The sequence below is a fragment of the Streptomyces justiciae genome (assembly GCF_015163075.1).
GTDB classification, from domain to species: domain Bacteria; phylum Actinomycetota; class Actinomycetes; order Streptomycetales; family Streptomycetaceae; genus Streptomyces; species Streptomyces justiciae.
This window is the reverse complement of record NZ_JADDXU010000027.1, coordinates 1-56,125: the sequence shown is the minus strand read 5'-3', so window position 1 is coordinate 56,125 and position 56,125 is coordinate 1. Positions and strand designations below refer to the sequence as shown.

52 protein-coding genes, 1 tRNA gene and 1 riboswitch (1 of these 54 cut by a window edge) are annotated in these 56,125 nt (G+C 70.8%); of the genes, 29 read left to right on the top strand and 24 right to left on the bottom strand.

Annotated elements, in window-relative coordinates; all coding sequences use genetic code 11:
* The 5 genes from IQ210_RS43245 to fahA form a co-directional block, all read right to left on the bottom strand.
* Positions 1-887, bottom strand: the 5' portion of a protein-coding gene (locus IQ210_RS43245; protein WP_194084741.1) for an ABC transporter substrate-binding protein. Its footprint begins 457 nt before the window's first position; only the first 887 of its 1,344 coding nucleotides appear in the window; the start codon lies at positions 885-887; its stop codon lies beyond the left edge, outside the window.
* A gap of 15 nt (positions 888-902) precedes the next feature.
* Positions 903-1,130, bottom strand: a complete 228-nt coding sequence (locus tag IQ210_RS43240; RefSeq protein ID WP_010986276.1) for a 4Fe-4S dicluster domain-containing protein — start codon at positions 1,128-1,130, stop codon at positions 903-905.
* 136 nt (positions 1,131-1,266) lie between these two features.
* Positions 1,267-2,055, bottom strand: coding sequence for a GntR family transcriptional regulator (locus IQ210_RS43235; protein WP_194084740.1), 789 nt, complete (start codon positions 2,053-2,055; stop codon positions 1,267-1,269).
* A 163-nt stretch (positions 2,056-2,218) separates the two neighbouring features.
* Complete coding sequence (locus IQ210_RS43230; RefSeq protein ID WP_194084739.1) at positions 2,219-3,160, bottom strand: M56 family metallopeptidase; 942 nt, start codon at positions 3,158-3,160, stop codon at positions 2,219-2,221.
* 367 nt (positions 3,161-3,527) lie between these two features.
* Entirely contained in the window at positions 3,528-4,754 is a 1,227-nt protein-coding gene (fahA, locus tag IQ210_RS43225; RefSeq protein WP_194084738.1) for a fumarylacetoacetase, read from the bottom strand.
* Between the two features lie 242 nt (positions 4,755-4,996).
* On the opposite strand from fahA, the gene IQ210_RS43220 reads away from it, so the two are divergent.
* Together IQ210_RS43220 and IQ210_RS43215 are read left to right on the top strand one after the other, a co-directional pair.
* Complete coding sequence (locus tag IQ210_RS43220; RefSeq protein ID WP_194084784.1) at positions 4,997-6,235, top strand: carboxylate--amine ligase; 1,239 nt, start codon at positions 4,997-4,999, stop codon at positions 6,233-6,235.
* A gap of 75 nt (positions 6,236-6,310) precedes the next feature.
* Positions 6,311-7,507, top strand: coding sequence for an FAD-dependent oxidoreductase (locus IQ210_RS43215; RefSeq protein ID WP_194084737.1), 1,197 nt, complete (start codon positions 6,311-6,313; stop codon positions 7,505-7,507).
* Between the two features lie 144 nt (positions 7,508-7,651).
* On the opposite strand, the gene IQ210_RS48115 is transcribed toward IQ210_RS43215, so the two are convergent.
* The 3 genes from IQ210_RS48115 to IQ210_RS43200 all read right to left on the bottom strand — a co-directional run bounded on the left by IQ210_RS48115 (position 7,652) and on the right by IQ210_RS43200 (position 12,529).
* Positions 7,652-10,663, bottom strand: coding sequence for an NACHT domain-containing protein (locus tag IQ210_RS48115; RefSeq protein WP_194084736.1), 3,012 nt, complete (start codon positions 10,661-10,663; stop codon positions 7,652-7,654).
* Complete coding sequence (locus IQ210_RS47695) at positions 10,638-11,312, bottom strand: hypothetical protein (protein WP_256782100.1); 675 nt, start codon at positions 11,310-11,312, stop codon at positions 10,638-10,640. Before IQ210_RS47695 ends, IQ210_RS48115 begins: the two co-directional genes overlap by 26 nt.
* A 71-nt stretch (positions 11,313-11,383) precedes the next feature.
* Positions 11,384-12,529: a glycoside hydrolase family 53 protein gene (locus IQ210_RS43200; RefSeq protein ID WP_194084735.1), complete on the bottom strand. Its 1,146-nt coding sequence runs from the start codon at positions 12,527-12,529 to the stop codon at positions 11,384-11,386.
* A 234-nt stretch (positions 12,530-12,763) separates the two neighbouring features.
* Here IQ210_RS43200 and IQ210_RS43195 point away from each other — a divergent pair, with 234 nt between their 5' ends.
* The gene (locus IQ210_RS43195; RefSeq protein ID WP_194084734.1) at positions 12,764-13,570 is read left to right on the top strand and encodes an HAD family hydrolase; all 807 of its coding nucleotides are present in this window, start codon (positions 12,764-12,766) and stop codon (positions 13,568-13,570) included.
* 39 nt (positions 13,571-13,609) lie between these two features.
* On the opposite strand, the gene IQ210_RS43190 is transcribed toward IQ210_RS43195, so the two are convergent.
* From IQ210_RS43190 to IQ210_RS43180, 3 genes are all read right to left on the bottom strand, one after another.
* A complete protein-coding gene (locus IQ210_RS43190; protein ID WP_194084733.1) occupies positions 13,610-14,056 on the bottom strand; it encodes a transglycosylase SLT domain-containing protein in 447 nt (148 codons plus the stop codon).
* Between the two features lie 3 nt (positions 14,057-14,059).
* A riboswitch (cyclic di-AMP (ydaO/yuaA leader) is annotated at positions 14,060-14,234 on the bottom strand.
* A gap of 217 nt (positions 14,235-14,451) precedes the next feature.
* The gene (locus IQ210_RS43185; protein WP_194084783.1) at positions 14,452-16,446 is read right to left on the bottom strand and encodes a CocE/NonD family hydrolase; all 1,995 of its coding nucleotides are present in this window, start codon (positions 16,444-16,446) and stop codon (positions 14,452-14,454) included.
* A gap of 16 nt (positions 16,447-16,462) precedes the next feature.
* Positions 16,463-17,965, bottom strand: coding sequence for a peptide MFS transporter (locus tag IQ210_RS43180; protein ID WP_194084732.1), 1,503 nt, complete (start codon positions 17,963-17,965; stop codon positions 16,463-16,465).
* 207 nt (positions 17,966-18,172) lie between these two features.
* Here IQ210_RS43180 and IQ210_RS43175 point away from each other — a divergent pair, with 207 nt between their 5' ends.
* The 5 genes from IQ210_RS43175 to IQ210_RS43155 all read left to right on the top strand — a co-directional run bounded on the left by IQ210_RS43175 (position 18,173) and on the right by IQ210_RS43155 (position 23,662).
* Positions 18,173-19,183: a polyprenyl synthetase family protein gene (locus IQ210_RS43175; protein WP_194084731.1), complete on the top strand. Its 1,011-nt coding sequence runs from the start codon at positions 18,173-18,175 to the stop codon at positions 19,181-19,183.
* A 219-nt stretch (positions 19,184-19,402) separates the two neighbouring features.
* Positions 19,403-20,290 (top strand): CHRD domain-containing protein, encoded by an 888-nt coding sequence (locus IQ210_RS43170; RefSeq protein ID WP_194084730.1) that lies wholly within the window; start codon positions 19,403-19,405, stop codon positions 20,288-20,290.
* A 266-nt stretch (positions 20,291-20,556) separates the two neighbouring features.
* Positions 20,557-21,744: a LolA family protein gene (locus tag IQ210_RS43165; RefSeq protein ID WP_194084729.1), complete on the top strand. Its 1,188-nt coding sequence runs from the start codon at positions 20,557-20,559 to the stop codon at positions 21,742-21,744.
* Between the two features lie 39 nt (positions 21,745-21,783).
* Positions 21,784-22,752: an ABC transporter ATP-binding protein gene (locus tag IQ210_RS43160; RefSeq protein WP_194084728.1), complete on the top strand. Its 969-nt coding sequence runs from the start codon at positions 21,784-21,786 to the stop codon at positions 22,750-22,752.
* Positions 22,739-23,662 (top strand): ABC transporter permease, encoded by a 924-nt coding sequence (locus IQ210_RS43155; protein ID WP_194084727.1) that lies wholly within the window; start codon positions 22,739-22,741, stop codon positions 23,660-23,662. Before IQ210_RS43160 ends, IQ210_RS43155 begins: the two co-directional genes overlap by 14 nt.
* A gap of 1 nt (position 23,663) precedes the next feature.
* On the opposite strand, the gene IQ210_RS43150 is transcribed toward IQ210_RS43155, so the two are convergent.
* Together IQ210_RS43150 and IQ210_RS43145 are read right to left on the bottom strand one after the other, a co-directional pair.
* On the bottom strand, positions 23,664-24,248 hold the full coding sequence (locus tag IQ210_RS43150; RefSeq protein ID WP_194084726.1) for a flavodoxin family protein: 585 nt from the start codon (positions 24,246-24,248) through the stop codon (positions 23,664-23,666).
* An 82-nt stretch (positions 24,249-24,330) separates the two neighbouring features.
* Entirely contained in the window at positions 24,331-24,831 is a 501-nt protein-coding gene (locus tag IQ210_RS43145) for a DUF6668 family protein (protein ID WP_194084725.1), read from the bottom strand.
* Between the two features lie 217 nt (positions 24,832-25,048).
* On the opposite strand from IQ210_RS43145, the gene IQ210_RS43140 reads away from it, so the two are divergent.
* Entirely contained in the window at positions 25,049-26,524 is a 1,476-nt protein-coding gene (locus IQ210_RS43140) for a tetratricopeptide repeat protein (RefSeq protein WP_194084724.1), read from the top strand.
* Between the two features lie 9 nt (positions 26,525-26,533).
* Here the strand turns inward: IQ210_RS43140 and IQ210_RS43135 are convergent, their stop codons facing one another.
* The 4 genes from IQ210_RS43135 to IQ210_RS43120 all read right to left on the bottom strand — a co-directional run bounded on the left by IQ210_RS43135 (position 26,534) and on the right by IQ210_RS43120 (position 30,511).
* On the bottom strand, positions 26,534-27,484 hold the full coding sequence (locus IQ210_RS43135; RefSeq protein WP_194084723.1) for a M28 family metallopeptidase: 951 nt from the start codon (positions 27,482-27,484) through the stop codon (positions 26,534-26,536).
* A gap of 144 nt (positions 27,485-27,628) precedes the next feature.
* Complete coding sequence (locus tag IQ210_RS43130) at positions 27,629-28,102, bottom strand: VOC family protein (RefSeq protein ID WP_194084722.1); 474 nt, start codon at positions 28,100-28,102, stop codon at positions 27,629-27,631.
* 397 nt (positions 28,103-28,499) lie between these two features.
* A complete protein-coding gene (gene rarD / locus IQ210_RS43125) occupies positions 28,500-29,501 on the bottom strand; it encodes an EamA family transporter RarD (protein WP_194084721.1) in 1,002 nt (333 codons plus the stop codon).
* A gap of 155 nt (positions 29,502-29,656) precedes the next feature.
* A complete protein-coding gene (locus tag IQ210_RS43120) occupies positions 29,657-30,511 on the bottom strand; it encodes an SDR family oxidoreductase (protein ID WP_194084720.1) in 855 nt (284 codons plus the stop codon).
* 90 nt (positions 30,512-30,601) lie between these two features.
* Between IQ210_RS43120 and IQ210_RS43115 the strand changes: the two genes are divergently transcribed.
* The 3 genes from IQ210_RS43115 to IQ210_RS43105 all read left to right on the top strand — a co-directional run bounded on the left by IQ210_RS43115 (position 30,602) and on the right by IQ210_RS43105 (position 31,978).
* On the top strand, positions 30,602-30,991 hold the full coding sequence (locus IQ210_RS43115) for a winged helix-turn-helix transcriptional regulator (RefSeq protein WP_194084719.1): 390 nt from the start codon (positions 30,602-30,604) through the stop codon (positions 30,989-30,991).
* Between the two features lie 101 nt (positions 30,992-31,092).
* Positions 31,093-31,590: a DUF6082 family protein gene (locus IQ210_RS43110; RefSeq protein ID WP_194084718.1), complete on the top strand. Its 498-nt coding sequence runs from the start codon at positions 31,093-31,095 to the stop codon at positions 31,588-31,590.
* Positions 31,591-31,789: 199 nt separating this feature from the next.
* Positions 31,790-31,978 carry a hypothetical protein gene (locus tag IQ210_RS43105; RefSeq protein WP_194084717.1) on the top strand — a complete coding sequence of 63 codons (189 nt, stop codon included), beginning with the start codon at positions 31,790-31,792 and terminating at the stop codon, positions 31,976-31,978.
* Between the two features lie 51 nt (positions 31,979-32,029).
* Here the strand turns inward: IQ210_RS43105 and IQ210_RS43100 are convergent, their stop codons facing one another.
* The 3 genes from IQ210_RS43100 to IQ210_RS43090 all read right to left on the bottom strand — a co-directional run bounded on the left by IQ210_RS43100 (position 32,030) and on the right by IQ210_RS43090 (position 35,975).
* Positions 32,030-33,109 (bottom strand): 2-oxoacid:ferredoxin oxidoreductase subunit beta, encoded by a 1,080-nt coding sequence (locus IQ210_RS43100; protein ID WP_194084716.1) that lies wholly within the window; start codon positions 33,107-33,109, stop codon positions 32,030-32,032.
* Positions 33,102-35,030 carry a 2-oxoacid:acceptor oxidoreductase subunit alpha gene (locus IQ210_RS43095; protein WP_194084715.1) on the bottom strand — a complete coding sequence of 643 codons (1,929 nt, stop codon included), beginning with the start codon at positions 35,028-35,030 and terminating at the stop codon, positions 33,102-33,104. The genes IQ210_RS43100 and IQ210_RS43095 overlap by 8 nt, the downstream gene beginning before the upstream one ends.
* 285 nt (positions 35,031-35,315) lie before the next feature.
* Positions 35,316-35,975: a response regulator transcription factor gene (locus IQ210_RS43090; protein WP_322658236.1), complete on the bottom strand. Its 660-nt coding sequence runs from the start codon at positions 35,973-35,975 to the stop codon at positions 35,316-35,318.
* A gap of 259 nt (positions 35,976-36,234) precedes the next feature.
* Here IQ210_RS43090 and IQ210_RS43085 point away from each other — a divergent pair, with 259 nt between their 5' ends.
* Complete coding sequence (locus IQ210_RS43085; protein ID WP_228049503.1) at positions 36,235-37,038, top strand: alcohol dehydrogenase catalytic domain-containing protein; 804 nt, start codon at positions 36,235-36,237, stop codon at positions 37,036-37,038.
* Between the two features lie 342 nt (positions 37,039-37,380).
* On the opposite strand, the gene IQ210_RS43080 is transcribed toward IQ210_RS43085, so the two are convergent.
* Positions 37,381-38,718: a sensor histidine kinase gene (locus IQ210_RS43080; protein WP_194084713.1), complete on the bottom strand. Its 1,338-nt coding sequence runs from the start codon at positions 38,716-38,718 to the stop codon at positions 37,381-37,383.
* A 158-nt stretch (positions 38,719-38,876) separates the two neighbouring features.
* A complete protein-coding gene (locus tag IQ210_RS43075) occupies positions 38,877-40,103 on the bottom strand; it encodes a sensor histidine kinase (protein WP_194084712.1) in 1,227 nt (408 codons plus the stop codon).
* A gap of 216 nt (positions 40,104-40,319) precedes the next feature.
* Here IQ210_RS43075 and IQ210_RS43070 point away from each other — a divergent pair, with 216 nt between their 5' ends.
* The 13 genes from IQ210_RS43070 to IQ210_RS43010 all read left to right on the top strand — a co-directional run bounded on the left by IQ210_RS43070 (position 40,320) and on the right by IQ210_RS43010 (position 52,981).
* Positions 40,320-40,724: an NADH-quinone oxidoreductase subunit A gene (locus IQ210_RS43070; protein ID WP_194084711.1), complete on the top strand. Its 405-nt coding sequence runs from the start codon at positions 40,320-40,322 to the stop codon at positions 40,722-40,724.
* Positions 40,715-41,344 carry an NADH-quinone oxidoreductase subunit B gene (locus IQ210_RS43065; RefSeq protein WP_194084710.1) on the top strand — a complete coding sequence of 210 codons (630 nt, stop codon included), beginning with the start codon at positions 40,715-40,717 and terminating at the stop codon, positions 41,342-41,344. Before IQ210_RS43070 ends, IQ210_RS43065 begins: the two co-directional genes overlap by 10 nt.
* Entirely contained in the window at positions 41,341-43,398 is a 2,058-nt protein-coding gene (locus tag IQ210_RS48590) for an NADH-quinone oxidoreductase subunit C (RefSeq protein ID WP_194084709.1), read from the top strand. Before IQ210_RS43065 ends, IQ210_RS48590 begins: the two co-directional genes overlap by 4 nt.
* Complete coding sequence (locus tag IQ210_RS43055) at positions 43,395-44,363, top strand: complex I subunit 1/NuoH family protein (protein WP_194084708.1); 969 nt, start codon at positions 43,395-43,397, stop codon at positions 44,361-44,363. The genes IQ210_RS48590 and IQ210_RS43055 overlap by 4 nt, the downstream gene beginning before the upstream one ends.
* Before the next feature lie 2 nt (positions 44,364-44,365).
* On the top strand, positions 44,366-44,917 hold the full coding sequence (locus tag IQ210_RS43050; RefSeq protein WP_194084707.1) for a NuoI/complex I 23 kDa subunit family protein: 552 nt from the start codon (positions 44,366-44,368) through the stop codon (positions 44,915-44,917).
* Positions 44,914-45,774 (top strand): NADH-quinone oxidoreductase subunit J family protein, encoded by an 861-nt coding sequence (locus IQ210_RS43045; protein ID WP_407699747.1) that lies wholly within the window; start codon positions 44,914-44,916, stop codon positions 45,772-45,774. The genes IQ210_RS43050 and IQ210_RS43045 overlap by 4 nt, the downstream gene beginning before the upstream one ends.
* On the top strand, positions 45,774-46,160 hold the full coding sequence (gene nuoK / locus IQ210_RS43040; RefSeq protein ID WP_194084706.1) for an NADH-quinone oxidoreductase subunit NuoK: 387 nt from the start codon (positions 45,774-45,776) through the stop codon (positions 46,158-46,160). The genes IQ210_RS43045 and nuoK overlap by 1 nt, the downstream gene beginning before the upstream one ends.
* Entirely contained in the window at positions 46,157-48,151 is a 1,995-nt protein-coding gene (locus tag IQ210_RS43035) for an NADH-quinone oxidoreductase subunit 5 family protein (RefSeq protein WP_194084705.1), read from the top strand. The genes nuoK and IQ210_RS43035 overlap by 4 nt, the downstream gene beginning before the upstream one ends.
* A 6-nt stretch (positions 48,152-48,157) precedes the next feature.
* Positions 48,158-49,732, top strand: coding sequence for an NADH-quinone oxidoreductase subunit M (locus IQ210_RS43030; protein WP_194084704.1), 1,575 nt, complete (start codon positions 48,158-48,160; stop codon positions 49,730-49,732).
* Entirely contained in the window at positions 49,729-51,240 is a 1,512-nt protein-coding gene (locus IQ210_RS43025; protein ID WP_194084703.1) for an NADH-quinone oxidoreductase subunit N, read from the top strand. The genes IQ210_RS43030 and IQ210_RS43025 overlap by 4 nt, the downstream gene beginning before the upstream one ends.
* Positions 51,241-51,436: 196 nt before the next feature.
* Positions 51,437-52,300 (top strand): zinc metalloprotease HtpX, encoded by an 864-nt coding sequence (gene htpX / locus IQ210_RS43020; RefSeq protein ID WP_194084702.1) that lies wholly within the window; start codon positions 51,437-51,439, stop codon positions 52,298-52,300.
* The gene (locus IQ210_RS43015) at positions 52,297-52,695 is read left to right on the top strand and encodes a YccF domain-containing protein (protein WP_194084701.1); all 399 of its coding nucleotides are present in this window, start codon (positions 52,297-52,299) and stop codon (positions 52,693-52,695) included. Before htpX ends, IQ210_RS43015 begins: the two co-directional genes overlap by 4 nt.
* A gap of 88 nt (positions 52,696-52,783) precedes the next feature.
* A complete protein-coding gene (locus IQ210_RS43010; protein WP_194084700.1) occupies positions 52,784-52,981 on the top strand; it encodes a hypothetical protein in 198 nt (65 codons plus the stop codon).
* 132 nt (positions 52,982-53,113) lie between these two features.
* Here the strand turns inward: IQ210_RS43010 and IQ210_RS43005 are convergent, their stop codons facing one another.
* Positions 53,114-54,415 carry an APC family permease gene (locus IQ210_RS43005; protein ID WP_228049502.1) on the bottom strand — a complete coding sequence of 434 codons (1,302 nt, stop codon included), beginning with the start codon at positions 54,413-54,415 and terminating at the stop codon, positions 53,114-53,116.
* Between the two features lie 182 nt (positions 54,416-54,597).
* On the opposite strand from IQ210_RS43005, the gene IQ210_RS43000 reads away from it, so the two are divergent.
* A complete protein-coding gene (locus IQ210_RS43000; protein ID WP_079312078.1) occupies positions 54,598-54,864 on the top strand; it encodes a GlsB/YeaQ/YmgE family stress response membrane protein in 267 nt (88 codons plus the stop codon).
* 100 nt (positions 54,865-54,964) lie between these two features.
* Here the strand turns inward: IQ210_RS43000 and IQ210_RS42995 are convergent, their stop codons facing one another.
* Positions 54,965-55,453, bottom strand: coding sequence for a YajQ family cyclic di-GMP-binding protein (locus IQ210_RS42995; protein WP_079312080.1), 489 nt, complete (start codon positions 55,451-55,453; stop codon positions 54,965-54,967).
* A 238-nt stretch (positions 55,454-55,691) separates the two neighbouring features.
* Between IQ210_RS42995 and IQ210_RS42990 the strand changes: the two genes are divergently transcribed.
* A tRNA-Tyr gene (locus IQ210_RS42990) sits at positions 55,692-55,773 on the top strand.
* 138 nt (positions 55,774-55,911) lie between these two features.
* Positions 55,912-56,124, top strand: coding sequence for a hypothetical protein (locus IQ210_RS42985; protein ID WP_079312082.1), 213 nt, complete (start codon positions 55,912-55,914; stop codon positions 56,122-56,124).
* Position 56,125 lies beyond the last annotated feature (1 nt).

Sequence of the window (56,125 nt, the reverse complement as noted above, 5' to 3'; positions counted from 1 at the left end):
GTGGAGATGCCGTGGGCGCCGTTGTAGAGGTAGACGACCTCGGCGGGCAGGCCGGTGGCCTTCGCGACCTTCTCTGCGGCGTCGACGGGGTGGTCGTTGAGGTAGCCCGTGGCTTCGGCCTGGGCCTTGAGGAAGGCCTCCAGGACGGTGGGGTGCTGCTGCGCGAAGTCCTCGCGGGCGGTGACGCCGTGGAAGGTCGGGAGCTTCAGCTCGGCGCCGTCGTACAGGGCCTTCGCCTTGCCCTGGTAGGTGAGCAGGCCGGGCCAGGCGACGAACTGGGAGAGCGCGTCCGCGCTGCCCGCCGACAGCGCCGAAGCGCCCACCGCGGGCTGCTGGTTGAGCTTCTCGATGTCCTTGTCCGGGTCGAGGCCGGCGCGCTGGAGGGCGCGTACGAGGGTGCCGTCGGCGGCGGAGCCGACGCTGGTGGAGACCTTCTTGCCGCGCAGGTCGGTGAGCGTGGCCAGCTTCGAGTCGGGCGCGGTGACGATGGTGTTGAGGCCGCCGCGGAGGTTGTAGCCGGTGACGGACACCAGGTGGGTCGGCTTGCCGAGCTGTTTGCCGCGGGCCGCGTTGATGAGGAGCGGGAAGTCGCCCATCGAACCGATGTCGATCTTCCCGGCGGTCATCTGGGCGGTGATCGGGGCGCCGGTCGCATAGTCCTGCCAGTCGACCTTGTAGGTCCTGCCGTCGCCGAGGGCGTTCAGCTCCTTCTCGAAGTAGCCGAGCGAGCGGAGCAGGGTGCCGGCGGTGACGGTGTTGATGGTCCTGGACTGGTAGCCGACGGTCACGGTGACCGTGGAGCCGTCGCCGGCCTCGGCGCTGCCACCGCAGGCCGTCAGGGGTGCCAGCAGCAGGAGGGCGGCTGCGGCAACTGCCTTGTTCTTCATGGGAGTCGGGACCTCTCAGCGGAGCAGATAGGGCATGTTGACCGTGACGGCTCCGGTGGGACAGCGGGCCGCGCACGGGCCGCAGTACCAGCACTCGTCGACGTGCATGTAGGCCTTGCCGTTGCTCTCGTCGATGGCGAGGGAGTCCAGCGGGCACATGTCGACGCAGAGCGTGCAGCCGTCGATGCACTTCGACTCGTCGATGGTCACGGGCACGTCGGCCCGCTGGGGCGCCAAGGGCATGGCTGTCTCCAGAGATGTCCTGAGATCTGTTGGGATTCGCTGAGATTTCCTGCGCGGCAGTGAACCGCGGGGGGCCTGCCGAACGATGAAGAGGTGAGGGGGGAGGAGGCGCGGGTGGGAAGAAGGCGGGAGGTGGTCAGAGGGACCGGTGCAGCAGGCCGCTCATCGTGATGCGGTCGCCGCGGAAGCGGATGAACTCCAGGTCGACGGGGCGGCCGTCGGCGAGATGCGTGAGGCGCTCCAGCATGAGGACGGCCGCGCCGCGCGGGGCTTCGAGTACGGCGGCGGAGTGGGCGTCCGCGTTCACCGCCTCCAGAGTGATCTCGGCGTGGCCGAGTCCCTGGCCGGTGATCGACTCCAGGAGCCGGAAGACGTCGGTGTTCTCCAGGTCGGCGCCGAGCAGGGCGGTGCCGATGTCGAGCGGGATGTAGGTGAGGTCGAGGGAGAGGGGGAGGCCGTTGAGTCGGCGGAGGCGTTCGATGTAGAGGACATCGGTGCCGGGTGGGACATGGAGGCGTTCGGCGACCGGGTGCGGTGCCGGGGCCGGGCCCATCGTGCGGACCTCGTTGGTGACGGTGCCGTGTTCGCGCAGGGTTTCCGCGAGGCCCATCAGGCGGTCGAGGCCGTGGGGGTACTTCTGGGCGACGACCACGGTGCCGACGCCGGGGAGGCGTTCGACGAGGCCTTCGGCGCGGAGCAGGTCCAGGGCTTGGCGGACCGTGTTGCGGGAGGCGCGGTAGTCGGTGGCGAGGGTCGTCTCGTGCGGGAGCGTGCCGTCCTCGAAGCCGCCGGAGAGGAGCTGGTGGCGGAGGAGGTCGGCGAGCTGCCGCGCCTGGTCCGCGCGCAGCCGACGCCGCGCGCGGTGGGCGGCGACGGTGGTCGAGCCCTGGCCGGCGTGGTCGCGGATGCGGTCGGAAGGAGGCATGGCGGGAACCATACCTAGGGGGTAGGGAATGAGGTGTTGCGGGAGTGTTGCGCCACTGGACGGGCTGCCGAATCGGCCTTTGACCTGGGGATTTCGGGTGGCGGGGGAGAGATCTGCCACCGGAGGACGCAGGACGATCGTCCGTGGCGAGGCGAGGCGTGGCTCACGCCAGCGCGGTCAGTCCCGGCCCGAAAGCGATCAGCAACGGCACCAGCGGCACGAGTCCCGCCACCGTGGCCGTGACCGCCCGATGCCGGCGGCCCAGCCGGGGGCGCGGCTCCAGCAGTCGGTCCACGCGCTCGCCCAGGAGCCGGTGGCTGGAGGCGCAGGACAGCACTCCCCGGTGCTGGTTGAGCTCGATCAGGGCCAGCGCGGTCGTCAGATGACCGCAGCGGCGGGAGGCCGTGTCGTCCGCGGCGAGTTCCACCAGGCGGTGGGTCTGCTCGCAGAAGTGGGCAAAGAGCGGGACCCGGGGGAAGCCGGTCGCCAGGGCCGTCGACAGGTGCAGCAGCCAGTCGTGGTGGGCGCGGGCGTGGTCGCGCTCATGGGTGAGGACGGCGTCCAGCTGTACGTCGGTGAGGCGGTGCAGCGCCCCGGTCGTCACCACCAGCTGCGGCGGGCTGCCCGGCATCCACCAGGCGTCGGGGTACTCGTCCTCCAGCACCAGCAGGGGGCCGCGCGCGGCCTTCTCCAGGCCGCCGGGGAGTGCGGGGGCGCGCTCGCGCAGGTGCGCCCTTGTCCGGCCGCGACGCCGGCGGGCCTCGACCAGCTCGCGGGCCAGCATCGCCGTCGTCCAGGCGGCGCCGCAGGCCAGCAGCAGAGTGAGGACGGTGGCCCAGACCGGCGCTGCGGACAGGTCGTAGGCCGCGGTCACGGCCGGGGGTGCCGGGGCGAAGACATGGTCGCGGACCGTGTGGAAGACGGCGGCCGCGCCCAGGACCAGGGCGGTCAGGTTGCACATCAGCACCGTGGCGACCAGGCACTGCCACACCCACAGCGCGACCACAGGCTCCCGCTCGGGCCAGTCGGCCCGGGTCAGCGCGCGCGGCACCGGCACGGCGGCCGTCAGGGCGACGGTGCTCAGCAGGAGCAGGCAGACAGTCATGCCACGGGCTCCGGATCCTGGTCGGCGTAAGGGGCGGCGAGGGGGTGCGCGACGGGGGTGCGGGTCGCGCAGGGGCGTGCGGGGTCGTGCTGGGCCGTGCGGGGTGGTGCTGGTTCCTGCGCACACCGGGGCGTGCGGGGTGGTGCTGGTTCCTGCGCACATCGGGTCGTGCGCACACCGTCCGTCGCCGTCAGTATGACGGCGCCGGGCGGCACATGGCAGACCTCGACGGCACCCCTGCCCGTCACCTCAACTCACCCTCGACTCCCTCGGTTCCCGAGCGCACCTTCGGCAACGTCTCAGCAACCCCGCCGGCAACTCGCCGTCGGCCGTCCCCGGAAGGCTCACCGTGACGTCATGACGCCCGCTATCCCAAGGCCTGTCCCACGACCTGCCCCACCACGTCGCCCAGCCCGACCCGCACCCCGTCCGGTCCCGGGGCCCATGCGGACAGGGTCACCACGTCGCCGTCCTCCAGGAACGTCCGCTTGCCGTCGGGGAGTTCGAGGGCGTCCCGGCCGTTCCAGGTCAGCTCCAGCAGTGAGCCGCGCTCCCCTTCCGCGGGGCCGCTCACCGTGCCGGAGCCGTAGAGGTCACCGGTGCGCAGGGACGCCCCGTTGACCGTCATGTGGGCCAACTGCTGGGCGGCCGTCCAGTACATGGTGGAGAAGGGGGGTTCGGAGACGACGTGGCCGTTGACGGCGACGGAGATACGGAGGTCGTAGCCGCCGGGTTCGGCGTCGGCGCCGGTGTCGTCGAGGTACGGCAGCAGCTCGTGCGTCCGCTCGGGCGGGGCCACCCGGGCCTCCTCCAGCGCGTCGAGCGGGGTGATCCAGGCAGACACGGACGTGGCGAAGGACTTGCCGAGGAAGGGGCCGAGGGGGACGTACTCCCAGGCCTGGATGTCGCGGGCCGACCAGTCGTTGAGCAGGCAGAGGCCGAAGACGTGGTCCCGGAAGTCGGCCAGGGCCACGGGGGAGCCCATCGGGGACGGTGTTCCGACCACGAAGCCGACCTCCGCCTCGATGTCGAGGCGCACCGAGGGGCCGAAGACCGGTGCCGGGTCGGTGGGGGCCTTGCGCTGCCCGGCGGGGCGTACGACCTCGGTGCCGGAGACGACGACCGTGCCCGAGCGGCCGTGATAACCGATGGGGAGGTGCTTCCAGTTGGGGGTGAGGGAGTCCGCGGCGTCGGGGCGGAAGATCCGGCCGACGTTCCGGGCGTGGTTCTCGGAGGCGTAGAAGTCGACGTAGTCGGCGACCTCGAAGGGGAGGTGCAGGGTCACGGACGACAGGGGGTGCAGGAACTCCGCGACGGCGGACTGACGGGCCGGCACCGTCACCCAGGCCGTCAGCGCGCGCCGCACGTCCGACCAGGTGGTGCGGCCGGCCGCGAGCAGCGGGTTCAGTGAGGGCTGGGCGAGGAGGGAGGCGTAGGGCGAGCCGAGCGCCAGGGCCGCCGCGCCCGCGTCGAGGACGTGGTCGCCGAGACGGACGCCGACGGTCCGGTCGGTGGCGCCGGGCGGGCAGAAGACGCCGTAGGGGAGGTTGTGCGGGCCGAAGGGGTCGCCCTCGGGCAGGTCGAAGGGGGGCATGGGGTGCTGCCTCGCTCTCCATCGCTTCGTGGATCGGAGCACTGCGTACGCATGTGGTCGCGCCACACGTTACGGCCGAGTTGCCTGTCTCGGCAGTGCCTAAAGAGTTAGCAATGTCCTGATAAGCATCGGTCGGAGGCGGCAATTCCGGCTTAGCTTCCTTTGGGGACAACGGGCGGGGTGGGGCCGTTCCGTGGACGGGACACGTGGGGGGACCCGTGGCCAGGAGTGCAGACGTGCGTGTGCCGTTCGAGCCCGACAGAGAGGTACCGGGCTTGATCGTGAAGTTCGGCGACTATCCGCTGCACCACGGCGGGGTCGGCGCGATCCGCAGCCTGGGCCGTCTCGGCGTCCCGATGTATGCGATCACGGAGGACCGTTACACACCCGCCGCCGCTTCCCGCTACCTCGAGAAGGCCTTCGTCTGGCCCACGACGGGCACGGAGGAGCCGGGCCGGCTCGTCGAGGGACTGCTCAGGATCGGCCGCAGGATCGGACGGCCCGCCGTCCTGGTGCCCACCGACGAGGAGGCCGCGGTGCTGATCGCCGAGCACCGCGTCGAACTCGGCGCCCGCTTCCTCGTCCCGCCCGTCGAGCGCGGCCTGCCGCGCCGGCTGGCCAGCAAGCAGGGGCTGCACGAACTCTGTGTGGAACACGGCATACCCAGCCCGACGGCCGCCTTCCCGCAGTCCTACGACGACATCGTCGCGTTCGCCGACAAGGCCCGCTTCCCGGTGGTGGCCAAGAACCGGGAGGCGTTCGTGCGGCGCACCCGGCCGGCCGTGAACGGCACGACCCGGATCGGCACCCGGGAGGGGCTGCTCGCCCTCGCCCGTGACTGGGGCGAGCAGCCCGCGGTGATCCTCCAGGAGTACCTGCCGAGGGAGGAGGCCGAGGACTGGATCGTGCACGCCTACTTCGACGCGGACTCCACCCCGCTCGCGATGTTCACCGGCGTGAAGGTCCGCTCCTGGCCGCCGCACGCCGGAATGACGGCGAACGCGTACGTCGTCGACAATCCGGAACTCGCGGACCTCGCCGCGCGTTTCATCAAACAGATCGGCTTCACCGGAATCATCGACCTGGACCTGCGCTTCGACCGGCGCGACGGACTGTACAAGCTCCTCGACTTCAACCCCCGTATGGGCGCCCAGTTCCGGCTCTTCGAGAACGAGTCGGGGGTGGACGTCGTCCGCGCCATGCATCTGGACCTGACCGGCCGCTCCGTTCCGGAGGGGGAACAGCGCGCCGGGCACCGGTACATCGTGGAGAACATCGACCTGCCCGCCCTCCTCGCCTACCGCCGCAGCGGCTATACGACGCCGCACGCGCCGGGGCGGGCGAGCGGGACGGAGCTGGCCTGGTTCGCGGGGGACGACCCGCTGCCGTTCCTCACGATGCTCGCGCGCTTCGTACGACCGGGCGCGAAGCATCTCTACCAGCTGTGGCGGACCAACCACCGCGGCGCCGCCACCCATTGACCTGCCAAGCCGACGAACGACAACAGCACACGCACCACCACGAAGTGACGAAGTGATGTCCTGGGGAGGGACTTCGTGATCCGACCAGTCGCAGTCATCGGCGCCGGGCCCTTCGGGCTGTCGACCGCCGCACATCTCAGGGCCCGCGGCATCCCTGTCCGTGTCTTCGGCGAACCCATGGTGAGCTGGCGCGACCACATGCCCGCCGGCATGCTCCTCAAGTCCACCCCGGTGGCCTCCAACCTCGACGCCCCGCAGCCGGGCCACGGCCTGGTCGACTACTGCGACGCGGCGGGCATACCGCGGCTGGTGACGGACGAGGACATCATCCCCGTGGAGACGTTCATCGCCTACGGCGAGTGGTTCCAGCAGAAGCTGGTGCCCGAGCTGGAGCGGGTGCGGGTCGTGTCCGTCGACCGGGACAAGGACCACGGCTTCGAACTGAAGCTGGACTCGGGCGAGTTGTTCGCCGCGCGCGCGGTCGTCGTCGCCACCGGGCTCTCGGGCCTCGCGCATCTGCCCCCGGAGCTGACCCTGCCCGACGGCCCCACCCCGACCGGCCCCGTCTCCCACAGCTCCCAGCACCACGACCTCAGCCGCTTCTCCGGCCGCGAGCTGATCGTCGTCGGGGCCGGTCAGTCCGCGCTGGAGACGGCGGCCCTCGCGGCGGAGGCCGGCGCCCAGGTCAGGGTCGTGGCGCGCGGCCGGGGCAGCGTCGCCTTCGGGGCCCCGCCCTGGAAACAGCCCCGGCTGCGCCCGGAGTCCCCGTTCGGCCGCGCCTGGTCCCTGTGGGCGCTCAGCTACTACCCCCACCCCTACCGCCGGCTCCCGGCCCAGGCCCGCCACTACCTGGTCCGCCGCGTCCTCGGCCCGCTCGGCGCCTGGTGGCTGCGGGACCGTTTCGAGGGCAAGGTCCGGGTCAGCGAGGTCCGCCGCGTCCTCAAGGCCGACACCGCAGACGGCCACCCGTCCCTGACCGTCCTCACCCACACCGGCCGCACCGAACGCCTCGCCGCCGACCACGTCATAGCCGCGACCGGCTACCGCGTCGACCTCGCCGCGATGGACTTCCTCGGCCATGAGCTCCGCACCCGACTCGCGGTGAGCCGCGGCGCGCCCAAGCTCGGCGCCGGTTACGTCTCCTCGGTGCCGGGCCTGTACTTCACGGGCCTGCCGTCGGCGTCGTCGTACGGACCGGTGATGCGCTTCGTGTGCGGCACGGAGTTCGCCTCACAGAGGCTGGCGCGGCATCTGGTGGCGGCGCACGGCTGAGCAGCCGCGGCGCGGCGCACCTGCCCGGGCCTGCCTGCGCAAGCGCGTCTGTCCCGGCCTGCCTGCGCAAGCGCGCCTGCCCCGGCCTGCCTGCTCAGCCCTGCCTGCGCAAGCGCGCCTGTCCCGGCTCGTCGCAGGAGTGCGCTACGCCCCGCCTGCACGGCCGTGCCGGACGGACACCCACGGGGGAACGGTCGTCTCGTCCAGCCGGGTGTCGCCGCTCACCACCACCTTGACCTTCCTCGCGCCGGCGGGGCGGGCGATGCCGGAGAGGTTGAGGGGGGTGCCCTCGGGACCGGTGACGTCGCGCAGGTCCAGCAGGGCGAGCCGGGTCAGCCGGTCCAGGCCCGCCAGGTCGGGCGGCACCGTGCAGGAATGCAGTCCGAGGCTCTGCACACCCGGCGCCGCCCGGAGGACGGCCGGGAGGTGGTCCGTGAGGTCGTAGCCGCCGAGGTCGAGTTCGCGCAGGTGCGTCAGCGTGGCGAGGGCATCCGTCCAGCAGGGTCGGCCCGCGCCCGCCAGGGACAGCTCCTGAAGCCCGGAATGGCGTGGTGCCAGCCACGCGAGATCCTCGCCCTCGCGCAGCCCCATCATGCCCAGCACGAGGAGGGATTCCGGCAGGGGCACGTTCCGCAGGCTGAAGGGCAGCCAGCGCCACAGCACCAGGCGCCGAAGCTCCGTCAGTTCGCCCAGAGGTGTGAGGTCCGGGAGCTGCCCCTCGCCCTGGAGCGCCAGCTCCCGCAGGGTGCGGCAGGTGCCGAGGGGCGTCAGATCACTGTCCTCGGGCAGGGCATCGACGCGGAGCCGTCGCAGCCCCGTGAACCGGCGCAATCCGCCGAGCACCTCCGGGTCGCAGGGGACGGCGAGTGCCAGTCCTGCCACGCGGTCGGCCAGCCGTGTCGCAGCGGCCGTCCACTCACCGGGCCGGGCGATCGGCAGGTCCATGGCCCCGCGCCCGTCGGAGACGTCCAGGGGCAGCAGGGACAGGACGCGCTCGGCGTACCGGTCGGGGTCGAAGTACTGCCAGCCGCCGACGAGTTCGCGGTAGGCGGCGCGCAGCCGGTTCGCCTCGCGACCGGCCGCCTTCCCGGCCGCCTTGGTGGGATGCTCCCCGGCCGCCTTCCCGCCCGCCTTGGTGGGATGCTCCCCGGCCGCCTTCCCGCCCGCCTTGGTGGGATGCTCCCCGGCCGCCTTCCCGCCCGCCTTGGTGGGATGCTCCCCGGCGGCCGCCCGGACCGCCGAGGCGCACTGCCGTGCGTATCCGCTCAGCAGCGTCAGTGCTTGTTCGCCGCCGCCGTCGCCCGTGAGCGCCGCCGTGAGGACGGTCAGTCCGGCCGCCTCACCCGTGAGTCGGTCGAGATCGCGCGGCAGCGCGCGCAGCGTCCAGTCCGGTACGGCCGCGAGGGCACGGGACTCGGCCCGGCGCCGTGGCGGCAGTACGGAGTCCGCGGCCGGGTGGAGCAGCTCCAGCAGCTCCTTCGGCGGGGCGCGTCGCGTGTCGAGGCAGGAGATGGCCAGGCGCCACAGCAGCCGCTCGTGGTGCAGCTCGTCGCGCGCACGAGCCGCGAGCCCCTTCACCAGCGTGCCGTGCTGCGCGGGAGCGGCGAGGTAGGCGGCCATGAGGACGGTGTCGCGCCAGACGTCGAGGTGGGCCCGGTCGATGAGGAACCGCATCTCGCCGATGTTCTTCAGCGCGGCCTCGGCGGTCAGGTACTCCTGGAAGGACCGGTGCACGAACCCGACCGCGTCGCTGAGCGGCGACACCCGCAGAATCCCGGAGCGGGCGATGAGGTGGTCGACGACCTCCTCGGCCGTGACGCCGAGATCCCGCCGGTGCTCACCCAGTTCCTCTCGCACATGCCGGAGCAGCGGGGCGCGCGCCATCTCGGAGAGCCCGCTCCGGGACAGCCGCCAGGCCAGCCCGTACAGCATGCTCAGTACGTCCGTGTCCGACGCGGCGAACCACGACCGCGCCCGCGGCACCTGCTGGTCCCTGCCCCGGTCCACCATCAACCGCACCGCCTGCCGGAACGCCTCCGTGGGGTGGTCGGGAAGCCGGCGGTGCTCCTGCCACAGCGCGCAGATCAGCGAGGCGTACAAGGGGGTGCCCACGAGCTCGGCGAGCGCCGGGCGCGCCTTCAGCGCCGCGAACACCTCCTGCGCGAATCCCTCCGCCGCGTCGCCGGGCCGGGCACCCCCCGGAGCCGAGGCGGCATCGCTCGGCCCGACCGGATGCGCCCGGTACCAGTTCCCGACGAACCGGGCGAGCTCTTCGGGGTTCATCGGCTCGAGGAGGGCCTGCCGGAACCCCCGGTCGGTGAGCCGCTGGTCGACCGATGTGGTGGGGCGCGCGGTGACCACGACCCGGTTGCCGGGATACGCGGCCAAGCGGTCGAGCAGCCAGACGTGGACCCGTTCCTGAGCCTCGGGCACCAACTCGTCGAGGCCGTCGAGCAGCAGCAGAACCCGGCCCTGCGCGGCGCGCCGCTCCAGCCACCCTTCGGGAGCGTCGATGCCGGCGCCGGTGCGCGGCAGTCCGTCCCACGTCGGCAGCCGACCGTCGGCGTACTCCCGCAGTTCGACGAGTACGGGCGTCACGCCGCGCAGCGCGACGAGGTGTCCCTCGAAACGGTCCTGGGCCGCGCTGTGGGCGAGGCGTCTCAGCAAGGTGCTCTTCCCGGAGCCCGCCTCGCCCCGCACGAACAGCCGCGGCGTGTCCGCCAGCACGGCGTCGACCGGCAGCGCGACGGCACCACGGTCGCCCTCGCCCTCGCCCGTGAGGCTGACGCGAAGGTGGGTGTAGGCCATGGCGAGCCCCGCGCGTTCGACGCGGCGGCCGGTGAAGCCGTAGAGCGGGATCTCCTCCAGACTGGCGCCGAGTCGGCGGAGGTACGCCTCCTCGAAGACGCTGTCCAGTTGCGCAGGGCGCGGGACGCCCGGCGCGGGCTCCTCCTGCTCCTCGGCCTCCAGCAGTTCGGCGAGCGGGCGCAGCCGGCGGTCGCCGTCGAAATGGGTCCGGATCTCCTCGGGAGGGACGCCCTGATGCTGCGCGTTCTGGAGTGCGGCGGCAAGGGATTGCCGGAGTCTGATCTCGCCGGTTTCCTGCAACCGCCGCTGAAGCGGCGGCAGTTCACCCGGAGTGCCGGCCCCGCCCACTGCCTGCCCCCTCCGCCTCGTCCGGACCCGCCTCCTCGGACTCCCCGAACTCCCCGAACTCCCTCTGCCACGCCATGAACTCCTCGATCAGCTCAGGCGGGTTGGCGTACTCCGTCGCGTGGGCCTCCCAGCCGGGGCAGTCCATGTCGAAGACGACGACCGGGAGCGGGCGGCCGAGGGTCTTCTCGATCACCCCGTCGGCGTGGAGGTGGCGGGCGAGGTCGATGACGGCGTCGTAGAAGTGCCGGCGGAGGAGGTCGGTGCGGGCGCGGAGGTCGTCGTCGTGCAGCACCCGGTCGAGGTCGAACTCGCCCTCGTACCAGACGCCGAGCTGCCTGACCTCCTCCACGTACACCCGGCTGCCGGCCGGGTCCTCGGGGATGTTGCCGAGCATCTCGAAGCCGTCGAGGAGCCAGTAGGCGTAGTTCCAGCGGACCTCGCCCTCGTCACCCGGGTACTTCTCCCGCTCGTACTGGCTCTCGGTGTTGTAGCCGATGGCCACGTACGGGTGGCGGTCGTCGCCGTCGATGCGCCAGATACGGAAGGACAGGGCGTAGATCTCGGGCTTGAGCTGCTCGGGGAAGCGTGCGAGGACGCCGACCGCCGCGGTCCGCAGATGGTTCAGGAAGGTCTCCGGGTGATCCGTCACCCCGTGAGCATCTCACCCACACCATGAGGGGGGCGGGCCCGCGACCGCCGACGGATCACCGACGAGGAGGCTTACGACCGGTAGTGCCCCAGCGTCCGCAGTCCCGGCAACGCCCGGTCCTCGAAGTCGAACAGCGCGAGGTTCTCCCATGCGTTGCCCGACGTCGGGTCCTCGGGGTTCCAGCCGCTGCCGGCGCGGTAGGTCCAGGCGCCTTCCCAGTAGCAGTGGCCGAGGCCCTGCCCGTTCGGGACGGCGGCCATGAGGTCGGCCACCGCGCGCAGCCACGCGGCCTGGCCCTCGGGCGTGGCGGGGAAGCCGGGGGTGAGCTGCGAGGGGCTGTTGAGGATGTCGTTGACGTCGTCCTCGCTGCTCAGCGTGAACGGGTAGGCGGTCTCGGCGATCACGACCGGCTTGCCGTAACGGGCGGTGATGTCGGCGAAGTTGGCGGCGGCCGCGTCCAATCCGCCGTGCCAGAAGGGGTAGTACGACTGGGCGATGATGTCGAAGTCCAGGCCCTGGGCGACCGCGTTGTCGAACCACCAGCGGGACGTGCCGTTGTCGCCTCCGGCGGCGAGGTGCAGCATCGTGCGGATGCGGGGCTGGGTGTCCCGGGCGGCGCTCAGCCCGGCCTTCAGCAGCAGGGCGAGGTTGCCCCAACCCCCGCCGTCACTGCCCCAGTTCTTGCCCTCCGGCCACAGCAGACCGCCGTTGATCTCGTTGCCGATCTGCACGAACTCGGCCGGGGTGCCCTGGCGGCGCAGCGCGCCCAGCACGTCGGCCGTGTGGTCGTACACCGCACGGGACAGGCCCGTCACGTCCAGGTCCGCCCAGGCGGCCGGCTTGGTCTGGTGCGCCGGGTCGGCCCAGGTGTCGGAGTAGTGGAAGTCGATCCAGATGCCGATGCCGGCCTGTCTCAACCGGCGGGCGAGCGGGAGGATGCGCGCCTTGTCGTTGTAGCCGTCGACCGGGTCGACCCACACCTTCAGCCGGGCGTGGCTGATCCCCGCGCGGGCGAGCAGCCGGAGCGGGTCCACGCGGTGGCCGTCGGCGGTGCGGTACACGGCGCCGTGGTCCTCGTTCTTGGGCAGCGAGGAGATGTCCATGGCCCGGATCTCCAGGCGGCGCCCGCCCGAAGAGGCGGCGGCAGGCACCGCCCCCAGCACGGGCACGGCCAGCGCGGCGGCTCCCGCAGCGGTCAGCACACTGCGTCTACGCATGTCAGAGTCTCCTGTGATCGTTCACAGCATCAGAGCGTCGCGACTCCCGCGATCAACAAGTAGGTAACCCGACGCCCCTCCCCATGACAAGGGGTTGAATCGCTTCTCTGCTGTGCACGCTCACAGGCCATCCAGCGCTCAGTGCCCAACCGGAGCCGACGTCAACGGATGTGAAAGGTGCGGCCGTCCGGTTCGCGTCGAGTCGGCGGGGGATTCCATCCGTATTCTCTGATCATGGCCGCACCCACCGCATATTCACTCGTCGCCACTGACCTGGACGGAACCCTCCTCCGGGGCGACGACACGCTCTCCGACCGGTCGCTCGCCGCACTCGCGCGGGTGGCGTCGGCCGGGGCCCGGCATCTGGTGGTGACCGGCCGACCGGCCCCGAGAGTGCGGCCGCTCCTCGACGACCTCGGCAGCACCGGACTCGCGGTGTGCGGGCAGGGCGCGCAGGTCTACGACGCCGGCGCGGACCGTCTGCTGTGGTCGGTCACCCTGGACCGGGAGTTGGCCGAGACCGCGCTCGGCAAGATCGAGGCCGAGGTGGGGCAGGTGTACGCGGCCGTGGACCAGGACGGCGTCGACGGGCTCACGCTCATCGAGCCCGGGTATCTGATGCCGCACCCGACCCTGCCCGCCGTGCGGGTGGGCCGCCGCGACGACCTGTGGTGCGAGCCGATCAGCAAGGTGCTGCTGCGCCACCCGGCCCTGTCCGACGACGAGTTGGCGGCGACCGCGCGCGGAGTCGTCGGTTCCCTCGCGACGGTGACGATGTCGGGCCCCGGCACCGTCGAACTCCAGCCATGCGGCATCACCAAGGCGACCGGCCTCGCGCTCGCCGCCGACTTCCTCGGCCTGGGCCCGCGGGACACCCTCGCCTTCGGCGACATGCCCAACGACATCCCCATGTTCGACTGGGCGGCCCACGGCGTCGCGATGGCCAACGCCCACCCCGAACTCAAGGCCGTGGCCGACGAGGTGACCCTGTCGAACGAGGACGACGGCATCGCCGTCGTCCTCGAAAGACTCTTCAACTAGCCCTGGGCGGAAGGCTGTTCAACCAGCCCTCGGCAGGCCTCAGTAGGCGCCCCACACGTTGTCGATCGACCCGTACCGCTGCGCCGCGTAGTTGCAGGCCGCGGTGATGTTCGCGACCGGGTCGTAGGAGTCCCACGAGGTGCCGGCCACGTGGTACGCGTTGAACGTCGGGTCGATCACCTGGAGCAGGCCCTTGGAGGGCGTGCCCGCGGCGGCGTTGGAGTCCCAGTTGTTGATGGCGTACGGGTTGCCCGAGGACTCGCGGATGACGTTGCGGTAGATGCCGTCGTACGAGCCGGGAATGCCGTTCTGCGCCATGACCTGGAGCGAGGCGCGGATCCAGCCGTCGAGGGTGTTGGAGTAGCCGAGCGAGGTGGCGGTGACCGTGGTCGCGGTGGCCGCGGACGCGGTGGTCGCGCCGACGACGGGGAGGGCGAGTGCGGCGACGGCGGCACCGGTGACGGCGAGCTTGCGGGACAGACGCATGACGAAGTTCCTCTCCGGCGCCTGCGAGGTGAGCTGTCGGGTTCGGGCGGGAGCTGCCCGGCCATGCCGAGAAGGCATGACTTAACCCCGAGCCGTACCGGTGCGTCCGAGGACGTCCGGCCCGGCGACTTACCTGGGTCCCCCGCTCCTGCCGTGAAGTTCTCTGCGTGAGGTGAGCGGTCTACGGGTGGCGGCAGGATTCGGCGTCCACCCGGGCCCGGAACGTATGCGACTGCACATGTCCGAAACAAGTACCGGATTCACAGATCGCACCTGTTGACCTTGGTGTCCGGCTTGCGCGCCGCGGAATTCCGGGGTTTTCGGACAGGGCGAAGTGAGCCAACTCACCGTGGAGAACGAGAACGGCAAATCGGGCAATAATCCCCAACTGGCAGTTAACCGGCGGTCCGTGGAATCCGCTTCTCCCAGGTCCGGTGGAACACCACCTCGCCGCCCTCCGTGCAGATCACCTCGTTGGACGTCAGAAACACAGCCGCTTCACAGGTGATCTCCGAACGGGTGCGGACGGTGGTGTCCCAGCCCAGCTCCGGCCGGTGCAGCCGGATCGACCAGTTCGAGCGGGCGCGCGCCGACAGCGGGTCCGCCTCCTGGATCGTGTACGTCTCCAGCGCGTCCTCGGTGAACTCCAGGCCGTCGGGATAGAAGCGGGTGCCGCCGTAGCGCGGGTCGACCTCGAGCCGCCACTCGCCCTTGGCGACGTCCCGCACGACCAGCCGCTCGGGACGGGGCTCGTCGAGGGTGGCAGGGAAGTTGACGCCGAGCGGCTCGGACTGCTCGGGCTCCCCGAAGGTGATCTCACCGGCCGACTCCCGCACACGCACCGGCAGTTCGAGGAAGCTGCCCGCCGGGTCCAGCGTGAACCCGGCCTCGGACTCGGGCTGCGGCCAGATCCACGGCCAGTACGCGGAGGAGACCGCGAGTCGGATGCGGTGCCCGGGCGGGAAGACATGCCCGATGCCGTTCAGCTCGAAGACGACCTCCCCGGTCGCCCCCGGCTCCCACGGCACCGCCCGGTCCCGCCCGTGCCGCGCCGACAGGTTCAGCACGCCCCGGGTGACCAGCGTCGACGACCCGTCCGGCGCCACATCGCACAACCGCGCGATCACCTGCCCGCGCGGCACCTCGCACGTCACCCGCAACCGCACCCGGGGCCGCCCCAGCACCCACGTCTCCTCACCCACCGCGAACTCGAAGCAGGCCGACCGGGCGTCCTCCTCCCGCTGCTCCGGCGGCAGATCGGCATCGTTCCCGAACGGGAAGAACCGCCCGGCGTCCACGCCCGTGTGCTGCGGGGAGCGGACCAGGACAGGGGCGCCCTGGAGGCCGTACGAGATCGTCGTGACGTGGGGGGAGGGCCAGGCCGGCTCGCCGACCCAGCGGCCGGGGAGCGTGTCGTAGACCGTGGCGGGGCGGTGGGAGTCGCTGACCCAGGCGCGCAGGAGGGGTTCCCGCATGACGCCGGTGTCGACGCCTTTCAGGTGCTGGTCCCACCAGCGCAGGGTTTCCTGGAGGAAGCCGATCGCCGGGCCCGGCGGCAGCCCGCGGTCGGGGTACTGGTGGGACCACGGGCCGATCAGCCCGCGGACCCGGTCCGACGGCAGGTGCTCCACCAGCCGGAGCACTGTGTCGCGGTACGGGTCGTGCCAGCCGCCCACCGCCAGGACCGCCGCGTCGATCGCGTCGTAGTCCTCGCAGACGCTGCCGTGCCGCCAGTAGGCGTCCCTGGTCTGGTGGTCCAGCCACGTGTGGATGAACGGGTCGACGTGCTCCAGGCGCTTGAGCCACATGTCCCGCCAGGCCAGGCCCACGTACTGCGGGTCCGGCGGCCGGGAGACGAACGCCAGCATGGTCGCGGCCCAGGCGTGCATGTCGACGGCGAGGACGGAACCACCCATGTAGTGCACGTCGTTGTCATAGCGGTCGTCCGTGGAGCAGACCGTGACGACCGCCTTGAGCGGTTCGGGCGCGAGGGCCGCGATCTGGAGGGAGTTGAAGCCGCCCCAGGAGATCCCGAACATGCCGACCTTGCCGTCGCACCAGGGCTGCGCCGCCAGCCAGTTGACCACCTCGACCCCGTCGGCCAGCTCCGTCGCCGAGTACTCGTCCGTCGGCAGCCCGCCGCTGTTGCCGTGCCCGCGGACGTCGACGCGCACGGAGGCGTAGCCGTGTCCCGCGTACCAGGGATGGCGCTGGAAGTCGCGGGGCGCGGTCCAGTCGGTGAGGCGGTACGGCAGGTATTCGAGCAGAGCGGGTACCGGTTCCTCGGTGAGCGGCCGCCACACACGCGCGTACAGCAACGTCCCGTCCGGGAGCGGGATGCGCAGGTCCTCGTGGGTCGTCTCGTAGGGGAAGGACGTACGGATGTGCAGGCTCATCGCTGTGACCTCAGTGGACGGGGTGCATGGTGCGGCGCAGCCAGGGCGCCGCGGCCATCACTGCGAGGCCCGCGGCCACCGCGATCGTGCCGTTGACGCCGAAGTAGGCCGGGTGGGAGACGTCGTCGTAGAGCTTCACCGTCTGCGCCTGGATGCCGTTGGCGAGGGCGAGCGACAGGAACCACAGGGACATGGTCTGGCTGGAGAAGGCGGCCGGGGCGAGCTTGGTGGTGGCCGACATGCCCGAGGTCTCCAGGAGGATGTCGCCGAGCCCCAGGAGCAGGTAGGAGCCGACGATCCACCAGGCGGACATGAGGTAGTCGTCGGAGGAGTGCCCGGAGGTCGGCAGCACCATCAGCAGGAACGACAGGCCGCCCAGCACGACCCCGATGGCGATCTTGTTGGAGGCGTGCGGCTGACCGCGGCCCATCCGCACCCACAGGGCGGCCACGAAGGGCGCGAGCCCGACCTCGAAGGCGCCGAGCGCGGAGGCGTACCAGCTCGCCGGGAAGTCGAAGCCGAGGATCGTCGTCTCGGCGTTCGTGGAGGCCAGCAGCATCATCGTGCTGTAGGCCTGGAAGAGGATGAAGTTGAAAACGGTCGAGGCCAGGAAGAGGACGATGTATGGCTTCAGCCGACCGCGTTCCTCGGCGGTGACCCGGGGGCTGCGGAACATCACCGCGAAGTAGACGACCGGCGCGATCACCGAGATCAGCGTGAGCAGGTCGACGAACCGGTCCATGGTCAGCCAGCCGACACCCCCGAGCAGCCCGGCGACCACGGCCACGACGACGACGCCTATGACGATCAGCCGCACCGCCCGCCGCATCGCGTCCGGCGCGAGCGCGAACTCGGCCGCGTGCTTGCGCCCGGCCAGGTGACGGCGCCCGGCGACGTACTGGATCAGCCCGAAGGTCATGCCGATCGCGGCGGCCGAGAAACCCCAGTGCCAGCCCTTGTGGTCGCCGAGCCAGCCGGTGATCAGCGGGCCCGCGAAGGCGCCGATGTTGATCGCCATGTAGTAGAGCGCGAACCCGGCGTCACGCCGCTCGTCGTCGGTCCGGTACAGCTTGCCGACCATGGTGGCCACATTGGGCTTGAGCAGGCCTGTTCCCGCGCTGATGAGGCCCAGGCCCACCCAGGTCATGGTCGCGGTCGGCACCGCCATGGAGTAGTGCCCGCAGGCGATCAGGACGCCGCCCCACAGCACCGCGCGGTACGAGCCGAGCATGCGGTCGGCGAGCCAGCCGCCGGCGACGGAGACCAGGTAGACGAGGGTGCCGTAGGCCGCGGAGACGGAGGCGGCGGTTCCGGCCGCCATGCCCATGCCCTCGTGCGCCACCGAATCGGCGAAGTACAGGACGAGGATGGCCTGCATGCCCAGGAACGAGAAACGCTCCCAGACCTCCAGACCGGAGAGGGTGAGCAGGCCTTTCGGCTGGCCGAAGAAGGCGGTGTCGTCCTCGGGAGGCGGCTGGTTTCCGGGGTCGACATCGACGGTGGTTCGAGACACGCTCTACTGCTTCCGGGTAAGTCGATGGATATCCGTACTTTTCAGGTGATCAGAAACATACCGGCCGTGATCCGATACCGCCCCTGCTGCACGGGTGGGGGGCGACGGTGATCGAAAGGTGACCGGATACGCTGACTTGAGTGAAGGCAGCGACCTATCGACATACCGCGTAATCGCCAGTAGACACCAGCAGACAGGAGACCCCTCGTGACCGTCGTCGGGCCGTTCGGGCTGAGCGTGCGGGACCAGGCTCTCGAAGCCGATGTCCAGGCCGGATTGGCTGCTGTCGAGGAGGGTTTGCTCGAAGCCACCAAGAGCGAGGTCCCCTTCATCACGGAGGCCGCGCAGCATCTCGTCCGCGCGGGCGGCAAGCGCTTCCGGCCGCTTCTCGTGATGCTCACTGCCCAGTTCGGTGACCCCTATGCGCCCGGCGTGGTGCCCTCGGCGGTGGTCGTCGAGCTGACCCACCTGGCGACGCTGTACCACGACGACGTCATGGACGAGGCCTCCGTCCGGCGGGGCGTGGACAGCGCGAACACCCGCTGGGGCAACTCCGTCGCCGTCCTCACCGGAGACTTCCTCTTCGCCCGCGCCTCGCAGATCCTCGCCGACCTCGGGCCCGAGGCGGTCCGTATCCAGGCCGAGGCGTTCGAACGGCTCGTGACCGGACAGATCCTGGAGACCGCCGGACCGGTGGACGGCCGGGACCCGGTCGAGCACTACCTCGACGTCCTCGCGGGCAAGACCGGCTCGCTGATCGCCGTCTCCTGCCGTTTCGGCTCGATGATGTCGGGCGCCGACGAGTCGGTGGTCGACGTGCTCACGCAGTACGGGGAGCGGTTGGGCGTCGCCTTCCAGCTCGCGGACGACGTCCTCGACATCGCCTCCGAGGGCCACGAATCGGGGAAGACGCCCGGCACGGATCTTCGCGAGGGCATTCCCACGATGCCGGTGCTGCGGCTGCGGGAGCGTGCGGCTCGGCTGGGGCTGGCGGAGGACGCTGCGCTGTGCGAGCTGCTGGACTCTGACCTGGGTGACGATGAGCGGCTTGCGGAGGCGTTGGCTGCGCTGCGCGGGCATCCTGCGTTGGAGCAGGCTCGGCGGGACACGGTGCGGTTTGCTGAGGAGGCGCGGGCTGCGCTTGCTCCGTTGCCGGAGTGCGATGCGAAGGCTGCGCTGACCGAGCTTTGTGACGCTGTGGTGCATCGGGCGGGCTGAGGGGGTGCCTGGTTTGTGCCGGGTGCCGTCTGCGGGTTCGTTGTGGCTGGTCGCGCCCACGCGGCGGAGCCGCAAATCGATAGAGCCCCGCGCCCCTTCAGGGACGTCAGTGTGATGCGTGTCACATATCTGGGCTGAGTCCACGCTCAGATCTGTCCCGTATGTCTCGTCAGAAGCCGGCGCGGGGGTGTCGGCTCTTCGAAACGGGGAGACGAGTTCATGCGTAAGAGGCTGATCGTCAGTGCTGTCGTCCTGGCTGCCGTGGCCACTCCCACTTCGGCCTTAGCCGTCGGGAACACCACCGAGGCCGCCACCGTCCTCGCCACCAGCCTGCGCGGCGCCAACGAGGTGCCCGCGGGGGACGCGGACGGGGCCGCGCTCGAGTTCGTCAAGGTGCAAGGCGACCAGGTGTCCGTCGCCGTGAAGTGGCGGGGGCTCGACCGGCCCACGGCCCTGCACATCCACCAGGGCGCCAAAGGGGTCAACGGGGACGTCAAGGTCGACTTCAGCAAGGTGCTCGGGAAGGGCAAGGGGCACAGTGTCACCGGCACCGTGACGGTGAAGGACGCGGCGCTGCTCGACGCGCTGAAGTCCGACCCGGGGGCGTTCTACGCCAACCTGCACACCAAGCGGTTCCCCGGCGGCGCCGTCCGCGGCCAGCTGCACAAGGTCACCGTCGCCGGGTTCGACTTCCGTGACGCGCTGAGGAACTTCCAGGCGTCCGTGGTGAAGGGCGAGCAGATCTACGAGTGCAAGGCGGCCACGGGCGGCGGCTACGCGTTCGCCCAACGGGACGTCAGCGCCGTGCTCGGCGGCCGGATCGCGCACTCGTTCGTGGCCCCCAACTCCGGTACGCCGCAGTGGGTCGCGCCCGACGGCAGCGCGGTCACCGGCGCCGTCCTGTCCCGCACCCCGAACGGCGACGGCAACATCCCGGAGCTGGACCTGAAGGCCACTCAGTCCGGCAAGCAGCACGGCCTGCTGGCCCGTACGACCGAGATCCTGCGGCTCAACACCGTGGGCGGCGTCGCCCCGGCCGGCTCCTGCACGCCGGGGGAGATCGTCGGGGTGCCCTACCACGCGGACTACGTGTTCCTGCGCGACTGACGCGATACGACCGGAGCGGCGTCGTCCGTCCGACCCCTACGGGTCGGGGGAGGCGCCGCCTCCGTGTGTCATACCCCAGGTGTACGCGGAGTTGAGCCCGCGGGCTGACGCCCCGACCCCGTCGATTTGGTCAGATGGGAACCACGGGAAAACACCAATCCTCACCGATTCGGGTGAGAATGGCGGCTACGGGATGGACGAGGGGGCACTTCCCATGAGGGAGAGCTTCGAAGGACGCCGCCGCCGACGACGGAGGTAAGGCACACATGGCACCGTACGAATCCGACGACAGCACGCTCGCGGAGGAGGCCGACGACCTGCGCGCTGGGCGACGCAAGGCCGCGCGGTACGTCGTCCCGGTCGCGGTCGTGGGGGTGGCCGCGGCGACCATCGGGCTCGTCCCGGCACTCGCCGACTCCGGCGACCCCGACCTGCCGAAGATCAGCGCACAGGAACTCATCGAGAAGATCGCCGCGTCGGACGTACAGCAGCTGTCCGGCACCGTGAAGATCACCACGGATCTGGGGCTGCCCGACTTCGGTGGGCTCGGGGACGCCTTCACCGGCGGCGCCTCGCGCTCCGGCGGTGACGGGTCGTCCGCCGACCCCTCCACCAAGCTGACCGAACTCGCCACCGGCACCCACACCCTGCGCGTCGCCTCCGACGGCCCGGACAAGCAGAAGGTCTCGGTCCTGGAGGACGCGGCCGAGTACAGCCTCATCCACAACGGCAAGGACGTCTGGGGCTACGACAGCAAGTCCAACGAGGTCTTCCACGGCACCGCCGACGAGAGCGCGAAGCACGACGAGGAAGCCCCGGCCACGCCCAAGGACTTCGCCGACGACGCCCTCAAGGCGGTCGACGACACCACGTCCGTGACGGTCGACGGCACCGCGCAGGTGGCCGGCCGGGACGCGTACCGGCTCGTCATCAAGCCCAAGGACGACGGGTCCACGGTCGGCCAGATCACCGTCGCCGTGGACGCCAGGACCGGGATGCCGCTGAAGTTCACGCTGACCCCGTCGAGCGGCGGCGCGGCCGTCGTCGACGCCGGCTTCACCCAGGTCAGCTTCGCCAAGCCGGCCGCGTCCACGTTCGACTTCACCCCGCCGAAGGGCGCGAAGGTCACGGAGGAGGACAGCACCGCCGCCCCGCGGGACAAGCGCGGGCCGGAGGAACTCGGCGGCCTCGACGGGCTCAACGTCATCGGGGACGGCTGGGACTCCATCGCCACCTTCGACACCGGCGGCCAGGGCATCCCGTCCGGCTCCGAGGTCGGCGGCGACTTCGGCGGCTTCCTCGACTCGCTCGGCGACAAGGTGAGCGGCAAGTTCGGCGAGGGCACCGTCTTCAAGACGCGGCTGATCAACGCCCTGATCACGGACGACGGCAAGGTCTACGTCGGCGCCGTGACCAAGGACGCGCTGGTGAAGGCGGCGGACGCGGCGAAGTAGCCACCGTACGCAGTACTCGGGGACGAATCGAGGGAGCCGATGGACCAACCGCCCGCCACGGAGCCGCATCCCGAGGGCGCGGGTGACAGCGTCATCCACACCCGCGCGCTCACCAAGCGCTACCGCGGCGGGCAGCTCGCCGTCGACGGTCTCGACCTGACCGTCCCGGCGGGCAGCGTCTTCGGCTTCCTCGGCCCCAACGGCTCCGGCAAGACCACCACCATCCGCATGCTGATGGGCCTGATCGAGCCCACGTCGGGCACGGCCCGCGTCCTGGGGCAGCCCATGCCGCGCGCCACCCGCGCCGTACTCCCGCACGTAGGAGCCCTGATCGAGGGCCCGGCCCTGTACGGCTTCCTCTCCGGCCGCGACAACCTGATCCGCTACGACGCCGCCGACCCGACCGCCGACCCCCGCACCCGGCGTACCCGCGTCGCCACGGCCCTGGACCGCGTCGGCCTGTCGGCGGCGGCCGGCAAGAAGGCGAAGGCGTACTCGCTGGGCATGAAACAGCGACTGGGCCTGGCGGCGGCCCTCCTCCAACCCCGCAAGCTGCTGGTACTGGACGAGCCGACCAACGGCCTCGACCCCCAGGGCATGCGCGAGATCCGCTCCCTGGTCCGCGAGTTGGCCTCCGACGGCACCACGGTCTTCCTCTCCTCCCACCTGCTGGACGAGATCGAGCAGGTCTGCACGCACGCGGCGGTCATGGCCCAGGGCAGATTGATCACCCAGGGCCCGGTGACAGACCTGGCAGCGAGAGGCCGCTTGGTCGTGACGACCCCGGACACAGGGGAGGCGGCGAGGGTCCTGAAGGAACAGGGGATCGCTGATGTAGTGGTGGCGGAAGACCGCGTGACGGCAGAGCCACCAGAGGGCGAACTGGCCGACATCAACGCCGCGTTGGTGGAAGCGGGGGTGCGCGTCAGAGGGTTCGGTGTGGAACGAGCGTCTCTGGAGGAGGCCTTCGTGGCGCTGACGGGGGAGGGTTTTGATGTCGCCGGTTGAGACGAGTGCCGTTCAGGGGCGCGGGGAACTGCGCGACCAGCCCCCACCGACCCGCAGCCGCCGCACAACCCCACGAGGCACCCTCTTCGCCAACGAACTACTGACGACCTTCCGCCGCTGGCGGACCCTGGCCCTCCTGGCCGTCCTCGCCGCCGTCCCCATCCTCGTAGGCATCGCCATCAAGATCGAGACCAGCGACGGCGGCGGCGTGGGCGGGGGCCGCGGCGGCGGTGGAGAAGGCCCCGCCTTCATCTCCCAGGTCACCAACAACGGCCTCTTCCTGGTGTTCACGGCGTTGGCGGCGACCCTCCCCTTCTTCCTCCCGATGGCCATCGGCGTGATCGCGGGCGACGCGATCGCGGGCGAGGCCAACGCCGGCACCCTGCGCTATCTGCTGGTCGCCCCGGCAGGCCGCACCCGCCTGCTGCTCACCAAGTACGCGACGGTGATGACGTTCTGCGTGGTCGCCACCCTCGTCGTGGCGATCTCGGCACTGGCGGTCGGCGCCCTCCTCTTCCCACTCGGCGATCTGACGACCATCTCCGGCACACAGATCACCTTCGCCGAGGGGCTGGGCCGGGCCTTCCTCATCGCCCTGGTCGTCGCCGCGTCACTGACCGGCGTGGCGGCCCTCGGCCTGTTCGTCTCCACCCTCACCGGCAGCGGCATCGCGGCGATGGCGACGACCGTGGGCCTGCTCATCACGGTCCAGATCCTCGACCAGATCCCCCAACTGCACGCGCTCCAGCCGTACTTCTTCTCGCACTACTGGCTGTCCTTCGCCGACCTCATGCGCGAACCCGTCTACTGGGACGAGCTGCAGAAGAACCTCGGCCTCCAGGCCCTGTACGCGGCGGTGTTCGGGTCGGCGGCGTGGGCGAGGTTCACGACGAAGGACATCACGGCGTAGCTCACACCTCTTCGTACGGGAAGCGGGCGAGCGGCGCCTCCCGCGCGAAGAACGTCTTCGCGCGCGCCAGCGCCTCCGTGTCCCGCAGCACGTCCCCCGGCTTGCTGCCGTTGCCGAGCAGCACCCCGCCGAACCGCATCCGCAGGTACGCCGCCGAGTGGTTGAGGGTGCCGACCAGCGGGTCGGCGACCTCGAACTCCTCGTGGGCGAGCGCGGTGACGCCCCACAGGGTGCGGCCCGCCATCGTCGCCTTGAAGTCGACGCCGGGGGTGCGCAGCCAGCCCGACCAGTGGTCGAGGTAGCGCTTGGCCTGGCCGGAGACCGAGTACCAGTACAGCGGCGACGCGATCACGATGTCCGTCGCCGCGACGGTGGCGTCGAAGAGCAGCCCCGTGTTCCCGTCCGTCGGCCGCACATGGTCGCTGTCGTGCCGTAGATCCTCGAAGTCGGGCAGCGGATGCTCCGCGAGGTCGATCCAGCGCTGCTCGACGTCCGCGGGCAGCTGCTCGGCCGCCCGCCGGGCCAGCAGCTCGGTGTTGCCGTCGCTGCGGCTGCTGGCCAGGAGGAACAGGAAGCGGCGGGTCATGAGGACTCCAGGCGGTAGTGACGTACGACGATTACCTGCACCTGCATCATATGCGTGCGCAAGTAAATGTCCAAGGGGCCTCTCAGTGCGCCCGCCCTGCCGCGCCCGTCAGCCGGGCCAGCGACGCCGTCTCGCGCGGGGGGTGCCCGGACAGGTCGCCGAGCCGCCAGGCCGGGACCCACGGGACCCGGTACACGTCGATCACCGACTCGATGACCTTCACGTGCTGGGCGAGCGGTTTCGGCAGCCGCCCCGGCGCGTCCGCGACCAGCACCACCGCGTCGAGGTCGAGCCCCTGGGGAGCCGCGCCGCGCCGGAAGACCTCCAGGGCGCCCAGCACGGCGGCGAGCCCGGCCGCGTGGGTGCGGGCCACGAGCAGCACCGACGGGGGATCGGCGGGGCCTGGCCAGTCACGGCCGCAGTCATGGCCGCCGTAGACGAATGAGAGAGTGGAGGTGCCGGCCCCGCCGTGGGTGCCGACCCAGGAGAAACGCCGTGCCGTGGTGGCAGGGGTGGGCTCCGGCGGTGGGTCCTGCGGTACGGCCACCGGCCCGCGGATCCAGATCTCCGGTCCCTGCTGCACGTACGCTCTCCTTCCCCGAGGTCGCTCCCGGCCCGCCTGGGACGAGTCTGTGACGCCACGGTGACGTGAGTACCGGGAGCGAGCGGAGAGACTACTCAACAGTACGTGTACGACCGGCTCTTGACGCCGGGGGAGCGGAAGGCCGACGGCCGGAGGGAGCACCATGGAACTCGAGCACGCCCTCCGCCCACTCCCCGACGCACCGAGTGAGGGAACGATGTCGCGACTTGGCCGTGAGAAGCGGGAACAGCAGAGTGCCGTGCTCGCGGCGGCGCCGCTCGACGTGCTGGTCCGACCCGGCGGTGCCACGGTCGGCGGGGTGCCGGTCGGCGCGGTGCCGGGCGAGGAGATCCAGCAGACCGTCCTGAACCACCTGCACCGCATCGCCCTCGCCACCGGTCACTCCGTGTACGCCACGGTCCACGACGAGCGCATCGGCTATGTCGTCGCCCTGCGGATCGAGCGGGACGGTTCCAGCCAGTTCACGGCGGAGCCGCGGCCCACGGCCCCGCCGGCCGGGGTGGGACAGACGGCGTGGCCGACCGCGGCGGGGCAGGAGGAACCGGCCCCGCCGACCGCGGCACCGGTCGCACCACCCGCGCCCATGACCGACGACCAGCCCCAGCGCGACAAGCCCACCCACCTCCTTCGCGCCCCCTCCGAACCGGCGACCTTCCTCCTGCGGCCCCTCCCGGAAGAGGCTGCGCCGGAAGGGGCGGCGGAGAGCGAAGGGCAGGCCCCGCGCGATGCCGCGCGAACGTTCCGCGAGGCGGAGGGCGAAGGGCAGGCCCCGCGCGATGCCGCGCGAACGTTCCGCGAGGCGGAGGGCGAAGGGCAGGCCCCGCGCGATGCCGCGCGAACGTTCCGCGAGGCGGAGGGCGAAGGGCAGGCGCCGCGCGATGCCGTGCCGACGTTCCGGTTGCGGGCCGTGCCCGAGTGGGTGGAGAACGCGGCGCCCGGCACCGTAGCGCCCCCGACGGGACAGTTCGGCCCCCCGCCGGTGATGGACGCACCGCGGACGGACGTATCCCGGACTGACGCGCCCCCGGCGGACGCCGAGCCTCAACCTCAGCCGCAACCCCAGCCGGCCTCCGCGCCGAAGCCCGTCCTCGGCCTCGGCGCGTCCGTCCGGCTCGACGACCCGGACCCCAAGCCCACCCCGCCGCGCGGCTTCGACGCCGTGGCCGAGGCGGTGCTCGGGGACGATCCGGCGACCGCCTACGACGGGGGCGGCACCGCGATGCTCGCCGAGCCGATGAGCCGGATCAACGAGGCGGTGAAGGAGGGGCGGACGGAGGAGGCGGCGCGGCTGTCCGAGCAGACCGTGGCGCAGGCCACCGGAGCGCTCGGCGCGGAGCACCCCGAGGTGCTGCGGCTGCTCGAACTCACCGCGTACATCGCCTACTTGGCCGGTGACCCGGTGCGCGCCTTCGGGCTCTCCCTCGACCTGGCGAGGACCCGCCGCCGCGCCCGGGACGCGGAGGCCGCGTACGGCAACGTCCAGAGCGCGGCGACCGCCTGGCGTGCCGTACGCGACCCGGAGCTGGGCCTGCGCATGGGCGTGGACCTGATCGGGCTGTGGACGGAGCTGACGCGCGAGGACGGTCCGGCGGCCGAGGACATCGAGCAGCTGGAGTCCGCCCACGCCCGTATGAACCGCCTCGCCGAACGCGCCCGCAAGCTCAGCCAGTAGCCGCCTGAGTCATGAGGACAGCGCCCACACCGCGTACGCGATCGCGTCGCTGTTCCGGTTCAGCGCCGTGTCGTTGATGTTGGACGTGGTGTCGCAGGACGAGTGGTAGCAGCGGTCGAAGGCCTGTCCCGACGTACCGCCCCACTTGGCCGCCTGCGCCGCCGTCTTGACGTAATCGGCGCCGCTGAACAGCCCGCCGACCGGAACCCCGGCGTTCTTGAACGGGGCGTGGTCGGAGCGGCCGTCGCCCTCGGTCTCGATCTCCGTCGCGACGCCGAGGCCGGCGTAGTAGTCCTTGAACGTCTTCTCGATCGCGGGGTCGTCGTCGTAGACGAAGTAGCCGGGGTTGGGGGAGCCGATCATGTCGAAGTTCAAGTAGCCGCTGATTTTCGCTCTGTTCGTCGACGAGAGGTTGTTGACGTAGTAGCGGGAGCCGACCAGGCCCAGCTCCTCCGCGCCCCACCAGGCGAACCTCAGGTGCTTGGTGGGCTGGTAGTTGGCGCGGGAGACGGCCAGCGCGGTCTCCAGGACGGCCGCCGAGCCGGAGCCGTTGTCGTTGATGCCGGGTCCGGCGGTGACGCTGTCGAGGTGCGAGCCGGACATGACGACCTGGTTGGTGTCGCCGCCCGGCCAGTCCGCGATCAGGTTGTAGCCGGTGCGGCCGGAGGACGTGAACTGCTGGATCGTGGTGGTGAATCCGGCGGCGTCGAGCTTCGCCTTCACATAGTCGAGGGAGGCCTCGTAGCCGGCGCGGCCGTGCGCGCGGTTGCCGCCGTTGGCGGTGGCGATGGACTGGAGCTGGGTCAGGTGTGCCTTGACGTTGGCGACGGGGATGTCCGGGGCGGCGGCCACCGCGGGGTCCGGGGCGGGGGCCGCCCCGGCTATGGATCCGCCGACGAGGAGAGTCGCGGCCGCGGTGACGGCGGTGGCCGTGGCGCGTCCGGGAACCGAGAGCTTCATGTGGGGGGCTCCGAATTCCTTGGGAATCACAGGGATTCCACAGCGAATGGGGTGCCTGGATGGTGAAGCTGTGACTAACTCTCCGTCAAGAGCGGTATCAGGACACGGGTGTTCGTATACCGGGCGGCGCCCCCCGCCGATCCGTCATTGCACGCAGAACTCGTTCCCTTCCGGGTCCGCCATCACCACCCACGCCCCCGAGGGCTCCTTCACCTCCCGCAGCACGCTCGCGCCGAGCCCGGTCAGCCGCTCCATCTCGGCCTCCCGCGGCCCGTCACCGGGGTGGAGGTCGAGGTGGAGCCGGTTCTTCCCGGTCTTCTCCTCCGGCACCCGCTGGAACAGCAGCCGCCGGCCGAGCCCGGTGCCGCTGTCCTTGTCGTACGGGTCCGCGGGATGCCGTACGGCCACCAGGTCGCGGAAGGCGAGCCGGGAGTGGAACTCGACGGTGGCCTCGCGCGGCAGCGCGCCGAGCTCCAGCAGCCGCTGGATGAGAGCGTCGTTGTCCTCGACCTCGTAGTGCAGCGCGGCGGCCCAGAAATCGGCCTGGGCCTGCGGGTTCGCACAGTCGATCACGAGCTTCCAGTGCACGGGCGCGGGTGTGGTCGGTGTCGATGTCATGCGGCCACTTATAGCGCCGCCCGAGGTCAGGAACTGTCCTAAAGGACCTCGATGGCCCGCGCGTCGTACGGCTCCCACACCTGACAGTCCTCGCGGGTGTCCCATGGGAAGGGAGCAGGAGCTGCGCGGCTGGTCGTCGTTCCGGACCGCGCTCGCTCTGGTGATCATGGGCTGCGACGCGGTCCTGGCCCCCACTCTCACCCCGCGCCTTGTCGCCCGGTTCGGCAACGCGCGGGTGGTGGTCGGCGGCTTCCTGCTGGCCGTGCTCGCGTACGGGCCGCTGACGATCGCCGTGACCGAGGGGGGGGGACGACACCGAGCAGGGGCTCGCGAGCGGGCTGCTGACCACCTCGACGCAGTTCGGCTCGGCGATCGGGATCTCGGTGGTGACCGCCGTCTACGGCTTGGCGTCGACCGGGTCGGGTCCGGCGGCGACGCTCTCGGCCTTCCGCGCGGCGCTCGTGGTGCCGGTCGCGATGGTGGCGGCGGGCCTGCTGATCTCCGCCCTCAGCCTGCGGGCCGAGCGCAGGGCGTCCCAGGTCAGCAGCGACAGTGCCAGCCAGACCAGCGCGAAGCCCGCCCACCGCTCGGGCGGCATGGCCTCACCGAAGTAGAGGACGCCGAGCAGGAACTGGAACACCGGCGCCAGGTACTGGAGCAGACCCAGCGTGGACAGCGGCACGCGGATCGCGGCGGCGCCGAAGCAGATGAGAGGGAGCGCGGTGACCAGGCCGGTCCCGGCGAGCATCGCGGCGTGACCGGGGCCCTCGGTGAGGATGGTGGCGTCGCCGTGCGAGGCCAGCCAGATCAGATAGCCGGTCGCGGGCAGGAACTGCAGCGCGGTCTCGGCGGCCAGCGACTCCAGCCCGCCGAGGTTGACCTTCTTCTTCACCAGCCCGTAGGTGGCGAAGGAGAAGGCGAGGACGAGGGAGATCCACGGCGGTCGCCCGTACCCGACGGTCAGCACGACCACGGCACCGGCGCCGACCCCGACCGCCGCCCACTGCACGGGCCGCAGCCGCTCCTTGAGGAGCAGGACGCCCATCGCGATGGTGACCAGCGGGTTGATGAAGTAGCCGAGCGAGGCCTCGACGACCCGGTCGTTGTTCACGGCCCAGATGTAGACGCCCCAGTTGACGGCGATGACGGCCGCGGCGACCGCGATCAGCGCGAGCCGCCGGGGCTGGCGCAGCAGCTCGCCGGCCCACCTCCAGCGGCGCAGGACGACCAGGGCCAGGACCACGACGAGCAGCGACCACACCATCCGGTGGGCCAGCACCTCGAACGGTCCGGCGGGCTTGAGCAGCGGGAAGTACAGGGGGAACAGCCCCCACATCCCGTACGCCGCGAAGCCGTTCAGCAGTCCTATACGCCGCTCACCGCTCGGCTTCCCGGTCACGGGCCCTCCTTCTCACGTTCATCGCCTGCAAGAAGGTAGCGCCGAGCGCCCCCGCCTGTCATGCCCGTATCGCTATACGGTCATGACAGGCGGGGGCGTGGGTTCCCGGGGGTGCCGGTCAGCCGCCGGTCAGCCCTTGGGTGCTTTGCGGAACTTCAGCCCTTGAGCGCGACGGCGATCGCGTCGGCCAGCGGGGTCGTGGGGCGGCCCGCGAGGCGGGACAGGTCGCCCGAGTCGACGACCAGCTCGCCCTTGGCTATCGAGGCGTCCACGCCGGCGAGGATCACGGCGAACGGCTCGGGCAGTCCGGCGCCGGTCAGGATGCCGACGAGGGCCTCACCGGGCACGGCGTTGTAGGCGATCTCCTTGCCGGTCTGCCGGCTGAGCTCGGCCGCGTACTCGGCGAAGCTCCACGCGGTGTCGCCGCCGAGCTCGTACGTCTGGTTCTCGTGGCCCTCGCCGGTGAGGACGGCGACCGCGGCGGCGGCGTAGTCGGCGCGCGAGGCGGAGGACACCCGGCCCTCGCCGGCGGCGGCGACGACGGCGTTGTGCTCCAGGGTGGGGGCGAGGTTCTCGGTGTAGTTCTCGTGGTACCAGCCGTTGCGCAGCAGTACGTAGGGCAGGCCGGAGGCGAGGAGCACCTTCTCGGTGGCGCGGTGGTCGTCGGCGAGCGCGGCGCTGAGGGTGCCGGGGGCGCTGGTGTAGGCGAGCAGGGCGACGCCGGCGGCCTTGGCGGCGTTGATCACGACCGTGTGCTGGCCGGGGCGGTCGTTGCCGACCTCGCTGCCGGAGATGAGGAGCACCTTGTCGCCGGCGGCGAAGACGCTGTCGAAGGTCTCCGGGGTGTTGTAGTCGGCGACGGCGAGCTTCACGCCCCGCGCGGCGAACTCGGCGCCCTTCTCCGCGCTGCGCACGACCGCGGTGACCTGGTCGGCCGGAACCTTCTCCAGCAGCTGCTCGATGACGTGGCGGCCCAGGTGGCCGTTGGCTCCGGTGACGACGATGCTCATGATCTGCGTTCTCCTTGTGGGTGCGGATGCACTAACCGTAGGAGAAGCGCTAACTGCTGGAAAGTACCCACTTTGAAGTAAGGTACTGGCATGGCAGTAAGTGCTACAGAGACGAACGCCGAGGCGATGTGCCCGTACCGCCTCGTCCTGGAACACGTCACCAGCCGCTGGGGCGTGCTGATCCTCATCCAGCTCATGGACCGCCCGTACCGCTTCAGTGAACTGCGCCGTGCGATCAGCGGCTACGGCCGGGGCGTCAGCGAGAAGATGCTGACACAGACCCTCCAGACCCTGGAACGCGACGGCCTGATCCACCGCGACGCCCACCCGGTGATCCCCCCGAGGGTGGACTACTCCCTCACCGACCTGGGCCGGGAGGCGGCGGAGCAGGTACGGGGGCTCGCGGTGTGGACGGAGCGGCGGATGGGGGACGTGGAGAAGGCGCGGCAGGTGTACGACGAGACGAAGAACCGCGTCTGAGCTCTGAGCGGGCGTCCCTCCGTGCGCCCCCTTTCCGCCCCGAGCGCGGACCTGTACCGCCGGGCACGATGAGGGTTCGCGACCAGGGGGGACTCGTTGCCATGGCCACACCGTTGCGCGCCCTCTTCGGCCGGGGCGCCCGCCGCCGACGCCAGGAGGAACTCCTGCTGGCGCTCGTGAGCCAACTGACGCTCATGACCGAGGAGATCCGCCGCTCCAACCTCATCCAGCACCACCGCCTCATCGCCGAACAGCAGGGCCGCGCCATGGACGACCCGTCGCTCGCCACGGCCGCCAGCTCGCTGACCGGGGTGTCCGAGGAGCGGCGCCGCCAGATCATGTTCGTGAACCGCTGGTACGCGGCGACCCTGCTCTCCTATCGGATCGGCTCGGTCGACTGGGACGAACTCCTCGGCAATCTGCGGGTGTTGTGCCGTGGAGGAGCCTTCGCTGAGTACTGGGAACGTACCGCCGAGCACCGGCGCCTGCTGCCCGAGGACTCGTTCGAGGCGAGGGTCGGGCGGGAGGTCGACACCCTCCTGGAAGAGCGGGCGGATGACCCGGACGAGTGGTGGGTGGTGAGTTCGCCACTGATGTGATCACGCTAACGAGTGGGTCTAAAGCGAGGTCGGGCGGGTCATCTATGAAGAGCCTGCGCCAAGTCCGTCTATGTGACGATCTTGTCGTCGGCGAGTCCTGCACTGCACCCCCGCAGAGGAGCCCACCGTGGTGTTCGACGAACCCCAAGTCCGTTTCTTCTCCCGAAGATTGGGCTGGACCCCACGTCAACGAGGCAGCATGTCCGGCGAGACCTGCCCCGACGTCTTCGAACTGACCGACGGCAACTTCGCCGTCATCGGCACCGAGGCCACCGCCGAACTCGACCCCCACCTTCCCTCCGACGCAGCCCGCGCCGACTACGAGCGCATCGTCGTCATCAGCCGCGAAACGCTGATCAGGGCCAAGCGGGACATCCCCGACGCCTGACATGCGTGAGGCCTGGACGCCGCCGTACGACATCCAGGCCTCTGCGACTCGTCAGCCCACCACCGTCCAGGTGTCCCCACCCGCCAGCAACGACGCCAGATCCCCCTTGCCGTTCTGTTCGATCGCCGTGTCGAGCTGGTCGGCCATCTGGGTGTCGTACACCGGGCGGTCCACGGACCGCAGCACACCGATCGGGGTGTGGTGCAGCGTGTCCGGGTCGGCCAGGCGGGAGAGGGCGAAGGCCGTGGTCGGGGACGCCGCGTGGGCGTCGTGGACCAGGACGTCCGCCTCGTTCTCCGGCGTCACCGTCACCACCTTCAGATCCCCGGTGACACGATCCCGTACGACACCCTTCGCGCCGTCGGCACCGAAGCGGATCGGCTGCCCGTGCTCCAGCCGGATCACCGCCTCCTCCGCCTGCTGCTTGTCCTTCAGCACCTCGAAGGCGCCGTCGTTGAAGATGTTGCAGTTCTGGTAGATCTCGATCAGCGCCGTACCGGGGTGGGCGGCGGCCTCCCGCAGCACCGACGTGAGGTGCTTGCGGTCCGAGTCCACCGTCCGCGCCACGAACGACGCCTCCGCGCCGAGCGCGAGGGACACCGGGTTGAAAGGCGCGTCCAGCGAGCCCATCGGCGTCGACTTGGTGATCTTCCCGACCTCCGACGTCGGGCTGTACTGGCCCTTGGTCAGGCCGTAGATCCGGTTGTTGAAGAGGAGGATCTTGAGGTTCACGTTGCGGCGCAGGGCGTGGATCAGGTGGTTGCCGCCGATCGACAGCGCGTCGCCGTCACCCGTCACCACCCACACCGACAGGTCCCGCCGACTCGTCGCCAGGCCCGTCGCGATCGCAGGCGCGCGGCCGTGGATGGAGTGCATGCCGTACGTGTTCATGTAGTACGGGAAGCGCGACGAGCAGCCGATGCCCGAGACGAAGACGATGTTCTCCTTGGCCAGGCCGAGTTCGGGCATGAAGCCCTGGACGGCGGCGAGGATCGCGTAGTCACCGCAGCCGGGGCACCAGCGCACCTCCTGGTCGGACTTGAAGTCCTTCATCGCCTGGCGTCCCTCGGCCTTGGGGACGAGGGAAAGCGCCTCGATCGTGCCCGTGCCTTCCGTGGACGTCTCAGCCATCGATGGCCTCCTTGAGAGCCGTGGCGAGCTGTTCGGCCTTGAACGGCATTCCGTTGACCTGGTTGTACGAGTGGGCGTCGACCAGGTACTTCGCCCGGATCAGCGTGGCGAGCTGCCCGAGGTTCATCTCGGGGATCACCACCTTGTCGTAGCGCTGCAGAACCGTGCCGAGATTCCGCGGGAACGGGTTGAGGTGGCGCAGATGGGCCTGCGCGATGGACTCGCCGGCCGCGCGCAGTCTGCGGACGGCGGCGGTGATGGGGCCGTACGTCGATCCCCAGCCCAGCACCAGCGTGCGTGCCTCGTGCGGGTCGTCGACCTCGACATCGGGTACGTCGATGCCGTCGATCTTGGCCTGCCGGGTGCGGACCATGAAGTCGTGGTTGGCGGGGTCGTAGGAGATGTTGCCTGTGCCGTCCTGCTTCTCGATGCCGCCGATGCGGTGCTCCAGGCCGGGCGTGCCGGGGACGGCCCAGGGGCGGGCCAGGGTCTGCGGGTCGCGCTTGTACGGCCAGAAGACCTCCGTGCCGTCCTCCAGCGTGTGGTTCGGTCCCTGCGCGAACTGCACGGTCAGGTCCGGGAGTTCATCGAGCTCCGGGATGCGCCAGGGCTCGCTGCCGTTGGCGAGATAGCCGTCGGACAGCAGCATCACCGGCGTGCGGTACGTCAGCGCGATCCTCGCCGCCTCCAGCGCCGCGTCGAAGCAGTCGGCCGGGGTGCAGGGCGCGATCACCGGGACCGGCGCCTCGCCGTTGCGGCCGAACATCGCCTGGAGCAGGTCCGCCTGCTCGGTCTTGGTCGGCAGACCGGTGGACGGCCCGCCGCGCTGGATGTCGATCACCAGCAGCGGCAGCTCCAGGGAGACCGCAAGACCGATGGTCTCGCTCTTGAGCGCCACCCCCGGACCACTCGTCGTGGTCACCGCCAGCGAGCCGCCGAACGCCGCGCCCAGTGCCGCGCCGATGCCGGCGATCTCGTCCTCCGCCTGGAAGGTGCGGACACCGAAGTTCTTGTGCTTGCTCAGCTCGTGCAGGATGTCGGACGCCGGGGTGATCGGGTACGAGCCCAGATACAGCGGAAGGTCCGCCTGACGGGACGCGGTGACCAGTCCGTAGGACAGCGCCAGGTTCCCGGAGATGTTGCGGTAGGTGCCGACCGGGAAGGCGGTGGCCGCCGGGGCGACCTCGTAGGAGACCGCGAAGTCCTCGGTCGTCTCGCCGAAGTTCCAGCCCGCGCGGAAGGCGGCGAGGTTCGCCTTCATGATCTCGGGCTTCTTGGCGAACTTCGAGGCCAGGAAGCGCTCCGTGCCCTCGGTGGGCCGGTGGTACATCCACGACAAGAGGCCGAGCGCGAACATGTTCTTGCTGCGCTCGGCCTCTTTGCGGGACAGGTCGAATTCTTTGAGTGCCTCCACCGTGAGTGTCGTCAGCGGCACAGGGTGGAGGCTGTACCCGTCGAGCGACCCGTCCTCCAGGGGACTCTCGGCGTACCCGACCTTCTGCATCGCCCGTTTGGTGAACTCGTCGGTGTTGACGATGATCTCGGCGCCGCGTGGCAGATCGCCGATGTTGGCCTTCAGGGCGGCCGGGTTCATCGCGACCAGGACGTTCGGCGCGTCACCCGGGGTGAGGATGTCGTGGTCGGCGAAGTGCAGTTGGAAGGACGAGACACCCGGCAGCGTTCCGGCAGGCGCCCGGATCTCGGCGGGGAAGTTGGGGAGAGTGGACAGATCGTTGCCGAAGGAGGCCGTTTCGGACGTGAAGCGGTCGCCGGTGAGCTGCATGCCGTCCCCCGAGTCCCCCGCGAAGCGGATGATCACCCGGTCGAGGCGGCGGACGTCCTTCGCCCCTGCTGCTTTGCGCTGCTCTCCCACGACGGCTTCGTCGGCCTGCTCCGCTGGGCTACTGACCTGGCTGGTCACTGAACTGGACCTCCCTCGAGGCGGCTGTCCGGGACAGGCCTTCCCGCAGGCCTTCCCTGGATCAACCCTACGTCCGTAAGGGTCGCCTTCCTGTGGCCAATCGCATGATGGACACGATTTTGAGACGCCCTGTCGCCCTGACTTGTCATGACTTACTCGCCCCCCGGCGCTTCCCTACAAGACGCGCAGTGCTCCCGTTCGGTTCTGAGCCTCGTCGGCCGCCGCCCTCGTCCATCGGCACATCGATGACGGCTGCACCCATATGGCTGACACGGTGTCAGCTCGTCAGGAGTTCAGATAGGTGAGCACCGCGAGAACCCGACGGTGATCCCCGTCACTCGGAGACAGCCCCAGCTTCAGGAAGATGTTGCTGACATGCTTCTCCACCGCCCCGTCGCTCACCACCAGCTGCCGCGCGATCGCCGAGTTCGTCCGTCCCTCGGCCATCAGCCCCAGCACCTCCCGCTCCCGCGGGGTGAGTCCCGCGAGCACGTCCTGCTTGCGGCTGCGCCCCAGCAACTGTGCGACGACCTCCGGGTCCAGCGCCGTACCGCCCTCGGCGACCCGCACCACCGCGTCCACGAACTCACGCACCTCGGCTACCCGGTCCTTGAGCAGATAGCCGACGCCACGGCTGGACCCGGCGAGAAGTTCGGTCGCGTACCGCTCCTCGACGTACTGCGACAGTACGAGCACCCCGAGCCGGGGGTGGGCCTTGCGCAGCTGTACGGCGGCCCGCACACCTTCGTCGGTATGCGTGGGCGGCATCCGCACGTCGGCGACGACCACATCCGGCATAGCCCCCTGCTCATCGAGCTCGGTGATGGTCTTGACCAGCGCCTCGCCGTCTCCCACGCCCGCGACGACGTCATGCCCGCGGTCGGTCAGCAGCCGGGTCAGCCCCTCCCTGAGCAGCACTGAATCCTCGGCGATGACCACCCGCACCCTGTCCTCCACGATCCTCGGCCCCCACACCCCGTCTCCGCGCCCGTCTCCCCGACGGGCAAAGTCCAGCATTCCAGCATTCACAGCGGCTCGCGCCGGAGCAACGGGATTCGGGGCCGATGAACGTGGATGAACCTCGACAAGCGCCGATGAACAGCGTGTGAAACGAGCCGACGCGGCCCGTCCGACGGGAATGCGGGAGCCGCCACGAGCGGTTCCGGCCTCCATCGACGAGCGAGGGGGAGGCCCTGTGCGGGCGATGGCGTTCAGCAGGACCGGCGGACCGGAGGTACTCCACCTCGTCGACCTGCCCACCCCCACCCCGGGCCCCGGCGAGATCCTCCTCCGCGTCGCCTACGCGGGCGTCAACTACGGGGAGATCCAGCACCGCCTCGGAGACTTCGGCGAGCCGGCCGGGGAGACGGTGACGGGGCTGGAGGCGGCGGGAGTGGTGGCCGCGGTGGGGGAGGGGATGGTCGCTGCGGTGGGGACGGGGGAGAGGGTGGCCGCGGACGCCGGCGTGGCGGACGTGCGGGTCGGAGATCGGGTCGCTGCCTACCTGCCCGACGGCGGTGGCTACGCCGAGTACACCGTCGTCCCGGCGGCCTTCGCCTTCCCGCTCCCCGACGCCCTCGACCTGCGCAGCGGCGGCGGCGCGGCCCTCGTACTGACCACGGCGTACGGCGTCCTGGCCGGGGCGGCCCGCCTCGCACCCAGCGACACGGTCCTGATCCACGCCGCCGCGGGCGGCGTCGGAGGCGTGGCGGCACAGCTGGCCCGGGCGGGCGCTGGGGGCGCGGGCGGTGTACGGCACGGTGAGCACGCCGGAGAAGGCCGAGTACGCCTGCGCCGCCTTCGGCTACGACGAGGTCTTCGTCCGGGACGGCTTCCCGGCGGCCGTGCGGGCGGCGACCGCCGGCCGTGGCGTCGAGTGGTCCTGGACCCGGTCGGCGGCCCGACCCGCCTGGCGAGCCTGGACGTCCTGGCCCCCTTCGGCAGGGTCGCGGTCTACGGCGAGGCGGCCCGCCACCCCGACCTGCACCTGCCCGTCCTCCCGCTCTGAAGAACAACCGCACCCTGACCGGCTACAACATCGGCGACCTGGGCCGCCGCGGCAGCGGCCCACCGCCTGCTGGGGGAGGGGCGCAGCAGAGGAAAGACGGTCCTGAGAGTGAACGCGTCCTCAAGCCTGTCCGGCGTTTGAGGACGAGGCCCTTTCGGGGCCGAAGCGGGGGTCTGGGGGCGGCAGCCCCCAGAAACGGCGGGGTCGAAGGGGCGGCAGCCCCTGGGGATGGGAACGGGTAAGGGCGGCGGGGGCGAAACCCATCGACGCGAACCCCACCCCCGTCACGTCATCCCCGTCGCCCCGACCCCCCGTCACGTCATCCCCCTCGCCCCCACCCCTTCAGCCCCGCTCCCCCCGCCAAGGCAACTCCGCAGTAACCCGCGTAGGCCCCCCGACCGGCGAGTCCACCACCAGAATCCCGTCCACCGCGTCGAGCCGCTCGGCCAGCCCCGCCAGCCCCGACCCGCCGGAGGCACTCGCGCCGCCCACCCCGTTGTCCACCACCTGCAACATCAGCCGGTTCTCCACCCGCCACACATCCACGCCCGCCCACGTGGCCCGCGAGTGCTTGCTGATGTTCTGCAGCAGCTCCGACACCGTGAAGTACGCGATCCCCTCGATCGCCGGAGCGGGCCGCTCCACCAGGTCCACCTCCACCTGCACCGGCACCGTGCACCGCGACGCCACCGCCGACAGCGCCGCATCCAGACCCCGGTCCGTCAGCACCGCCGGATGAATCCCGCGCGCCAGATCCCGCAGCTCCTGCAACGCCGTCTTCACCTCACCGTGCGCCTCGTCCACCATCCGCGCCGCCGCCTGCGGATCCTCCGCCAGCTTCTCCTTCGCCAGCCCCAGATCCATCGCCAGCGCCACCAGCCGGGCCTGCGCCCCGTCGTGCAGGTCGCGCTCGATCCGCCGCAGATCCGCCGCCGCCGTGTCCACCACGACCCCCCGGTCCGACTCCAGCTCCACCACCCGCGTCGCCAGCCGCGAAGGCCCGAGCAGCCCGTGCACCAGCAGCCGGTCGACCTGGGTGAGCGCCCGCACGATCCACGGCGTCGCCAGCGTGAACAACAGCCCCACCAACGCCGTCACGCCGATCTCGAAGGGGTTGTCGAGATAGATGTGATGCGTCTCGTCGCCGTACAGCTGAAGCCCGTCCTGCCCGCCGTACACCGGGAACAGCCAGAACCACAGCGGATACGTCAGCAGCGCCCACCCATGCGCCCAGAAGATCACCGCGACCACGAACGAGAACACCGACCACGGCAACTGGATCACCGAGTACAGCAGCGCCCGCCACGAGGCACCGCTCTTCAGCACGGCCCCCATCCACGCCAGGAACCCGTGCCCCCGCATCCTGAGCGGCTCCGGGTCCGCGACCTCGAGACCCAGCAGCCCGCGCGCCCGCGCCCGCTCCATCGCCCCGAACCCCCGGCACCCGGCCAGCCCCGCCGCCAGCACCGGAACCCCGAGGAACGTCACCAGCAGCCCGGCACCGATCGCGACCATCGTGACGCCGTACGTGAACAGCAGGATGCTGACCGGCAGGCTGAGCAGCACATACCCGAACTCGCGCCAGGTGCGCCCCTCGAACGGCGCCCGCAGCCCGGCCGGCAGCCGACGCCGCCCCGGCTCCTCGAGGAACCCGTAGCTCTGTCCGTAATCCGTGGCCATCGACGTCGTCCTTCTCTCGTCCCGCGCCTGGGTGTCGTACCGGTCGCCTGTCGTAACTCCACCCTGCTCGACCGCAGGTCAGCGGACCATGGAGGCCGTCGGCGTCTTGGAAGGGGGGTTTTCCCTACCTTCCCCGGCGGACGCCGATGCCGGGTGCGCTACGCGCGCCGCGCGTCCTGCGCCGAACGGTCCCGCCACGGCAGCTCCGCCGTGACCGTCGTGGGCCCGCCCACCGGAGAGTCGATGACGAACAGCCCGTCGACCGCGTCGAGCCGCTCCGCCAGCCCCTGCATACCGGTGCCGCCGTCGAGCCGGGCGCCGCCGCGGCCGTCGTCCCACACCTGGATCAGCAACCGGTCGCCCGACCGCCACACCTCCACCGACGCCGACCGCGCGCCGCTGTGCTTGCTGATGTTCTGCAACAGCTCGGAGACCGTGAAGTAGGCGATGCCCTCGATCGCCGCGGCCGGCCGGGCGTCCAGGTCGGCGGTCACCTTCACCGGCACCGTGCACCGCGACGCCACCGACGACAGCGCCGCGTCCAGCCCCCGGTCCGTCAGCACCGCCGGATGAATCCCGCGCGCCAGGTCCCGCAGCTCCTGCAAGGCCAGCTTCACCTCGCCGTGCGCCTCCTCGACCATCGCCTGCGCGTACTCCGGGTCCTCCAGCAGCTTCTCCTTCGCCAGCCCAAGCCCCATGGCGAGGTTGACCAGCCGGGCCTGCGCCCCGTCGTGCAGGTCGCGCTCGATCCGCCGCAGATCGGCCGCGGCCGTGTCGACCACGACCCCCCGGTCCGACTCCAGCTCCGCGATACGACGCTCCAGCTCGTCCGACGGCGACAGCAGCCCCCGCACCATCGCCCGGTCGGCGTTGGTCAGCCCCCGCGCCAGATACGGCAGCACCGGCCACAGCACGAACAGCGAGGTCAGCGTGACGGTGAAGGTCAGAATGCCCCAGGGCAGCCGGATGAAGTCGTACAGGATCGTCCGCCAGCCCACCGGGTCCTTCAGCATCATCCACAGCTGCTGGAAGAAGCCCGAATTGCCGGTCTTCAGCGGCAACGGACTCGGCTCGTCGATCCGCACCCCGAGCAGCGCCCGGGCCCGCCGCCGCTCCAGCGCGCCCAGCTTCCGCGCCCCCATCAGCCCGGCCGCCAGCAACGGGAACCCGATCACCGTCACAGTCAGCCAGAACCCGGTGAACAGCACCGTCGTCACATAGACGAACCCGAGCAACGCCGCCGGAAGGTTCAGCAGGAGATGCGCGATCTCCTTCCAGGTGTGCGCGTCGTAGGCGAAGCGGACGGGCGGCAGCGGCCGGGGCCCGTCGTCGAAGGCGTCGTCCCGGTGAGTCGTGGCCGGTGAAGGGCTGGGGCGTTCGGTCATATGGGTTAGCGTGCCGCGCGGCGCGCCGCGACGCCATGAGGCGGACCGCCGCGCCACCCGGGGGAAAACCCCACCCTGCCCCCCTTCGTCTCCTCTTTGTCTCTCCCACGGGCATCTCAAGCCGTGACGGGCTGCTTACGCTCTCTTTAGCAGGCCCTAGACTCCCGTGCGTACAGATCGTCGAACGACGTTGTTCACAGGGAGCGAGGGGCGGACGTGCGAGAACCGACCACTGTCGCCGCGTCGGACTACTCGGACTACTTCCAGTCGTACTCGGTCGTCGGGCTGCTCGCCGCCGTCGGCGTGCTGTTCGTCGCGGTCGCCTTCGGCGCCGGACGACTGCTGCGCCCGGTGGTCCCCACCCCCGAGAAACTCCTGACGTACGAGTGCGGAGTCGACCCCGTCGGCGAGGGCTGGGCCCACACCCAGGTCCGCTACTACGTCTACGCCTTCCTCTACGTCATCTTCGCCGTCGACTCGATCTTCCTGTTCCCCTGGGCCACGATCTTCGCCGCCCCCGGCTACGGCGCCACCACCCTCGTCGAGATGTTCATCTTCCTCGGCTTCCTCGCCGTGGGCCTGCTGTACGCCTACAAGAAGGGCGTCCTGACATGGACGTGACGCCGGAAGGAACCTCGGGAGTGACCTCGCCGGAGCCCGTGATGCTGCCCGAGCCGAAGCGCCTGGGCGCCCTCGCCCGCCTGGCCCCCGAGCCGATGAAGGTGGTCCTCAACTGGGGCCGCCGCTACTCGCTCTGGGTCTTCAACTTCGGCCTCGCCTGCTGCGCGATCGAGTTCATCGCCGCGTCGATGGCCCGCCACGACTTCATCCGCCTCGGCGTGATCCCCTTCGCACCGGGACCGAGGCAGGCCGACCTCATGGTGGTGTCGGGCACGGTCACGGACAAGATGGCCCCCGCCGTGAAGCGCCTCTACGAACAGATGCCGGAACCCAAGTACGTCATCTCCTTCGGCGCCTGCTCCAACTGCGGCGGCCCCTACTGGGACTCCTACTCCGTCACCAAGGGCGTCGACCAGATCATCCCCGTCGACGTCTACGTCCCCGGCTGCCCGCCCCGCCCCGAGGCCCTCCTCCAGGGCATCCTCAAACTCCAGGAGAAGATCGCTCGCGAGTCACTGGGGGAGCGCTACGGCAACGGCACCGCCGCCCGCCCCTCCCCGGCCGCACTGCAGAGCGACTTGCTGAAGGCCCCCTCTCCGACCCCGGGCGAGGAACGATGACCACGACCGGCTGGCTGCCCACCCCCACCGAGGAACTCTTCGGCCCCGACGCCACCGCCGAGGAGTCCTACGACGTCCTCACCGTCGACGTCCCTCCAACCGCCTGGATCACGGCCCTCCAGACCGCCCGCGACGAACTGGGCTGCACCTACTTCGACTGGCTCAGCGCCGTCGACGAACCCGGCACCGGCTTCCGTGTCGCCGCCCACCTCGCCGCCCTCTCCCCGGTACGCCGCCTCCTGCTCCGTACGACGGTCCCGCACGACTCCCCGACCCTGCCGACCGCCGTCCACGTCTTCGCCGGCGCGGCCTGGCACGAGCGCGAGACGCACGAAATGTTCGGCGTCGTCTTCGAGGGCCACCCGGCCCTTGACCACCTCCTCCTTCCGGAAACCTTCGAAGGCCACCCCCTCCGCAAGGACTTCGTCCTGGCCGCCCGCGTCGCCAAGGCCTGGCCCGGCGCGAAGGAACCGGGCGAGTCCGACCACGGCGGCCCCAAGCGCCGCCAGATGCTCCCCCCAGGCGTCCCCGACCCCAACGACTGGGGCCCCCAAAAGGGCCAACTCCCCCCCGCCCCGACCCGCCCCACCCGCCCCACAGGCCCACGAGCCGCAGGCGACCGCCCCACCCGCCGAACCCGCACAGCATCAGAGGGTTCGGCCAGCCAGACGGAGACGTCGGCGGTACCGGGCGCTCCGACTGCCGGTCCACGCCGGTCGCGTACGGCGGCGGAGGGTTCGGCCAGCCAGACGGAGGCGTCGGCGGTACCGGGCGCTCCGACTGCCGGTCCACGCCGGTCGCGTTCGGCGGCGGAGGGCTCGGCGAGCCAGGCGGAGGGGTCGGCGGCGCCGGGGGCTTCGGCTGCTGGTCCGCGTCGGTCGCGTTCGGCGGCGGAAGGTTCGGCGAGCCAGGCGGAGACGTCGGCGACCCAGGCGGAGGCACCCGCAGCGCCGGGTGGGTCGCCTGCTGGTCCGCGTCGGTCGCGTTCGGCGGCGGAGGGCTCGGCGAGTCAGGTGGAGGGGTCGGCAACGCCGGGCTCTTCGGCTGCCGGTCCGCGCCGCTCCCGCACGGCTGCCCAAGGCTCGGCGAGCCAGACGGCGGCCGGCGGCGCCGACACTCCGAGCGAGGGCTCGGCCACCGACGCCCCAGCCACCGACGCCCCGGGCGCCGGTACTGGCGCCGCCCCCACTGGTCCGCGCCGCTCCCGCAGCGCCTCGCAGGGCTCAGCGAGCCAGCGCCCCGCACCCGGCACCACTGCCTCCGGCACCACACCGGCCGACGCCCCGACCCCGGCCGCCACGCCCCCGAGGCCCACTTCGCGCGCTCCCCGGAGCGCCGACGCCCCGTGGCACCACGCCCGCCCAGCCTTCGACGAACCCGAGTCCGGGCGGGATGCCGAGTCCGACGCCGGAAGGGAACCGGAGCCTGGGACGGACGCCGGGCGGGAATCCGGCGCCGAGGAGCGGTCGGGGGCTGAGCCGCAGCCGGCAGCGGAGTCGCGTCCGGAGCCGTCGCCGGAACTGGAGTCGCGCCGGGAGCCGTCGCCGGAACTGGAGTCGCGCCGGGAGCCGTCGCCGGAACTGGAGTCGAGGCCAGAGTCGGAGCCGACGCCGAGCCCGGAGCGGAGCCTGGAACCGAGCCCGGAGTCGGAGAGGGCGCCCGAGCCGGCGTCGACGTCCGAACCGAGACCGGAGTCCGAGGCCGAGCCGAGCCCGAAGTCCGAGCCGGGTGTGGAACCCGAGGCCCAGGCCGATCAGCCCCCCGCTCCCGAAGCGGAACCTGAAGCCCCGGAGCTACGCGACACCCCCGTCGGCGACCCCGAGTCTCCCGGCACCCCCGAGTCTCCCGGCACCCCCGAGTCTCCCGGCACCCCGGAATCTTCCGGCACCCCGGAGTCTTCCGGCACCCCGGAGTCGCCCGGGACCCCAGAGTCGCCCGGGGCCCCGGAGTCTCCCGGGACCACCGAAGTCCCCGACCCGCCCAGCACCCCTGACACCCCTAGCTCCCCCAACGCCCGCAACACCCCCGAAGACCCCGCAGGAGGCCCGCAGTGAACGACGCTCTCGACGTCGCCCTGCGACTCCTGATCGTCTTCGTCGTCTTCCTCACCTTCCCCCTGATCGTCGGCCAGACCGAGCACAAGGTCATGGCCCACATGCAGGGCCGCCTCGGTCCCATGTACGCCGGCGGCTTCCACGGCTGGGCCCAACTCGTCGCGGACGGCGTGAAGTTCGCGCAGAAGGAAGACGTCGTACCCGCGGGCGCCGACCGCCGCATCTTCCAACTCGCCCCTGCCGTAGCCCTCCTGCCCTACCTCCTGGTCCTCCTTGCCATCCCCATCGGCCCCGGCGAGGGCGCCGTCGGCGAGGTCATCGACGCCGGCGTCTTCTTCGTCCTGGCCGTCATGGGCGTAGGCGTCCTCGGCTCGCTCATGGCCGGCTGGGCCTCCGCCAACAAGTTCTCCCTCCTCGGCGGCCTCCGCACCGCCGCTCAGCTTCTCGCCTACGAACTCCCGATGCTGCTGACCGCCGCCTCCGTCGCGATGGCGGCCGGCACGGTCTCCCTCCCCGGCATCGTCGACGCCTTCGAGTGGTGGTGGCTGCCCTGGCAGATCGTCGGCGCGATCGTCTTCTTCGTCGCCGGCCTCGCCGAACTCCAGCGCCCGCCCTTCGACATGCCCGTCGCCGACTCGGAGATCATCTTCGGCGCGTACACGGAGTACACCGGCCTCCGCTTCGCCCTGTTCCTCCTCGCCGAGTACGCCGGGATCATCGTCCTGTGTGGCCTGACCACCGTCCTCTTCCTGGGCGGCTGGCACGGCCCCTGGGGCGCCGACGGCCTCGGCTGGGTGTGGACCCTCCTGAAGACGGCCGTCCTCGCCTTCGTCGTGATCTGGCTCCGCGTGACCTACCCCCGTCTCCGCGAGGACCAGCTCCAGAAGCTCTCCTGGACCCTCCTCGTCCCCCTTTCTCTCGCCCAGATCGCCCTCACCGGCATCGTCAAGGTGGTGATCCAGTAACCATGGCCCCCATTCCTGGCAGTGGCCTCGCCAAGGGCCTGGCCGTCACCCTCCGCACGATGACGAAGAAGACCGTCACCGAGCAGTACCCCGACGTCCAGCCCGACCTCCCGCCCCGCACCCGCGGCGTCATCGGCCTGTTCGAGGAGAACTGCACGGTCTGCATGCTCTGCGCCCGGGAGTGCCCGGACTGGTGCATCTACATCGACTCCCACAAGGAGACGGTCCCGCCCGCCGCCCCCGGCGGCCGCGAGCGCAGCCGCAACGTCCTCGACCGCTTCGCCATCGACTTCTCCCTGTGCATGTACTGCGGTATCTGCATCGAGGTCTGTCCTTTCGACGCCCTGTTCTGGTCCCCGGAGTTCGAGTACGCCGAGACCGACATCCGCGACCTCACCCACGAACGCGACAAGCTCCGCGAGTGGATGTGGACCGTCCCGGCCCCGCCGGCCCTCGACCCCGCGGCCGAGGAGCCGAAGGAGATCGCCGCCGCCCGCAAGACCGCCGAGAAGCTGGCCGCCGCCCAGGCCGAGCCGCAGGAGGGAGACGCGTGAGCCTCGCTTCCCTGCCCTTGACTGTGGCCGCCCCCGAGACCCATGGCTTCCTCAGCCCGACCGGCGTCGAGATCGCCTTCCTCCTTGTCGGCCTGGTCACCTTCGGCGCCGCCCTCATCACCGTCACCACCCGGCAGTTGGTGCACGCCGCCCTGTGGCTGGTGGTGACCCTCGGGGGTCTCGCTGTCGAATACCTCCTTCTCACAGCCGAGTTCATCGCCTGGGTGCAGGTCCTCATCTACGTCGGTTCCGTCGTCGTGCTCCTCCTCTTCGGTCTGATGCTCACCAAGGCCCCCATCGGCCGCTCCCCGGACGCCGACTCCGGCAACCGCTGGGCCGCCCTCACGGTCGCCGTCGCCTCGGCCGCCGCCCTGGTCTGGGTCGTCGTCGACGCCTTCCGTACGACCTGGATCGATCTGGACGGCCCCGCCGCCGGCTCGACGGAGGCCACCGGAGCGAGCCTCTTCCAGAACTGGGTCCTCCCCTTCGAGGCCCTCTCCGTCCTGCTCCTCGCGGCGCTGGTCGGCGCGATCGTCCTGTCCCGCAAGGCGAAGGCGGAGTCGGCCTCGCCCCCTGTGAACTCCCGGGCCGTGTCCGGTGGTTCCCCATCCGTCCCGGATTCCCGCAATCACCCGATCCGGCGAAAAGAGCCGGTCACGGGAACTCGGGCCACGACTGGCAGTGGATCCACCACAGGCACCGGATCCACGCCCGGCACCGCATCCACGCCAGGCACCGCATCCACCACATCCGCCGGGACCGCCCCAGGCGCGGGCTCCGCCACAGGTGCCGAGTCCGCCGCCGGAGCCAAGCCGGCCACGGCAGCCGAGTCGGCCGAGCAGGAAGGCGCCCGCTGATGCACCTCGCCTATCCCGCCGTACTCTCCGCCCTCCTCTTCTGCACCGGCCTGTACGGCGTCCTCGCCCGCCGCAACGCGATCCTGGTCCTGATGTCGGTCGAGCTGATGCTCAACGCCGTCAACCTCAACCTGGTCGCCTTCGACGTCTGGCTCAGCCGGACCGCCGAGGAGACCCTGCACTCCGGCCAGGCCCTGACCCTGTTCACCATCGCCATCGCCGCCGCCGAGATCGGCATCGGCCTGGCGATCGTCCTCGCGGTCTACCGCAACCGCGGCACCTCGGACATCGACAGGCTCCGCGACACCGCCGAGGGCCACGAGCCCGACGGCCCCGACTCCGACGGCGACGCCACCGCGGCCGAGAAGGCTGAGGCCACCGCGTGACCACCACCACCCTCGCCGTCCTCGTCCCCCTCCTTCCGTTCCTGGGCGCGGCCGCCGGCCTGCTCCTGGGGCGCACGGCCCCCGGGTTCGTCCGCCCGCTCGCGGTACTACCGACGCTCGCCGCACTCGTACTGGCCGCGATCGTCGCCGTACGCCAGGGCGGGGCCGAGGCGGTGAACGCCGCCACCGAGCTCACCCCCACCGGCTCGATCCCGATCGAACTCGCCCTGCACATCGACGGCTTCGCCGCCCTCGTCGCCGTCCTGGTCGGCCTCGTCGCGAGCTGCGTGCAGATCTACTCGACCGGCTATCTGCGCGACGACCCGCGCTACCCGTCGTACGCGGCTCTCGTCTCCCTCTTCACCTCCGCGATGCTCCTCGTCGTCTACTCCGGCGACCTGATGGTGCTGCTGGTGGGCTGGGAAGTGATGGGCATCTGCTCGTACTTCCTGGTCGGCCACTACTGGGAGACCCCGGAGGCCCGCGCCGCCTCCATCAAGGCCTTCCTGGTCACCAAGCTCGGTGACGTCCCCTTCCTCATCGGCCTGTTCGCGCTGGCCACCGACGCCGGGTCCTTCCGCATCACGAAGGTGCTCGGCGCCGTCGCGAGCGGGGGACTGGACCACCCGACCCTGATCGCCCTGCTGCTCCTCGCGGGCGTGGCCGGCAAGTCGGCGCAGTTCCCGCTGCACACCTGGCTCCCGGACGCGATGGCGGGCCCCACGCCCGTCTCCGCGCTGATCCACGCCGCGACGATGGTCGCCGCCGGTGTCTACTTCGTCGCCCGTCTCCTCCCTGTCTTCGAGGCCTCGCAGGCCGCGATGGTCGTCCTCGCCGTCATGGCGGCCGTGACGATGACGGGCTCGGCGCTCGCCGCGCTCGCCCAGGACGACATCAAGCGCGTTCTCGCCTACTCGACCATCGGCCAGCTCGGCTACATGACCGGCGCCCTCGCCGTCGGCGACCGCGGTGCCGCCGTCTTCCACCTCCTGTCGCACGGCGCCTTCAAGGCGCTGCTGTTCCTCGCGGCGGGCGTGATCATCCACGCCGCCGGCACCAACTCACTGGCCGCCATGTCCCGCATGGGCCATCTGCGCGACCGCGTGCCCGACGCCTACTGGACGATGACCGTGGCGCTCCTCGCGCTCGCCGCGATCCCGCCGTTCAGCGGCTTCTTCTCCAAGGAGTCCGTCCTCGGCGCCGCCGAGCACGTCGCCACCGGCCACACCGAGCACGCCCCCGGCGCGGCGGGCTGGGTCGTCCTCGTCGCCGGGCTGCTCACGGCCCTGCTCACCGCGGCCTACGCGACGCGCCTGTGGCTGCTGGCCTTCCGCGGCCAGGGTGCCGAGGCCCCCGACCACGGCCGCGAGCCCCTCACCATGACCGTGGTCCTGTGGGTGCTCGCGGTCCCGTCCCTCGCCGTCGGCGGACTCGCCTATCGCGTGCTCCCCGACTGGTTCGACGGCCGCGACCTGACCCCGACCCTGACCACGTCCGTCGTCGGCACGGGCGTCGCCCTGGTCGGCGGCATCGTCACCTACGCAGCCTGGCGGCACACCACCGCGCTCGCGGCCCGCGTGCCGCTGGGCGCGGTCGCGGCCCACCCGGAGGGCGACGCCGCCCTGGTCGAGGCCGAGGCCATCGCCAGCCACGAGCCGGCGTACGGGGACATCGCCTACGCGCCCGACCCCGCCGACCCCGGCAGGCTTCTGCTTGGTCCACTCCACCGGCACGCGGCCGTCGGTTTCCACCTCGACGCCGTCTACTCGGCCCTCTTCGTCCGCCCGGTCCAGGCCGGCGCCGCCCTCGTCCGCTTCCTCGACCGCGAGGTCGTCGAGACCTATGTACGCGGCGCGGGGGCCACGCCCCGGGCGCTGGGCTGGGCCGTACGGCGGGCCCAGACCGGCAATGTGCAGACCTATGTGAGCGCGCTGCTCGCCGGCACCGTCGTCCTGGTGGTCGCCGCAGTCCTCGTCGCCACGGGAGCGTGAGCAGGCGTGATCGATATCAACGAGTCCGTGATGCAGTTCCTTCTGGCGTTCGTCGTCGTCGGCCCGCTCCTCGGTGCCGTAGCAGCTCTGCTGCCCGCGCCCCCCGGGCTGAAGGGGAAGTCGCCCGAGCAGGCCGTGCTCCGGCACGGGGTGACGGTGACCGGCGCGATTCTCGTCGCCGCGATCGTCCTCGCGCTCGGCTTCGACCACGACCATCCGTCGAAGATGCAGGCCACGACCGACATCAGCTGGATTCCCGCACTCGACGTGCGCATCCACCTCGGCATCGACGGCATCTCCCTCCCCCTTCTGGTCCTGACCGCGCTGCTGACCTTCCTCTGCGCGCTCTACTCGTACTTCAAGATGCCTTCGGGCCCGACCCCGAAGGCCTTCGTCGCTCTGCTGCTCGTTCTCGAGTCCGGCACCCTCGCGACCTTCGCCGTTCTCGATCTGCTGCTGTTCTTCCTGGCGTTCGAGATGGTGCTCATCCCGATGTACTTCCTCATCGCCCGCTGGGGCGGCGAGGGCAGGACCGCGGCCGCCTGGCGCTTCATCCTGTACACGCTGCTCGGTTCGGTCGTCATGCTGCTGGGCCTGCTCCTGATCGGAATCAAGGCGGGCACGTTCGACATGGTGGCACTCGCCACTGACAACGGCCGGTCCCTGACCGCATCCGTGCAGGTCATCGCCGTACTGGCGATCGGGATCGGGCTCGCGGTCAAGACCCCGATGTGGCCGCTGCACAGCTGGCTGCCCGACGCCCACACCGCCGCGCCGACCGTCGGCTCGGTCCTGCTGGCCGGCGTCCTGCTGAAGATGGGCACGTACGGGTTCGTCCGGATCCTGCTGCCGATCGCCCCCGACGGCTTCGCCGACTTCGCGCCCTACCTCGCCGCCTTCGCCGTCGTCGGGATCATCTACGGGTCCCTGGCCTGCCTGGCCCTCGCCAAACAGGGCGCCAAGGGCGACCTCAAGCGCCTCATCGCCTACTCCTCCATCGGTCACATGGGCTTCGTCCTCCTCGGCATCGCCACGATGACCCCGACTGGCGTGAACGGCGCCCTGTTCGCCAACATCGCCCACGGCCTCATCACCGGCCTGCTCTTCTTCCTGGTCGGCGCCCTCAAGGACCGCACGGGCACCACCGACCTCGACGCCCTCGCCGAACAGACCGGCGCCGCGCTCTACGGCAAGGCCCCGCGCCTCGGCGGCCTGCTCGCGTTCGCCGCGGTCGCCTCCCTCGGCCTGCCCGGACTCGCCGGGTTCTGGGGCGAGATGCTGGCCCTGTTCGGCGCGTTCGACCCCGCCGACGACCTCAGCCGCACCGCCTTCCTCACCTTCATGGCGATCGCGGCCTTCGGCACCCTCCTCACGGCCGCCTACCTCCTCGCCGTGGTCCGCCGCGTCTGCATGGGCGCCGTACCGCAGGACGCGCCGCAGCTCGCCGACGTCCACACGTACGAGTTCGCGACCTGGACGCCGCTCGTCGCCCTCACCGTCGTAGCCGGCCTGTGGCCGAAGGCCCTCCTGGGCCTGACCGACCCGGCCGTACAGCAGCTCCTCGCAGGAGGCACCCGATGAGCTCCCTGACCGCGAACCTCGTCCAGTCCGTCGACTGGCTCGCCATCGCACCGCCCACCATCGCGGCGGTCGTCGGCCTCGTGGTCCTCGTGGCGGATCTCTTCGTCGGTGACGCGAAGAAGGCGCTGCTCGGCTGGCTCTCCGTCGCGGGCCTGGCCGCCTCTGCGCTCATGCTGCTGCCTCTCCTGGACGGCGACCGGGCGACCTTCTGCCTGTCCGGCGAAGCCGACGTCTGCAGCTACACCGCGGACCGCTTCACCCTCGTCCTCCAGCTCCTGGTTCTCGGCGGAGCGCTGCTGGCCGCCCTCCTCTCGGTCACGGCCCTCAGGGACGCCGACAAGGGACTCCCCGAAGGGGAGTACTGGTTCCTGCTGCTTTCCTCCGCCGCCGGTGCCGCCCTCCTGCCCGCCTCCCGCGACCTGGCCACCCTGATCGTCGCCCTGGAAGTCGCCTCCTTGCCGGCGTTCGCCCTCGTGGGCCTGCGCCAAGGCGACCGCAAGTCCTCGGAAGCAGCCCTGAAGTTCTTCCTGTCCTCGGTCACCGCGACCGCGGTCAGCCTCATGGGCATCAGCTTCGTGTACGCCTCCACAGGCACCCTCTACCTCACGCAGATCGCCGACCGCGTCCAGCACGTCGACGGCCAGCTCCACACCCTCACCCAGACCGGCGTGGTCCTCACCCTCATCGGCTTCGCCTTCAAGACGGCCGCCGTGCCCTTCCACTTCTGGGTTCCGGACACCTACGTAGGGGCGCCCCTCCCGATCGCCGCCTACTTGTCGGTCGTCGGCAAGGCGGTCGGCTTCTCCGGCCTGATCCTCCTCACCGTCGTCGCCCTGCCCTCGTACGCCGACGTCTGGGGCCCGGCCCTGGCCGCGCTGGCCGCCCTCACCATGACCGTCGGCAACGTCGGCGCCCTCCGACAGCAGGCCACGCGCGCGTACAGCGCCGTACGCCTCCTCGCCTGGTCGTCCGTCGGCCAGGCCGGCTACCTCCTGGTGCCGATCGCCGCGGCCGCCTACTCCGACGACGCCGAGCACTCCATCGGCTCCACCGTCGCCTACGCCCTCATGTATGCCGCCGTGAACCTCGGTGCCTTCGCGGTGGCCGCAGTGGTGGGCCGTACGAAGTCCCGCAACCGCGTCAGCGACTACCGGGGCCTCTACGCCACCAACCCCCTCGCCGCGCTCCTCCTGGCGTTCTTCCTGCTGTGCCTCGCCGGACTCCCGCCGGGCATCATCGGCCTCTTTGCCAAGGTCACCGTCTTCTCCGCCGCTGTCGACGCCGGTCTCGGCTGGCTCGCGGTGGTCATGGCCGCCAACGTCGTGATCGCGCTGTACTACTACCTCCAGTGGACGGCACTGCTGTTCCGCGCACCCGAGGGCGAAGCTGTACGCCACCGGGTCCCCGCGCCCCTCACCGCCGCGCTCGCCCTCACCGGCGTCCTCGGCATCGCCCTGTCCGGCGCTCCCCAACTGGTCCTGCGCTTCGCCGGCACCGGACTCTTCTGAGGGCCCCCACCACCGCACGACCAGGCCGCTTCCGGGCCTTCACCCGGACGGCTCACACCCCGCCCCGCACGCACAAGGGAACTAGCGGCTCTCGCCTGGCGTTGACCAGAACGGGAGGGTCCACTGGACATACACCAGAAGGACCGCAGATCAGCAAGCAAAGGGTTCCCCTGCTGCACGACTTGGAGGGCGTACCGTGCACCGCCGGCACAACGGGCTCAGGACCGCAGTACTCCTCGGGGGACTGTCCGCACTCATCATCGTCATCGGCAGCTTCTTCGGCCGTATGGGGCTCGTGATCGCGGTCCTGATCGCCCTGGGGACCAACGCGTACGCGTACTGGAACAGCGACAAGCTGGCGCTACGCGCGATGCGCGCCCGCCCCGTCAGCGAGTTCGAGGCCCCCGCGCTGTACCGCATGGTCCGGGAGCTCTCCACCCAGGCCCGCCAGCCCATGCCGCGCCTGTACATCTCCCCGACGGAGGCACCGAACGCGTTCGCGACGGGCCGCAACCCGCGCAACGCAGCGGTCTGCTGCACCGAGGGAATCATGCGCATCCTCGACGAGCGCGAACTGCGCGGCGTCATCGGCCACGAACTCAGCCATGTCTACAACCGCGACATCCTGATCTCGTCGGTCGCCGGAGCCCTCGCCTCCGTGATCATGTTCCTGGTCAACTTCGCCTGGCTGATCCCGATCGGCCGCTCCAACGACGACGACGGCCCCGGCATCTTCGGCATGCTGCTCATCATGATCCTCGGCCCGCTCGCCGCGAGCCTCATCCAACTGGCCATCAGCCGCTCCCGCGAATACGAGGCCGACGCCTCCGGCGCCCAGCTCACCGGCGATCCCCTCGCCCTGGCCAGCGCGTTGCGCAAGCTCGAGGCCGGCACCAAGCAGCTCCCGCTGCCCCCGGAGCCGCGCATCGAGACCGCGAGTCACATGATGATCGCCAACCCCTTCCGCCCGGGACAGGGACTCTCCAAGATGTTCTCCACGCATCCGCCGATGGCGGACCGCATCGCCCGCCTCGAGAAGATGGCAGGTCGCCACCAGTGAAGACAATCCTGAACGTCATATGGCTCGTCCTGAGCGGCTTCTGGCTGTTCCTCGGCTATCTCGCCGCCGGCGTGCTGCTGTGCATCACGATCATCGGCATTCCATTTGGCATCGCGGCTTTCCGTATCGGCGTCTACGCCCTGTGGCCCTTCGGGTACACGACGGTCGAGCGCCGCGACGCCGGCGCCCCGTCCTGCATCGGCAACGTGCTGTGGCTGATCCTGGCGGGCTGGTGGCTGGCCCTCGGCCACATCGTCACCGGCCTCCTGCTGTGCATCACGATCATCGGCATCCCCTTCGGCATCGCCAACTTCAAGCTGATCCCGGTGTCGCTGTTCCCGCTGGGCCGCGAAATCGTCTCGACCGACAAGCCGTTCGCGTCTTCGGGCTGGTAGGACACCCGGCCACTGCGCCAGTTGTCCACAGGCTGGCGGTTATCCACAGGCCGCCCCGACTGTCAGTGCCCGCCTGCATCATGAACACATGACCGCGCACGAGCAGGTGCGGGCACAGGGGGCAGCCAACATGTGCAACGCCCGTCTGTGGGCCCGCACTTCACCAGAGATCCAGAACCACGGCCGCCAGAACCACGGCCGCCAGAACCACGGCCGCACCGAGCCGAGGCAGCCGCACCCCGCGTGCATACCCCCATCCGGCGCCCCGCGCCTTCGTACGGCCTGAGATACATCCGGCCGACACCGACACCGACACCGGCATCCACACCCACGTCCATACGCCGCCAATCCCGCCAGAGCGCTGAACGCCGGTCCGGGTCCGCGCCCTTCGGAGCGCCAGCCAACCCCGCCAACCGCCCTACCGCGGCGACACCCCACCCACCCGTCGCCGCACGCCGTACGCCACCACACCCACCACCAGCACACCCGCGCCCACCACCACCGACACCCCCGGCAGCGCGAACGCCAGCACCACGCACCCGAGAAGCCCGACCGCCGGCACGACCCGCGCCTTCGGCGCCGAACCGAGCGTCCAGGCCGAGGCGTTGGCCACCGCGTAGTACGCCAGCACCCCGAAGGAGGAGAACCCGATAGCGCCCCGTACATCCACCGTGGCGGCCAGCACCGCGACCACCGCTCCCACGGCCAGCTCCGCCCGGTGCGGCACCTGGAAGCGCGGGTGGACAGCCGCCAGGGCGCTGGGCAGATGCCGGTCACGCGCCATGGCCAGCGTCGTCCGTGAGACACCCAGGATCAGAGCGAGCAACGATCCCAGCGCGGCCACGGCAGCGCCGACCCGGACCACCGGCACCAGGCCCGACACCCCGGCCGCCCGCACGGCGTCGGTCAGCGGTGCCCCGGCCTGCCCGAGACCCTCGGCCCCCAGCACGGAAAGGACAGCCACCGCCACACACGCGTACACGGCCAGCGCGATCCCCAGAGCCAGCGGGATCGCGCGGGGGATGGTGCGCGCGGGATCCCGCACCTCCTCCCCGAGGGTCGCGATACGCGCGTACCCCGCGAACGCGAAGAACAGCAGACCGGCGGCCTCCAGCACCCCGCCCGCACCGCCCGAGGCCCCGCTGCTGAGCCTCCCGGCATCGGAAGCCCCCGACCCCAGGCACACGACCACGACGGAAGCGAGGACAGCGAGCACGACCGCCACGATCACCCGCGTCAGCAGAGCGGACTTCTGAACACCGCCGTAGTTCACCGCGGTCAGCGCCACGACCGCCGCGACCGCCACGGCGTGCGCCTGCCCCGGCCAGACGTACGCGCCCACGGTGAGCGCCATCGCCGCACAGGAGGCCGTCTTCCCGACCACGAACGACCAGCCCGCGAGATAACCCCAGAAAGGACCGAGCCGCTCCCTCCCGTACACGTACGTGCCGCCGGAAGCCGGATACAGCGCAGCCAGGCGTGCCGACGAGGTGGCGTTGCAGTAGGCGACCACCGCGGCGACCGCCAGCCCGATCAGCAGCCCGGAACCGGCCGCGCGCGCCGCGGGGCCGAGCGCGGCGAAGACACCGGCCCCGATCATCGACCCCAACCCGATGACGACGGCGTCGCCCACGCCGAGGGTGCGTCGCAGTTCCGAAGCGGGCCCGGAGCCAGGTCCAGAACCTGAGCCGGAGTCGGGACGCGGGCTGGAAGGTGCCATGCGCCGCACCCTACTGATCAGTGCAACCAACCGGTGCACCCGTGACGTCCTCTTCATCAACACGGCACGAACTCGCGTTGCCGCCGAAGCAGGGACGTACCCGCGCAGGCACACAGTCCGACCGGACGTAGATCACAGGGCCGGAACAGTGCAGGCACAGCGCGGAAGGGCAGGTTCAGGGCATGAGCATCATCGGTTGGATCATCCTGGGGCTTCTGGCCGGAGCCATCGCCAAGTTCCTGCTGCCGGGCCGCGACCCGGGCGGCTTCATCGGCACGACCCTCATCGGCATCGCGGGCGCGTTCATCGGCGGCTGGATCTCGGCCCGCTGGCTGGACCACCCGATCACGAAGGACTTCTACGACGGCACGACATGGGCCGCGGCGATCGGAGGCTCTCTCGTCCTCCTCATCGGCTACCGCATCCTGTTCGGCAACTCGCGCGACTGATCCACCCCCGGACCGCAGCCAGCAGGCGAGAAGGGTGGGCACCGGCCAGGTGCCCACCCTTCCTCGTACGACACGGCACAGGCCGTGAACCGGCCGTGGACTACCGGTAGTTCACGAACTGCAGGGCGAAGTCGAAGTCCTTGCCCTTGAGCAGGCTGATGACGGCCTGAAGGTCGTCGCGGCTCTTGGAGCTGACGCGCAGTTCGTCGCCCTGGACCTGGGCCTTCACGCCCTTCGGGCCCTCGTCGCGGATGATCTTCGCCACCTTCTTCGCGTTCTCCTGGGAGATGCCCTCCTCGATCGACGCGAAGATCTTGTACTCCTTGCCGGACAGCTGCGGCTCGCCGGCATCCAGGGCCTTCAGCGAGATGCCGCGCTTGATCAGCTTGGACTGGAAGACGTCGAGAACGGCCTTCACCCGGTCCTCGGAGTTCGCCTCCATCAGGATCTTGTCGCCGGACCACGAGATGGAGGCGCCGACGCCCTTGAAGTCGTAGCGCTGGGAGATCTCCTTGCCGGTCTGGTTGAGGGCGTTGTCGACCTCCTGCCGCTCGACCTTCGAGACGATGTCGAAACTGGAGTCGGCCATGTCCTGTGGCTCCTTGTATCGGGGTGCGTATCGGGGTGCGTACCGGGTGCGTTTCGGCGTGCGTGGGGCTGCCGCCGAGCCGGGCACAGTCCCCGGGCCGCATCCGGACAAGCCTAGCCACCCCGCGTCCCCCGAGCGCTGATCAATCGGGTGGCGAAGCACCCCTCTCCATCGGGTATTGTTTACGTCGTTGCCACGGAGCACCGCCGAAAAGCGGTTCGAAGGGCAGCAAAACCCCGGCGGTGTGCCCGAGCGGCCAAAGGGAGCAGACTGTAAATCTGCCGGCTCAGCCTTCCCAGGTTCGAATCCTGGCGCCGCCACACTGGGGAAGACCCCCTCCACACTGCGGAAACGCAGAGTGGAGGGGGTCTCTTCGTATGCCTGGACCTCGTGCGGAAGGCGAGTGGTGATGTGCCTCACGATGTGGGGCGCACGCTTGTCCGGGGCACACTGACCCCATGTCCAGCCGTCGCAGAAACTGCCCCGAATGTCAGCGCGAGATCGCCGTGGTCGCCGGGCGCTTCGCGCGGCACGACCCGCCCGGGGCCCGGGAGAGCGGCGAACTCACCTCCTGCGCGGGCTCCCGTCGACAGGCCCAACTGGGAGCCGCGCAGCCCGCGTTGGACGGCTACGCCGTTCCGGAGTTCCCAGGGCAGATGCCGCTGTTCTAGC

What these genes read in the sequence shown, in the direction of transcription:
- IQ210_RS43100 (WP_194084716.1), bottom strand. Translation starts at nt 33,109, where the DNA reads ATGGCTGAGACGTCCACGGAAGGCACGGGCACGATCGAGGCGCTTTCC.
- IQ210_RS43235 (WP_194084740.1), bottom strand. Translation starts at nt 2,055, where the DNA reads ATGCCTCCTTCCGACCGCATCCGCGACCACGCCGGCCAGGGCTCGACC.
- IQ210_RS43155 (WP_194084727.1), top strand. Translation starts at nt 22,739, where the DNA reads ATGTCGCCGGTTGAGACGAGTGCCGTTCAGGGGCGCGGGGAACTGCGC.
- IQ210_RS43105 (WP_194084717.1), top strand. Translation starts at nt 31,790, where the DNA reads ATGTCCGGCGAGACCTGCCCCGACGTCTTCGAACTGACCGACGGCAAC.
- IQ210_RS43025 (WP_194084703.1), top strand. Translation starts at nt 49,729, where the DNA reads ATGAGCTCCCTGACCGCGAACCTCGTCCAGTCCGTCGACTGGCTCGCC.
- IQ210_RS43230 (WP_194084739.1), bottom strand. Translation starts at nt 3,160, where the DNA reads ATGACTGTCTGCCTGCTCCTGCTGAGCACCGTCGCCCTGACGGCCGCC.
- IQ210_RS43200 (WP_194084735.1), bottom strand. Translation starts at nt 12,529, where the DNA reads ATGCGTAGACGCAGTGTGCTGACCGCTGCGGGAGCCGCCGCGCTGGCC.
- IQ210_RS43120 (WP_194084720.1), bottom strand. Translation starts at nt 30,511, where the DNA reads ATGAGCATCGTCGTCACCGGAGCCAACGGCCACCTGGGCCGCCACGTC.
- IQ210_RS43110 (WP_194084718.1), top strand. Translation starts at nt 31,093, where the DNA reads ATGGCCACACCGTTGCGCGCCCTCTTCGGCCGGGGCGCCCGCCGCCGA.
- IQ210_RS43165 (WP_194084729.1), top strand. Translation starts at nt 20,557, where the DNA reads ATGGCACCGTACGAATCCGACGACAGCACGCTCGCGGAGGAGGCCGAC.
- IQ210_RS43190 (WP_194084733.1), bottom strand. Translation starts at nt 14,056, where the DNA reads ATGCGTCTGTCCCGCAAGCTCGCCGTCACCGGTGCCGCCGTCGCCGCA.
- IQ210_RS43080 (WP_194084713.1), bottom strand. Translation starts at nt 38,718, where the DNA reads ATGGCCACGGATTACGGACAGAGCTACGGGTTCCTCGAGGAGCCGGGG.
- fahA (WP_194084738.1), bottom strand. Translation starts at nt 4,754, where the DNA reads ATGCCCCCCTTCGACCTGCCCGAGGGCGACCCCTTCGGCCCGCACAAC.
- IQ210_RS42995 (WP_079312080.1), bottom strand. Translation starts at nt 55,453, where the DNA reads ATGGCCGACTCCAGTTTCGACATCGTCTCGAAGGTCGAGCGGCAGGAG.
- IQ210_RS43005 (WP_228049502.1), bottom strand. Translation starts at nt 54,415, where the DNA reads ATGGCACCTTCCAGCCCGCGTCCCGACTCCGGCTCAGGTTCTGGACCT.
- nuoK (WP_194084706.1), top strand. Translation starts at nt 45,774, where the DNA reads ATGCACCTCGCCTATCCCGCCGTACTCTCCGCCCTCCTCTTCTGCACC.
- IQ210_RS43000 (WP_079312078.1), top strand. Translation starts at nt 54,598, where the DNA reads ATGAGCATCATCGGTTGGATCATCCTGGGGCTTCTGGCCGGAGCCATC.
- IQ210_RS43135 (WP_194084723.1), bottom strand. Translation starts at nt 27,484, where the DNA reads ATGAAGCTCTCGGTTCCCGGACGCGCCACGGCCACCGCCGTCACCGCG.
- IQ210_RS43170 (WP_194084730.1), top strand. Translation starts at nt 19,403, where the DNA reads ATGCGTAAGAGGCTGATCGTCAGTGCTGTCGTCCTGGCTGCCGTGGCC.
- IQ210_RS43160 (WP_194084728.1), top strand. Translation starts at nt 21,784, where the DNA reads ATGGACCAACCGCCCGCCACGGAGCCGCATCCCGAGGGCGCGGGTGAC.
- IQ210_RS43150 (WP_194084726.1), bottom strand. Translation starts at nt 24,248, where the DNA reads ATGACCCGCCGCTTCCTGTTCCTCCTGGCCAGCAGCCGCAGCGACGGC.
- IQ210_RS43010 (WP_194084700.1), top strand. Translation starts at nt 52,784, where the DNA reads ATGACCGCGCACGAGCAGGTGCGGGCACAGGGGGCAGCCAACATGTGC.
- IQ210_RS43065 (WP_194084710.1), top strand. Translation starts at nt 40,715, where the DNA reads ATGGACGTGACGCCGGAAGGAACCTCGGGAGTGACCTCGCCGGAGCCC.
- IQ210_RS43140 (WP_194084724.1), top strand. Translation starts at nt 25,049, where the DNA reads ATGTCGCGACTTGGCCGTGAGAAGCGGGAACAGCAGAGTGCCGTGCTC.
- IQ210_RS42985 (WP_079312082.1), top strand. Translation starts at nt 55,912, where the DNA reads ATGTCCAGCCGTCGCAGAAACTGCCCCGAATGTCAGCGCGAGATCGCC.
- IQ210_RS43240 (WP_010986276.1), bottom strand. Translation starts at nt 1,130, where the DNA reads ATGCCCTTGGCGCCCCAGCGGGCCGACGTGCCCGTGACCATCGACGAG.
- IQ210_RS43075 (WP_194084712.1), bottom strand. Translation starts at nt 40,103, where the DNA reads ATGACCGAACGCCCCAGCCCTTCACCGGCCACGACTCACCGGGACGAC.
- IQ210_RS43050 (WP_194084707.1), top strand. Translation starts at nt 44,366, where the DNA reads ATGGCCCCCATTCCTGGCAGTGGCCTCGCCAAGGGCCTGGCCGTCACC.
- IQ210_RS43130 (WP_194084722.1), bottom strand. Translation starts at nt 28,102, where the DNA reads ATGACATCGACACCGACCACACCCGCGCCCGTGCACTGGAAGCTCGTG.
- IQ210_RS43115 (WP_194084719.1), top strand. Translation starts at nt 30,602, where the DNA reads ATGGCAGTAAGTGCTACAGAGACGAACGCCGAGGCGATGTGCCCGTAC.
- IQ210_RS43085 (WP_228049503.1), top strand. Translation starts at nt 36,235, where the DNA reads ATGGCGTTCAGCAGGACCGGCGGACCGGAGGTACTCCACCTCGTCGAC.
- IQ210_RS48590 (WP_194084709.1), top strand. Translation starts at nt 41,341, where the DNA reads ATGACCACGACCGGCTGGCTGCCCACCCCCACCGAGGAACTCTTCGGC.
- IQ210_RS43195 (WP_194084734.1), top strand. Translation starts at nt 12,764, where the DNA reads ATGGCCGCACCCACCGCATATTCACTCGTCGCCACTGACCTGGACGGA.